This window comes from Gordonia sp. UBA7860, assembly GCF_002500165.1.
Lineage (GTDB): Bacteria > Actinomycetota > Actinomycetes > Mycobacteriales > Mycobacteriaceae > Gordonia > Gordonia sputi.
The window spans coordinates 52,559-106,309 of the sequence record NZ_DLSO01000126.1 but is presented as its reverse complement, the minus strand read 5'-3'; the positions used below and the strand labels follow the sequence as shown (position 1 = coordinate 106,309).

General features: G+C 66.1%; 52 protein-coding genes. 18 read left to right on the top strand and 34 right to left on the bottom strand.

Going from position 1 to position 53,751, the window contains the following annotated elements:
• A partial coding sequence (locus B3T59_RS16190; RefSeq protein ID WP_287004315.1) for a mycothione reductase occupies positions 1 to 1,239 on the top strand: 1,239 nt, incomplete at its 5' end.
• 15 nt (positions 1,240 to 1,254) lie between these two features.
• Here B3T59_RS16190 and B3T59_RS16185 read toward each other — a convergent pair.
• From B3T59_RS16185 to B3T59_RS16175, 3 genes are all read right to left on the bottom strand, one after another.
• On the bottom strand, positions 1,255 to 2,091 hold the full coding sequence (locus tag B3T59_RS16185) for an alpha/beta fold hydrolase (RefSeq protein WP_251721098.1): 837 nt from the start codon (positions 2,089 to 2,091) through the stop codon (positions 1,255 to 1,257).
• Between the two features lie 97 nt (positions 2,092 to 2,188).
• Positions 2,189 to 3,748 (bottom strand): cobyric acid synthase, encoded by a 1,560-nt coding sequence (locus tag B3T59_RS16180; protein ID WP_287004313.1) that lies wholly within the window; start codon positions 3,746 to 3,748, stop codon positions 2,189 to 2,191.
• A gap of 4 nt (positions 3,749 to 3,752) precedes the next feature.
• A complete protein-coding gene (locus B3T59_RS16175; protein WP_251721096.1) occupies positions 3,753 to 4,151 on the bottom strand; it encodes a winged helix-turn-helix transcriptional regulator in 399 nt (132 codons plus the stop codon).
• Positions 4,152 to 4,309: 158 nt separating this feature from the next.
• Between B3T59_RS16175 and B3T59_RS16170 the strand changes: the two genes are divergently transcribed.
• A complete protein-coding gene (locus tag B3T59_RS16170; protein ID WP_287004311.1) occupies positions 4,310 to 5,029 on the top strand; it encodes an SDR family oxidoreductase in 720 nt (239 codons plus the stop codon).
• Between the two features lie 28 nt (positions 5,030 to 5,057).
• On the opposite strand, the gene B3T59_RS16165 is transcribed toward B3T59_RS16170, so the two are convergent.
• The 4 genes from B3T59_RS16165 to B3T59_RS16150 form a co-directional block, all read right to left on the bottom strand.
• Entirely contained in the window at positions 5,058 to 5,300 is a 243-nt protein-coding gene (locus tag B3T59_RS16165; RefSeq protein ID WP_287004310.1) for a hypothetical protein, read from the bottom strand.
• A gap of 78 nt (positions 5,301 to 5,378) precedes the next feature.
• Positions 5,379 to 6,242 carry a type I methionyl aminopeptidase gene (gene map, locus B3T59_RS16160; protein WP_287004309.1) on the bottom strand — a complete coding sequence of 288 codons (864 nt, stop codon included), beginning with the start codon at positions 6,240 to 6,242 and terminating at the stop codon, positions 5,379 to 5,381.
• Positions 6,239 to 6,829, bottom strand: coding sequence for a zeta toxin family protein (locus B3T59_RS16155; protein ID WP_251721092.1), 591 nt, complete (start codon positions 6,827 to 6,829; stop codon positions 6,239 to 6,241). The genes map and B3T59_RS16155 overlap by 4 nt, the downstream gene beginning before the upstream one ends.
• Entirely contained in the window at positions 6,826 to 7,203 is a 378-nt protein-coding gene (locus B3T59_RS16150; protein WP_005204930.1) for a TA system antitoxin ParD family protein, read from the bottom strand. Before B3T59_RS16150 ends, B3T59_RS16155 begins: the two co-directional genes overlap by 4 nt.
• 210 nt (positions 7,204 to 7,413) lie before the next feature.
• Between B3T59_RS16150 and B3T59_RS16145 the strand changes: the two genes are divergently transcribed.
• Genes B3T59_RS16145 through B3T59_RS16135 form a run of 3 tightly spaced genes read left to right on the top strand, consistent with a single transcriptional unit; the run spans position 7,414 to position 10,291 of the window.
• The gene (locus B3T59_RS16145; RefSeq protein WP_005204931.1) at positions 7,414 to 8,427 is read left to right on the top strand and encodes a heme/hemin ABC transporter substrate-binding protein; all 1,014 of its coding nucleotides are present in this window, start codon (positions 7,414 to 7,416) and stop codon (positions 8,425 to 8,427) included.
• Positions 8,424 to 9,503 (top strand): FecCD family ABC transporter permease, encoded by a 1,080-nt coding sequence (locus B3T59_RS16140; RefSeq protein ID WP_005204933.1) that lies wholly within the window; start codon positions 8,424 to 8,426, stop codon positions 9,501 to 9,503. Before B3T59_RS16145 ends, B3T59_RS16140 begins: the two co-directional genes overlap by 4 nt.
• Positions 9,500 to 10,291, top strand: a complete 792-nt coding sequence (locus tag B3T59_RS16135) for a heme ABC transporter ATP-binding protein (protein WP_005204935.1) — start codon at positions 9,500 to 9,502, stop codon at positions 10,289 to 10,291. The genes B3T59_RS16140 and B3T59_RS16135 overlap by 4 nt, the downstream gene beginning before the upstream one ends.
• 64 nt (positions 10,292 to 10,355) lie before the next feature.
• Here B3T59_RS16135 and B3T59_RS16130 read toward each other — a convergent pair whose 3' ends face one another.
• The 6 genes from B3T59_RS16130 to puuE form a co-directional block, all read right to left on the bottom strand.
• On the bottom strand, positions 10,356 to 12,191 hold the full coding sequence (locus B3T59_RS16130; RefSeq protein WP_287004303.1) for a penicillin-binding transpeptidase domain-containing protein: 1,836 nt from the start codon (positions 12,189 to 12,191) through the stop codon (positions 10,356 to 10,358).
• A gap of 49 nt (positions 12,192 to 12,240) precedes the next feature.
• Positions 12,241 to 13,077 (bottom strand): GNAT family N-acetyltransferase, encoded by an 837-nt coding sequence (locus B3T59_RS16125; RefSeq protein ID WP_287004301.1) that lies wholly within the window; start codon positions 13,075 to 13,077, stop codon positions 12,241 to 12,243.
• 81 nt (positions 13,078 to 13,158) lie between these two features.
• Positions 13,159 to 14,343 carry a flavodoxin-dependent (E)-4-hydroxy-3-methylbut-2-enyl-diphosphate synthase gene (gene ispG, locus B3T59_RS16120; protein WP_251721089.1) on the bottom strand — a complete coding sequence of 395 codons (1,185 nt, stop codon included), beginning with the start codon at positions 14,341 to 14,343 and terminating at the stop codon, positions 13,159 to 13,161.
• Between the two features lie 91 nt (positions 14,344 to 14,434).
• Positions 14,435 to 15,661 carry a M50 family metallopeptidase gene (locus B3T59_RS16115; RefSeq protein WP_287004299.1) on the bottom strand — a complete coding sequence of 409 codons (1,227 nt, stop codon included), beginning with the start codon at positions 15,659 to 15,661 and terminating at the stop codon, positions 14,435 to 14,437.
• Positions 15,662 to 15,733: 72 nt separating this feature from the next.
• Positions 15,734 to 16,897 carry a 1-deoxy-D-xylulose-5-phosphate reductoisomerase gene (dxr, locus tag B3T59_RS16110; protein ID WP_039855205.1) on the bottom strand — a complete coding sequence of 388 codons (1,164 nt, stop codon included), beginning with the start codon at positions 16,895 to 16,897 and terminating at the stop codon, positions 15,734 to 15,736.
• A gap of 26 nt (positions 16,898 to 16,923) precedes the next feature.
• Positions 16,924 to 17,889 (bottom strand): allantoinase PuuE, encoded by a 966-nt coding sequence (gene puuE, locus B3T59_RS16105; RefSeq protein WP_005204947.1) that lies wholly within the window; start codon positions 17,887 to 17,889, stop codon positions 16,924 to 16,926.
• A gap of 142 nt (positions 17,890 to 18,031) precedes the next feature.
• Between puuE and B3T59_RS16100 the strand changes: the two genes are divergently transcribed.
• On the top strand, positions 18,032 to 18,304 hold the full coding sequence (locus tag B3T59_RS16100) for a DUF2631 domain-containing protein (RefSeq protein ID WP_005204949.1): 273 nt from the start codon (positions 18,032 to 18,034) through the stop codon (positions 18,302 to 18,304).
• Positions 18,305 to 18,308: 4 nt separating this feature from the next.
• On the opposite strand, the gene rlmN is transcribed toward B3T59_RS16100, so the two are convergent.
• Entirely contained in the window at positions 18,309 to 19,421 is a 1,113-nt protein-coding gene (gene rlmN, locus B3T59_RS16095; protein ID WP_005204951.1) for a 23S rRNA (adenine(2503)-C(2))-methyltransferase RlmN, read from the bottom strand.
• A 30-nt stretch (positions 19,422 to 19,451) separates the two neighbouring features.
• Between rlmN and B3T59_RS16090 the strand changes: the two genes are divergently transcribed.
• Positions 19,452 to 19,853, top strand: a complete 402-nt coding sequence (locus B3T59_RS16090; RefSeq protein ID WP_005204954.1) for a LapA family protein — start codon at positions 19,452 to 19,454, stop codon at positions 19,851 to 19,853.
• A gap of 3 nt (positions 19,854 to 19,856) precedes the next feature.
• On the opposite strand, the gene B3T59_RS16085 is transcribed toward B3T59_RS16090, so the two are convergent.
• From B3T59_RS16085 to B3T59_RS16070, 4 genes are all read right to left on the bottom strand, one after another.
• Complete coding sequence (locus B3T59_RS16085; protein WP_287004293.1) at positions 19,857 to 20,717, bottom strand: short-chain dehydrogenase/reductase; 861 nt, start codon at positions 20,715 to 20,717, stop codon at positions 19,857 to 19,859.
• Positions 20,714 to 22,204: a flavin-containing monooxygenase gene (locus B3T59_RS16080; protein ID WP_267626712.1), complete on the bottom strand. Its 1,491-nt coding sequence runs from the start codon at positions 22,202 to 22,204 to the stop codon at positions 20,714 to 20,716. Before B3T59_RS16080 ends, B3T59_RS16085 begins: the two co-directional genes overlap by 4 nt.
• A 103-nt stretch (positions 22,205 to 22,307) precedes the next feature.
• Positions 22,308 to 23,393: a PDR/VanB family oxidoreductase gene (locus B3T59_RS16075; RefSeq protein WP_287004288.1), complete on the bottom strand. Its 1,086-nt coding sequence runs from the start codon at positions 23,391 to 23,393 to the stop codon at positions 22,308 to 22,310.
• Positions 23,390 to 24,316: a metal-dependent hydrolase gene (locus B3T59_RS16070; RefSeq protein ID WP_287004286.1), complete on the bottom strand. Its 927-nt coding sequence runs from the start codon at positions 24,314 to 24,316 to the stop codon at positions 23,390 to 23,392. Before B3T59_RS16070 ends, B3T59_RS16075 begins: the two co-directional genes overlap by 4 nt.
• A 124-nt stretch (positions 24,317 to 24,440) precedes the next feature.
• Between B3T59_RS16070 and B3T59_RS16065 the strand changes: the two genes are divergently transcribed.
• The gene (locus B3T59_RS16065; RefSeq protein WP_287004284.1) at positions 24,441 to 25,043 is read left to right on the top strand and encodes a helix-turn-helix domain-containing protein; all 603 of its coding nucleotides are present in this window, start codon (positions 24,441 to 24,443) and stop codon (positions 25,041 to 25,043) included.
• A 44-nt stretch (positions 25,044 to 25,087) separates the two neighbouring features.
• Here the strand turns inward: B3T59_RS16065 and B3T59_RS16060 are convergent, their stop codons facing one another.
• The 5 genes from B3T59_RS16060 to B3T59_RS16040 all read right to left on the bottom strand — a co-directional run bounded on the left by B3T59_RS16060 (position 25,088) and on the right by B3T59_RS16040 (position 29,604).
• Positions 25,088 to 25,990 (bottom strand): phosphatidate cytidylyltransferase, encoded by a 903-nt coding sequence (locus tag B3T59_RS16060; RefSeq protein ID WP_005204966.1) that lies wholly within the window; start codon positions 25,988 to 25,990, stop codon positions 25,088 to 25,090.
• Positions 25,991 to 26,010: 20 nt separating this feature from the next.
• Positions 26,011 to 26,568: a ribosome recycling factor gene (gene frr, locus B3T59_RS16055; RefSeq protein ID WP_005204967.1), complete on the bottom strand. Its 558-nt coding sequence runs from the start codon at positions 26,566 to 26,568 to the stop codon at positions 26,011 to 26,013.
• 78 nt (positions 26,569 to 26,646) lie between these two features.
• Positions 26,647 to 27,387: a UMP kinase gene (gene pyrH / locus B3T59_RS16050; protein WP_005204968.1), complete on the bottom strand. Its 741-nt coding sequence runs from the start codon at positions 27,385 to 27,387 to the stop codon at positions 26,647 to 26,649.
• A gap of 160 nt (positions 27,388 to 27,547) precedes the next feature.
• On the bottom strand, positions 27,548 to 28,549 hold the full coding sequence (locus B3T59_RS16045) for a glucosyl-3-phosphoglycerate synthase (RefSeq protein ID WP_005204969.1): 1,002 nt from the start codon (positions 28,547 to 28,549) through the stop codon (positions 27,548 to 27,550).
• Positions 28,546 to 29,604 carry an alpha/beta hydrolase gene (locus tag B3T59_RS16040; RefSeq protein ID WP_005204970.1) on the bottom strand — a complete coding sequence of 353 codons (1,059 nt, stop codon included), beginning with the start codon at positions 29,602 to 29,604 and terminating at the stop codon, positions 28,546 to 28,548. The genes B3T59_RS16045 and B3T59_RS16040 overlap by 4 nt, the downstream gene beginning before the upstream one ends.
• A gap of 473 nt (positions 29,605 to 30,077) precedes the next feature.
• On the opposite strand from B3T59_RS16040, the gene B3T59_RS16035 reads away from it, so the two are divergent.
• Together B3T59_RS16035 and B3T59_RS16030 are read left to right on the top strand one after the other, a co-directional pair.
• The gene (locus tag B3T59_RS16035) at positions 30,078 to 31,499 is read left to right on the top strand and encodes a condensation domain-containing protein (protein ID WP_005204971.1); all 1,422 of its coding nucleotides are present in this window, start codon (positions 30,078 to 30,080) and stop codon (positions 31,497 to 31,499) included.
• Positions 31,500 to 31,534: 35 nt separating this feature from the next.
• A complete protein-coding gene (locus B3T59_RS16030; protein WP_376782582.1) occupies positions 31,535 to 33,220 on the top strand; it encodes a DHA2 family efflux MFS transporter permease subunit in 1,686 nt (561 codons plus the stop codon).
• Between the two features lie 136 nt (positions 33,221 to 33,356).
• Here the strand turns inward: B3T59_RS16030 and tsf are convergent, their stop codons facing one another.
• Together tsf and rpsB are read right to left on the bottom strand one after the other, a co-directional pair.
• Positions 33,357 to 34,181, bottom strand: coding sequence for a translation elongation factor Ts (gene tsf, locus B3T59_RS16025; protein WP_005204975.1), 825 nt, complete (start codon positions 34,179 to 34,181; stop codon positions 33,357 to 33,359).
• A 98-nt stretch (positions 34,182 to 34,279) separates the two neighbouring features.
• On the bottom strand, positions 34,280 to 35,116 hold the full coding sequence (rpsB, locus tag B3T59_RS16020; protein WP_005204976.1) for a 30S ribosomal protein S2: 837 nt from the start codon (positions 35,114 to 35,116) through the stop codon (positions 34,280 to 34,282).
• A 304-nt stretch (positions 35,117 to 35,420) separates the two neighbouring features.
• On the opposite strand from rpsB, the gene B3T59_RS16015 reads away from it, so the two are divergent.
• Complete coding sequence (locus tag B3T59_RS16015) at positions 35,421 to 36,017, top strand: M23 family metallopeptidase (RefSeq protein WP_287004279.1); 597 nt, start codon at positions 35,421 to 35,423, stop codon at positions 36,015 to 36,017.
• Between the two features lie 30 nt (positions 36,018 to 36,047).
• Here the strand turns inward: B3T59_RS16015 and B3T59_RS16010 are convergent, their stop codons facing one another.
• The 9 genes from B3T59_RS16010 to B3T59_RS15970 all read right to left on the bottom strand — a co-directional run bounded on the left by B3T59_RS16010 (position 36,048) and on the right by B3T59_RS15970 (position 44,487).
• Positions 36,048 to 36,995, bottom strand: a complete 948-nt coding sequence (locus B3T59_RS16010; protein WP_251721075.1) for a tyrosine recombinase XerC — start codon at positions 36,993 to 36,995, stop codon at positions 36,048 to 36,050.
• 215 nt (positions 36,996 to 37,210) lie between these two features.
• Positions 37,211 to 38,074 (bottom strand): siderophore-interacting protein, encoded by an 864-nt coding sequence (locus B3T59_RS16005; protein ID WP_287004276.1) that lies wholly within the window; start codon positions 38,072 to 38,074, stop codon positions 37,211 to 37,213.
• Between the two features lie 47 nt (positions 38,075 to 38,121).
• Positions 38,122 to 39,270, bottom strand: coding sequence for a DNA-processing protein DprA (gene dprA, locus B3T59_RS16000; RefSeq protein ID WP_251721073.1), 1,149 nt, complete (start codon positions 39,268 to 39,270; stop codon positions 38,122 to 38,124).
• Positions 39,267 to 40,778: a YifB family Mg chelatase-like AAA ATPase gene (locus B3T59_RS15995; RefSeq protein WP_287004274.1), complete on the bottom strand. Its 1,512-nt coding sequence runs from the start codon at positions 40,776 to 40,778 to the stop codon at positions 39,267 to 39,269. Before B3T59_RS15995 ends, dprA begins: the two co-directional genes overlap by 4 nt.
• Before the next feature lie 9 nt (positions 40,779 to 40,787).
• The gene (locus B3T59_RS15990; protein WP_005204989.1) at positions 40,788 to 41,201 is read right to left on the bottom strand and encodes a YraN family protein; all 414 of its coding nucleotides are present in this window, start codon (positions 41,199 to 41,201) and stop codon (positions 40,788 to 40,790) included.
• 101 nt (positions 41,202 to 41,302) lie between these two features.
• Complete coding sequence (locus B3T59_RS15985; RefSeq protein WP_005176689.1) at positions 41,303 to 41,614, bottom strand: DUF2469 domain-containing protein; 312 nt, start codon at positions 41,612 to 41,614, stop codon at positions 41,303 to 41,305.
• Positions 41,611 to 42,312: a ribonuclease HII gene (locus tag B3T59_RS15980; protein ID WP_005204991.1), complete on the bottom strand. Its 702-nt coding sequence runs from the start codon at positions 42,310 to 42,312 to the stop codon at positions 41,611 to 41,613. The genes B3T59_RS15985 and B3T59_RS15980 overlap by 4 nt, the downstream gene beginning before the upstream one ends.
• A 14-nt stretch (positions 42,313 to 42,326) precedes the next feature.
• Entirely contained in the window at positions 42,327 to 43,193 is an 867-nt protein-coding gene (gene lepB, locus B3T59_RS15975) for a signal peptidase I (RefSeq protein WP_287004271.1), read from the bottom strand.
• 220 nt (positions 43,194 to 43,413) lie between these two features.
• Entirely contained in the window at positions 43,414 to 44,487 is a 1,074-nt protein-coding gene (locus B3T59_RS15970) for a site-specific integrase (protein ID WP_287004269.1), read from the bottom strand.
• 417 nt (positions 44,488 to 44,904) lie between these two features.
• Here B3T59_RS15970 and B3T59_RS15965 point away from each other — a divergent pair, with 417 nt between their 5' ends.
• From B3T59_RS15965 to B3T59_RS15935, 7 genes are all read left to right on the top strand, one after another.
• Positions 44,905 to 45,132: a helix-turn-helix transcriptional regulator gene (locus B3T59_RS15965; protein ID WP_287004267.1), complete on the top strand. Its 228-nt coding sequence runs from the start codon at positions 44,905 to 44,907 to the stop codon at positions 45,130 to 45,132.
• Complete coding sequence (locus tag B3T59_RS15960) at positions 45,129 to 47,801, top strand: DUF3854 domain-containing protein (protein WP_287004265.1); 2,673 nt, start codon at positions 45,129 to 45,131, stop codon at positions 47,799 to 47,801. The genes B3T59_RS15965 and B3T59_RS15960 overlap by 4 nt, the downstream gene beginning before the upstream one ends.
• Positions 47,802 to 47,869: 68 nt before the next feature.
• The gene (locus B3T59_RS15955; protein ID WP_287004263.1) at positions 47,870 to 49,681 is read left to right on the top strand and encodes a DNA polymerase; all 1,812 of its coding nucleotides are present in this window, start codon (positions 47,870 to 47,872) and stop codon (positions 49,679 to 49,681) included.
• Positions 49,682 to 49,724: 43 nt separating this feature from the next.
• Positions 49,725 to 50,930, top strand: coding sequence for a helix-turn-helix domain-containing protein (locus B3T59_RS15950; RefSeq protein WP_287004261.1), 1,206 nt, complete (start codon positions 49,725 to 49,727; stop codon positions 50,928 to 50,930).
• A gap of 345 nt (positions 50,931 to 51,275) precedes the next feature.
• Positions 51,276 to 53,048: a hypothetical protein gene (locus B3T59_RS15945; RefSeq protein ID WP_287004259.1), complete on the top strand. Its 1,773-nt coding sequence runs from the start codon at positions 51,276 to 51,278 to the stop codon at positions 53,046 to 53,048.
• Positions 53,049 to 53,294 (top strand): hypothetical protein, encoded by a 246-nt coding sequence (locus B3T59_RS15940; protein ID WP_287004257.1) that lies wholly within the window; start codon positions 53,049 to 53,051, stop codon positions 53,292 to 53,294.
• Between the two features lie 47 nt (positions 53,295 to 53,341).
• Complete coding sequence (locus B3T59_RS15935; RefSeq protein WP_287004255.1) at positions 53,342 to 53,725, top strand: hypothetical protein; 384 nt, start codon at positions 53,342 to 53,344, stop codon at positions 53,723 to 53,725.
• The last annotated feature ends 26 nt before the right edge of the window (positions 53,726 to 53,751 follow it).

Genomic DNA, 53,751 nt, shown 5'->3' with positions numbered 1-53,751 from the left:
TTCGTCTACCCCGCAGAGGTCGCCGACATCGCCTCGGACGGTGACCGTTTCGGCGTTCATTCCCGAGTCGAGGGCGTCGACTGGCCGGCGATTCGCGACAGGGTGTTCGGGCGGATCGATCCCATCTCGACCGGCGGACTGCAGTACCGCGAACTCGACTGCGACAACATCACCGTGTACGCCTCGCACGTCGAATTCGACGGCCGCGACGACGACGGCCTGTACCGACTCGTGACCGCCGACGCGCTGGTACTCGCCCGCGAAGTGGTGATCGCGGCGGGTTCGCGTCCGGTGATACCGCCAGGCATCACCGAGTCGGGCGTGACCTACCACACCAACAACGACGTGATGCGACTCCCCGACCTTCCAGAACGCATGATCATCCTCGGAAGTGGTTATATCGCAGCCGAATTCGCCCACGTCTTCGGATCGCTCGGCACCCAGGTCACGATCCTGGCGCGCGGTCCGAGGCTGCTCCGCAAACTCGACACCGAGTTGTCGACGCGGTTCACCGACATCGCGAGCGCCAAGTGGGATGTCCGGCTCGAGCGCGACCTCGTCTCCGCCGAGAATCGTGCAGACGGCGGGGTCCGACTCACGCTCGGCGACGACGAGATCGTCGAGGCCGACGTCCTCCTCGTGGCGACCGGGCGGGTATCCAACGGAGACCGACTGGGCATCGAGACGATCGGCCTCGACCTGACCGACGACGGTCGGGTCGAGGTGGATTCACACGGTCGTACCGGTGCGCGTGGAGTGTGGGCACTCGGCGACGTGAGTTCGCCGTTCCAGCTCAAGCACGTGGCCAACCACGAGGAGCGCGTCGTGCAGGCCAACCTGCTCAAGGGTTGGGACGCACCAGATCTCGACACCTTCCAGCACGACGTGGTGCCCGCGGCGGTGTTCACCCACCCGCAGGTCGCGGCGGTGGGCTTGACCGAGTTCGAAGCGCGCGACCGCGGCCACAACATCGCGGTCAAGGTGCAGGAGTTCGGCGACGTCGCGTACGGCTGGGCGATGGAGGACACCACCAGCGCATGCAAGGTGATCGCCGACCGCGAGACCCGCCGCCTACTCGGAGTCCACATCATCGGCCCACAGGCGCCGACGCTCATCCAGCCGGCGATCCAGGCGATGAGCTTCGGCCTCGGCGTCGAAGAGATGGCGCGCGGGCAGTACTGGATTCACCCGGCCATGCCGGAGGTTCTGGAGAACGCGCTGCTCGGCTTGGAGTTCTGAAGCGAGAAGATCTCGTCAGAACACCGCCGAGCGCAGCGAGATCTCGCTGGCCAACTCTTTCGCGGCCTTCTGCGGAATCCAGTGGTCGATGCCGGGCAGTTCACAGAACCGGTAATCGCCGTAGACGTAGCGGCCACTCCCCTGCGCCTGCGCCCGGCCGAGCGCGGTGTCGCCGTCGCTCCACACCAGGGTGGTGGGGATTTCGATCGGCGGGCACGAGAGCGTCGCGGCGACGTCGCCGGTGAAGTTGGCGCGATACCAGTTGAGTCCTGCCGTGAGCGCCCCAGGTTCGAGCAGCGGCGCCAGTTCTTCGGCCGTCACTCCTGCGCGACGCAGCAGCACGCCGTCTCGCGCAAGGAGCATCTCCTCCGCACCCTCGGCGATGAAATCCTTGATGTACGCCGACTTCTGGCGCTGATCGTCGGAAGCGTCCGGGTCTTTGATCGCATCGCGCATCGCCGACGGATGGCCCGTGCTCGCCACGATCAGTCCGGTGAACCGGTCGGGATGCTTACCTGCGAGATGCCAGGCGACGATTCCACCCCAGTCGTGACCGACGAGAATCGCGTACGGCACGTCGAGCGCATCGAGTACGCCGAGTGCGTCGTCGACGAGCGCTTCGAGCCGGTAGGCCTCGAGTCCCTCGGGACGAGCGCCGGGACTGTAACCCCGCTGATCGACCTGGATGGTCCGCAGGCCCGACTCGTGCAGGCGGTCGGCGACGTCGTCGTAGCAGGAGCTGTTCACCGGGAAGCCATGCAACAGCAGCACCCACGGGCCGCGGTCAGGACCGCCGACGCGAACGTCGAAGGTCAGGTCGCCGACTGTGATCTCGCGCCGCTCAGTTTCCACTCCACCAACCCTAGCGGCGGGACCGCCGATGAATCAGCGGGTTGAGCCGGGTCACAGGTTGCAAATCTCACTCCTTTCGGACCCGCTACCCCGACGCTCACCGGTGCCCGTCCAGGTAGTGGGCAATCGTCGGCGCTCGTCCCGCTGCGCCGCCGCCGATGATGTCGCAGATCGCGGCCATATCGAGGTGCGCTGTCACCAGGTCAGCCATGAGATCGAGTTGCCTGCCCCGGATCGCGGCGACGTCGGTGTCGTCGGCCGGTTCGAAATACTTACCCGCACCTGCGGCGACCTCGCGCAGGTAGCCGCGCCGGAACTCATTCGACGCCAACAGCCCGTGCCAATGCGTGCCCCGGACCGCGCCGCGGCGGGCACCCTCCGGCCCCTGCACGGCATCGTCGACCCACGACGCCTCCGACGAGTCGACGACCCTGCCGTGATGGATCTCGTACCCGGTGACCTCGACGCCGTCGACGACGCCAGTCGTCGTGCGCAGCACCTTCTCGGGCTCGAATCGGACGTCGACGTCGAGCAGACCGAGACCGTCGACGACGGCCGTCCCGGCTGCTTCGACCGGGTCGACGATACGTTTGCCCAACATCTGGAAGCCACCGCAAATACCGAGGATCGCGCCATGCCGTGCCGCGCGTTCAGACAGCGCGACGTCGAGTTGGCGTTCACGAAGCCACGCGAGGTCGGACACCGTCGCGCGCGTTCCCGGTACGACGACCAGGTCGGCGGTACGCACCGACGTCGGGTCGGCGACCCAGGTGACATTGACACCCGGTTCGCAGGCAAGCGCCTCGACGTCGGTGGAGTTCGAGATGCGTGGCAACCGGATGGCGGCGACCGTCAGCCGCTCGGACGCGCCCGAACCCTCACTGTGCGCGCCCGCGGCTTCGGGCGGACCGACCCTGCGTCCCACCGGCGCGGCCAACGAGTCCTCGGCGTCGATCCACAGATCGTCGACAAATGGGAGAACGCCCAGCGTCGGGCGACCGGTCAGCGCGCTCAGGGTGTCCAGGCCGGGGTCGAGGATCGTCTGGTCGCCGCGGAACTTGTTGATCACGTACCCGGCGATCAACGCCTGGTCGTCGGGATCAAGGAGTGCGGTGGTGCCGAACAGGTGCGCGAGCGATCCGCCGCGGTCGATATCGGAAACGAGAATCACCGGTAGGTCTGCCGATCGCGCGAGACTCATGTTGGCGATGTCGGAGTCGCGGAGGTTGATCTCGGCGACCGATCCGGCGCCTTCACAGATCACAACGTCGAATTCTGCACGCAGAGAATCGAGTTCGTCGGCGACCACCTCACGCAGCTCCGCTCGGCGGGTGAGGTAGTCACGGGCTCCCACATCGCCCGCAGGTCTGCCACGGACCACGACGTGCGAACGTCGGTCGCTTCCCGGTTTCAGCAGCACCGGGTTGAATCGACTCGACGGTGCGAGTCCGCATGCCGTGGCCTGCAACGCCTGCGCACGACCGATCTCACCGCCATCGAGCGTGACGACCGAATTGTTGGACATGTTCTGCGCCTTGAACGGCGCGACGCGCACGCCCTCGCGCACGAGCGCTCGACACAGCCCAGCCACGACGAGGCTCTTGCCCGCGTCGGAACTCGTACCCCCGACGAGGAGCGCTCCGCGTAACTCCGTCACCGGCTCACCCTATCGGGGCGCTCCCGTCGGTCCGCGTCGGCGCGAGATCGTCGACGAAGCGTCGGTGCGCGTCCTCGACATCGGGGACGTGATCCTCCGCCCATGCCCGCACGGCCGCAAGCGGCTCCAACAGCGACCGACCGAGATCGGTGAGCTGGTACTCCACATGCGGCGGCTGACCACCGAAGTCGAGACGGTCGACGAGTCCGTCGTAGTTCAGGGCGCGCAGGGTTTCCGTCAGCACCTTCGGGGTGATGCCCTCGATATGCGCCTTGAGCGCGCTGAACCGCATCGGGCCGTCGGAGAGCGCGGTGACGACGAACACCGTCCAGCGCGCCCCGATCCGGTGCAGCACAACCCGACTCGGACACGTCGCTGCCATCACGTCGTACGCCTTGGCCATCTCTTCCTCTCGCCGCAGTCGCCTATGCCGTCAGTTGCCTCTACCAGCACCGCTCGACTCCTGGATCTGTGCAGGTCGTCGACGATTTCGTTGAAGATACCGGTATCAAATCCATACCGTTGTCGATGTTCAGCTTACCGATCTGAAGGGACCACGCCATGAGCGCACACCTGTCCGGCACCACCGTCCTCGTCGTCGGAGGTGCCAAGAATCTCGGTCTGGCGATCGCACGCCGAGCCGACGCCGCCGGAGCTTCGGTGATCATCGGCGCGCGTGACATCGATTCCGCGGAGAAGTCGGCCGCAGAGCTTCGCGACGCACGCGGGATCGCGTTGGACGTCACCGACGAGCAGTCGATCGCCTCGGCCGCCGCCGAACTCGGGGCCGTCGACCACATCGTGAGTACCGCTGCGGCACATCACAATGTGCCCGTCGCCGAACTCGATCACGATGCGACGGCCAAGGCGTTCGACGCCAAAGTGATCGGACCGATGTTGCTGGCCAAGCATTTTGCGCCGCAGATGCCGCCGAGCGGATCGATCACCCTGTTCTCCGGTGTTGCCGCATGGAAGCCCGCGCCGGGCTACTCGGTCATGGGCATCACGAACGGAGCGGTTTCGTTCGCGGTCAGCCATCTGGCCAACGAACTGAAACCCATTCGCGTGAACGCGATCTCGCCCGGAATCATCGACTCCGGAACCTGGGATGCGATGCCCGACGCCGACCGAAGCGCGTTCTTCGACGGTGTCGCGGGAGGCAATCTCGCCGGACGCGTCGGCACCGTCGACGACATCGTCGACGCCGCCGAATGGCTGCTCACCGCCGGATTTGTGTCCGGGGAGACCATCCACGTCGAAGGCGGGGCGCGCAGCGCCTGATCGGCCGACACCAACGTCCAGGACGCAGTCAGTGGGCTTCGGCGATGATCGAGCGCTGCTTGTTGAACATCGTCGCGAGGTTTCCGGTGGTTTCCGAACTCGTTGTCGACGCGGCGGAGGTGCCGAACACGTCGTATTGCTCGATGAACACCACACCGCGCTCAACTCCGATCACCATCACCGAAGCAAACTGGAGTATGGCCTGAACTTCGTCGGCTGAGCTTGTGATGTTTATCGCATGGTAGGAACCATTGATGCCGGCGATCGTCAATGGCGTGACGTGGGGGGCTGGCCCACGTCTCGACTCCTCACGCCTCCACAAGCGCCATCGCCTGATCCGGGCGAAACACTACGCGTCGGGAATCGTCAGAACCTCGGCGCCGTCGTCGGTGACGTCCAGCGTGTGCTCGAACTGGGCGGTCCACTTCTTGTCTGCGGTGACGACGGTCCAGCCGTCGTCCCACATCTCCCAGGGCAGGCCGCCGAGATTGATCATCGGTTCGATCGTGAACACCATGCCGGGTTCGATCACGGTGTCGACGTTGGGCTGGTCGTAGTGCAGCACGACGAGCCCGTTGTGGAACGTCTCGCCGATCCCGTGTCCGGTGAAATCGCGAACGACGGTGTAGCCGAACCTGTTCGCGTACGCCTCGATCACTCGTCCGATGACGTTGAGCTCACGACCGGGCTTGACCGCCTTGATCGCACGCTCGGTGGCAATCCTGGTGCGCTCCACCAGATCCCGCACCTCCTGCGAGACATCGCCCGCCAGGAACGTCGCATTGGTGTCGCCGTGCGCGCCGTCGATGTACGCGGTCACGTCGATATTCACGATGTCGCCATCTTCGATCACTGTCGAATCAGGGATGCCGTGACAGATGACCTCATTGAGAGACGTGCAGCATGACTTGGGAAAGTCTTTGTAGCCCAACGTCGATGGGTACGCACCGTGGTCGATCATGTACTCGTGTGCGATACGGTCGAGTTCGTCGGTGGTCACACCGGGTGCCACAGCCTTGCCCGCCTCGGCGAGCGCGTTGGCGGCGATCTTCGACGCCACACGAACCTTCTCGATGACCTCGGGGCTCTGCACCCACGGCTCGTGGCCCTCGTTGACGGTCGGCTTCCACACATATTCGGGACGCTCGATGGAGTCGGGCACCTGACGGATGGGTGTCGGCTTTCCTGGTCGAAGAGCAGTGCGCACGGTCATACCTCCAGACTAGGCTCCGTGATCTCGACCAGTTCGTGGGGCGCCCACGACGGCCACCGCGCGGTGCCCGCGTGGTCGCCGTCGACGAAGCGCGCGACGATCCGCGTGATGTCGGGAGCCGAGTTGTCGTACACGGTCGCGTGATCGACCATGCCGATCGCAGCAGACACCAGCGCCCACAGCCGCGTATATCTGCCACGGATCTTGTCCTCCGGCACGAAATGGCCGCCTTCGACGACCCGTTCGGCGACACGTGCCACCGAGAGATCGACGGGAACGAGTACGACGTGGAGGACGACGACGTAGCCCGATCGTCGCGCGCGGGTTATCAGGTGCAGCTTCGACGGATGAGAGAAGACGGTCTCGGCGACGAACGACTCGCCCTGCTCGATCAGCGTCTCGCGGATCGTCGAGGCGATCCGGGCTGCCTCATAGGAGTGCGCCTCGGGAGCGTCGGGCCAGCGCTCGCGGGCGATCACGTCGGCATTGACGAACACGCTGCCCGGTAGGAGCGGCGCGAGGCGCTGCTCGACGAACGTCGTCTTACCAGCACCGTTCGGCCCGACGACGAGGTCGAGCCGCTTCACAGAACGATCTGCGTACCGTCAGGCAGATGCTTCACGACGCGGCCCTGGTCGTCGAGTGCGACCGTCGCGAGACCGCGAGCCGCACGATCGGCGACGTGATTGCCGGTGGCGAGCGACTCCTCGAGCGATGCCGCGATCTCCGCGTTGAACACCGCCCCCTCCTCGATCGACAGATCGCCGAGCGGGAGCCGTCCGGCGAGTGCGGCCTCGACACGACGGCGGGCGACCTGCCGCTGGTCGGACACCTCACGACCGACCCGCACCCAGTGCTCGAGTTGCTGTCGCGCAGAGCGTTGTTCGCGTCGACCCTCCGACGCCGCGGCGTCGACGAGCTCCGATGAGAAACGAGTTACCTTGTCGGCGACGTTCGCCATGTCTCCTCCTGACCTCGAAGTCTCGTCCTGACCACAAACCTCTACCCAGTGTAGCAATCTGCTACGCCGAGAGCTGGTCGAGAGCCAGATCCCTCGGACGTCACGGTCGATGCGACGACTAAGGTGAGACTAAGCCGACGCATTGCCCCAGGTGGCACAGATGGCATGTCGGGGAAAGTGGGAGGTCGCGGGCGATTGAGGTCTTCACGGGTGCTCGCGGTGTTGCTGGGAGCGCTGGTCGCGCTTATTGCGGGATGTAGCACCGTACCCATCCAGCAGTCGACGAGCAGTTCGGTTGCCGCGACCGCACATCTACGCAACGGTCCATCGACGGCGACGCTCCCCGACCCCGACGTCGTGCCGGTCACCACGACCCCGAGCGCCACACTGCCCACGACTGTCGACTCCGTCGGACACGGCAGGGTGACGGTTGCCGACACCAGCCGCATCATCGCGATCGATCGCAACGGAACGCTTGCCAACACCGTGTTCTCGCTTGGTCTCGGATCGCGGGTGGTCGGCCGCGACACGTCGACGACGTTTCCGTCGGCGTCGATACTCCCCCTCGTCACGACCAACGGGCACACGCTCAGCGCCGAGGCGGTTCTCGCGCTGAACCCCACCGTGGTGCTCGTCGACGAGGACACGACACCGCCCGGCGCCGTCGACCAGATCCGCAACTCCGGCATCCCGGTTGTCGCGTTCACCTCCACTCGAACGATTGCCACCACCCCCGCCCTCATCCGCGACGTCGCCGCCGCCCTCGGTGTCCGGCAGGCCGGTGAGCAACTCGTGACGCGGACCGAGAAGGAGATCGCCGACGCCCGAGCAGCGGTGCCCAATCCGTCGGGCAATCCGCGCATGGCGTTTCTCTACATCCGCGGCCCACGACTGGTGCTCATGTCCGGACCGCAATCGGGGGCCGATGATCTGATCGCAGCGCTCGGCGGCACCGACGCCGGGACCGCATCGGGGCTCAAGCCCGGGTTCACCCAGGTCACCACGGAAGCACTGCTCACCGCGAACCCCGATGTGATCCTCGTGATGACCCAGGGGGCCGACTCGGTCGGCGGACTCGACGGCGTCCTCGCGCTCCCCGGTGTCTCGCAGACCAGTGCGGGCAAAGCGCATCGTGTCGTCCAGATGGACGAGACCGAGATGCTCTCGTTCGGACCCGACACCGGGAAGGTGCTCGGCGCGCTCGCCCGGGCCATCTACGTATGACCCTGCAGCGCTCACCGTCGCGATCGCGACATCTCACCACCCACGGCGGCCGCGCATCGGGTGTCGTCGTGATCGTGGCGCTCCTGGTGTTGACCGTCCTGGTGGTGATCACGTCGGCGGCCGTCGGGCAGGTCAGCGTGTCACCCGTCGAAGTCCTCGGCAGCCTCGCACACCACCTTCACGTGTCGATCGGACCGCTTCCGGCCGACATCGGTGAGTACACGCTCTGGAACGTCCGCTTCCCCCGAATTGTCATGGGCCTCATCGTCGGTGCCGCGCTCGGTGCGGGCGGGTGTCTCATGCAGGGCGTCCTGGCAAACCCCCTCGCCGAGCCCGGCGTCGTCGGAGTGTCGTCGGGAGCCGCCGTCGGCGCGGCACTGATGATCGTCGTCGGAGGCGTCGGCGTGAACGGGTGGGCACTCGCCGCTGTCGCTTTCGTCTTCGCGCTCGCCACCTCCGCAGCGGTGTACGTACTCTCGCTGCGCGACGGCTCGTCGTCGCCGATCATGTTGGTACTCACCGGGATCGCCGTCAACGCTTTCGCACTCGGCGTCATCGCCTACCTCACATTCATCGCGTCGACGACGGCCCGCGAGCAGATCGTGTTCTGGCAACTCGGCTCACTCGAGGGCATCGGCTGGGGGCCGGTGTGGGTGGCGCTGCCGCTCGTCGTCGCGGCCGTCGCGGCGTCGTTTCTGTTGGTGCACAAGCTCGATCTGCTCGCGCTCGGCGAGGTGCAGGCCGCGTCGCTCGGCGTGAACGTCGAAGTGGTGCGTCGGCAGGTCATCGTCTTGGTGGCCATCCTGACCGCGGCCGCCGTCGCGTTCACCGGCATCGTGATGTTCGTCGGACTGATCGTGCCGCACCTCATGCGGCTGATCGTCGGACCAAGACATTCGATCTTGTTGCCCACCAGCGTCATCGGCGGCGCACTGGTCCTCGCTGCCGCCGATCTCGCGGCCCGGACCGTGATGCCTCCCGCGAGCCTGCCGCTCGGCCTGTTCACCTCGATCGTCGGCGGGCCGGTCTTCTTCCTGCTCCTACGCCGGAGTCGGAATGCGGGAGCCGGCTGGTGAGCGCTGACACCCCGACACCGGCCGGGCTGCTCGGCGAGCACATCGACGTCGAGCTCGGCGGGCGAACCGTGGTCCGCGACGTCACCCTGGAGGTCGCGCCTGGCGAACTCGTCGTGCTGGTCGGCCCCAACGGATGCGGTAAGTCGACGCTGCTGTCGGTGATGGCGGGTCTGCGAACTCCGCAGGCGGGCCGTGTGACGGTCGGCGGCGTCGACATCGGCGGAATGCACGCACGGGATCTGGCGCGGGCACGCTCGCTGGTGACCCAGCAGAATCGTCCGGATACGCCGTTCACGGTCGCGGAGGTCGTCGAAATGGGTCGGTATCCGTGGCTGCGTACTCCGCAGGCCGCCGACTCACCGCGGATCATCGCCGAGTCGATGCGCCTGTGCCATCTCGACGACATCGCCGAGCGCTCATTCGGACAGCTCTCCGGAGGCCAGCAGGCGCGCGTCTCGCTGGGTCGTGCGCTCGCACAATCGACCCCGATCATGCTTCTCGACGAACCGACCGCGGCCCTCGACATCCACCATCAAGAGGGCGTCCTCGACATCTTGCGCAGCCACCGCGACAACGGCGCCGCCATTTTGCTTGTGGTCCACGACCTTTCACTCGCCGCCGCCTACGCCGACCGCGTGGCCCTGATGAAGGAGGGCCATCTGCTGGCGGTCGGCTCGGTGCGCGACGTGATGACCGCGGACCGACTGTCGGAGACCTACGACCACCCCGTCGAGATCTGGGACCACCCCGAGACCGGCCAACCGGTGATCATCCCGCGGCGCCGCTGAGTCCGGGTACTCACTCGACCCCGGGTACCCACTCGACCCCGGGTACCCACTCGACGTCGTACCGCTAGGGGCGGGTGGCCGTCGCGTAGCCCGGAGGCAGGAAGTTGAAGAAGTCGCGGGTCACCGCGACGGCGTTGTTCGAGTCGGCGCCGCGGACGACGAGTGTCGCGAAGGCGAGGTCGCCGCGGTAGCCCGCGAACCAGGCGTGCGATCCACCGTCGAACTCGGCTTCACCGGTCTTGCCATAGATCTCGCCCTGTTCGGCGATCGTCGTGCCCGTTCCCTCGGTGACCACCGCACGCATCATGGGGCGGAGCTTGTCCACGACGCCAGGTTCGAGGGCAGGCGTCGGTCCGGTCACCGTGGTGGGCTTGCCGAGGATGAGTTGCGGGACAGGACGTTTGCCGTCGTTGGCGACGGTCGCCGCCACCAGGCTCAGCCCCAGCGGGCTGACCAAGACCTTGCCCTGACCGAAGCCGTCCTCGCTCCGGGCCACGAGCTCGTTGGCGATCGGGACGGACCCGGACACGGCGTCGAGGCCCGCGATCTTGTACTGCTCCCCCACGCCCATCGCCGCTGCCGTGTTGGCAAGGTCCGACGGCCCCATCATGCTGGCGAGATGGGCGAACGTCGTATTACACGACGCCGCAAACGCTTTCAGCATCGTCACGGTGCCGAGTGAGAATCTGTCGTAGTTCGGGATGGTTCGCGGACCGATCTCGATCTCACCCGGGCAGGGAACGAGCGAATCCGGTTGTGCCAGATCACGTCTGATCGCCGTGGTCGCGGTGACCATCTTGAACGTCGAACCGGGCGGATACAGCCCGGTGGTGGCGATGGGTCCGCTCGTATCGGCGGCTTGGTTCTGCGCCACTCCGAGAATGCGTCCGGTCGACGGCTGAATCACAACCATCGCGATCTGAAAACGGTTGGTGGCGTTGACTGCCCGCTGTGCGGCGTCCTGGACGGCGCGCGACAGGCTCAACGAGATCGACGGCGCCGGTGTGGCGGCGTGGTCGGTCAGGACGTCCGCGTCGAGTCCGTTGGGGTTGACTGTGACGACCCGCCAGCCGACGTTGCCGTCGACCTCGCTGTCGACGACCTTCTTGACCTGAGACAGCAGTGCGGGTGCGAAACCCGGGTCCTTGGAGACGAGCTCGGCCTGCTCGTTGGTGACGACTCCGGGAATCGCCAATTGGTCACGGAGACGGTCGAACTGTGCGTGGTCGAGGCGCGTGATCGGATACTCGCCGTCTGTGGCCGTCGAATCTTCGGCGATCTTCTGCGCGTTGAGCGACATGCCCGTCGCGTTGAGTGCAGCGGTCAGGCGGGTCACCGAATCGGCGACGGACCCCTGCTCCGCAGCCTTCCTCGCGTCGAAGTTGACGCCGACGACCGTTCCGTTGACCATCACCTGCGAGCCGTCGGCCTCGTTGACCGTCGCTCGCGGCGCCTCGACGATCCGCATCGACAAGCGTTGGTTCGCACCGAGATCCGGGTGTACGTCGGTCGACGTCCAGCGGACCGACCAGCCGGAATCGCTCCGCCCCATCTTGACCGTGGCCGGGTACGTCCATTCGCGACCGCGGGGCAACTTCCAGCGATAGGTGACGTCGATGTCGGCGGTGTCGCCGTTGATGTCGGCACGACCGGCCTCCGCTGTCATCGAGGTGGCACCCAGTCCCGACCACGCACCCCCGAGTCCCTGCGCAGCCTGACCGGGATTGTCGGTCAGCGCCGCGGCGGCGTCGACATCCCGCTTGCCGAACTCCTCGAGAAAGTGCTGTGCCGCCTGACGCGGACCGTCATCCGCCGAGGTACAGGCGGTGGCCCCGACGATGAGCGCAGCACTGATCGCCACGGGAATCAGGGAAGCGACGCGACGTCTCAAAAGCACCATCGGTAGCTGATGATAGGGCCGCGAGGACCACGCGCCGGGGAGGCTCGCCCTAGTCGACGAGGACGGTGGCGAACGTGCCGACCTCGGTGAATCCGATCCGCTGATAGACCGACCGTGCCGGGAGATTGAAGCTGTTCACGTACAGACTCGGAATACGGCCCTGTGCCTGCACCGCCGCGGCCACCGCAGCGGTGCCCCCCGCCCCGAATCCGTGTCCCCTACGCGCCGGATCGACCCAGACTCCCTGGATCTGGCCGACTCGGCGTGAAAGAGAACCGATCTCGGCTTTGAACACCACCGCGGAACCGTCGAAACGTGCGAACACCCGCTGCGCCGAGATCAACGCGGCCAGACGTCGACGATACGACCGGCCGCCATCGCCCGCGCATGGGTCGACGCCGACCTCTCCGATGAACATTTCCACGGCAGCGGGGAGGTAGACGTCGAGATCGTCGAGGGTGACCAGACGCACGCCCGGATCGGGTGCAACCAACGGCGGACCCGACAACGCGAGCAGCGGCTGCGCCGGTCGGACCTCGCGAGCCGGACCCCACGCAGAGCACAGCCGATCCCACATGGCGAGCACGTGTTCGGAGTCGCCGACGATCGACGAACAGACCCGCGAACTCGACAGGGCGCGCTCGGCAAAGCAGGTCATGTCGGCGCTCGTACCGAGCAGCGGGATGAGGTTGGCGCCGGAAAAGCACAGCGACGTGGCGGGATCGTCGGCGGTCCACAGTTCGCCGCCCAGGAGCCTCGGGTCGATACCGTGCGTCTCGAAACGGGCCGCAACCATGCAACTTGCGACCGGATCGGCATTGAGGACGCGCGCCACCACGGGGGCGTCGCGTGCGCCGAGCGGTTTGTCGCCCAACAGCCTCAGCACGTCATTCCTCCATCGACCCGGGGGCTACCGTCCGACGACTTGCCGACCTGGTCGCCACAAAGCAGGGGCAGCCGACTGTCGTCAGGAAACGGTCACGGTAGGTGATCCCACCGCACCCTCACCAGTTTCTCCCGATTCCTCTGCAATCCGCAGCGCTTCTTCGATCAGCGTCTCCACGATTTCGGCTTCGGGAACCGTTTTGATGACCTCGCCCTTGACGAAGATCTGGCCCTTGCCATTGCCCGAGGCGACGCCGAGATCGGCTTCGCGGGCCTCGCCCGGACCGTTGACGACGCAGCCCATCACGGCCACGCGCAGCGGAACCTCCATGCCCTCGAGCCCGGCGGTCACAGCGTCGGCCAACTTGTAGACGTCGACCTGCGCGCGCCCGCACGAGGGGCACGACACGATTTCGAGCTTGCGTGGGCGCAAATTGAGCGACTGCAGGATCGCGTCGCCCACCTTGATCTCCTCGGCGGGCGGAGCCGACAGCGATACCCGGATGGTGTCGCCGATGCCCTGGCTGAGCAACGACCCGAACGCCACCGACGACTTGATCGTCCCCTGGAATGCCGGGCCCGCCTCGGTCACCCCGAGGTGCAGCGGGTAGTCGCACTGCGCCGCCAGCTGCCGGTACGCCTCGACCATGATGACCGGGTCGTTGTGCTTGACCGAGATCTTGATGTCGCCGAATCCGTGTTCCTCGAACAGTCCCGCCTCCCACAGCGCAGACTCGACCAACGCCTCGGGTGTCGCCTTGCCGTACTTCTGCATGATGCGCTTGTCCAGCGATCCCGCGTTCACACCGATCCGGATCGGGATACCTGCATCGCCGGCCGCCTTCGCCACCTCTTTGACGCGGCCGTCGAACTCCTTGATGTTGCCGGGATTAACACGGACCGCCGCGCAGCCGGCGTCGATCGCGGCGAAGATGTACTTCGGCTGGAAGTGGATGTCGGCGATCACCGGGATCTTCGACTTCTTCGCGATGATCGGCAGCGCCTCGGCATCCTCCTGCCGGGGACAGGCCACACGGACGATGTCGCATCCCGACGCCGTCAGTTCGGCGATCTGCTGCAAGGTCGCGTTGATGTCGTGCGTCTTGGTGGTGGTCATCGACTGCACCGAGACCGGATAGTCGCTGCCGACGCCCACCGATCCGACGTGGATCTGACGGGTCTTGCGACGCGGCGCCAATACCGGGGGCGGTCCCGCGGGCATACCGAGACCGATGGCGGTGGGCCCACCCGTGGCAGGTGCGTTCATCTCGTACTCCTCGAAGCGGATTCGATTGTCTGCGCGGCCGTCGTATCGGGGCCGCTCGCGGCCGTCGTATCTGGGCTGACGGGGCCGCGCATCAGAAGATCTTGATCGGGTTGACGATGTCGGCGGTCAAGGTCAGGACCATGAACCCGGCCATCACGATGACCACCGCATAGGTGATCGGCATCAGTTTGTAGTAGTCGACGACGCCCCCTGGCGCCCTGCCGAACCACCTGCGCACGGTGTCGCGGCCCTTCTCGTAGCCGACGATCGCCATGTGCCCGCCATCCAAGGGTAGTAGGGGGACCAAATTGAACAGCCCGAGGAACAGATTGACGCTGATCAGCAGCAGCAGGAATACGCTCCACTGCCCGTGTTCGACGGTCTGTCCGCCCATCACCGATGCCCCGTAGACACTCACCGGGGAATCGGTTGCACGTTCACCGCCGGTCACCGCGGCCCACAGCCCGCTGACCTTCGACGGCAGCGAGACCAACGCCTTGAACGTCTCGACGAGCAGCTGGCCGGTGAACGAGAACGTCCCCGGTACCGCTGTCGCGACGTTGTAGTGGTTGACCGGCTCCGGGGGCGTAGTGAGCTGCACACCGATGGCGCCGACGGTGATCGGCTGCAGCGACCCGTCGTCGGCCTTCTTCATCCGCTGCACCTGGGTGACGGGCACGTCGACCGTCACGGTCTGGCCGTCACGTAGTACCTCGAGCTGTGCGGTGCCGGACGTCTTCCACGTGGTCGTGATCAGGTCGGCGTTGTTGTCGACCCGGTGCCCGTTGATCGCGACGACCTGATCGCCCGACCGGAGCCCGGCCTCGGCGGCGGGGCTGGGTCCCGAACAGGACACCGGCTCGCCCTTGGCGTCGGTGCTCGGTGCCACGCACGTCGCCTTGTCGACGTAGACGGGTGCATTGTTGGCGTCGGGACCGATCTTGGGCAGGCCGAACGCGACCGCCACGATGAACACGAGGACCAGGCCGAGGATGATGTTCTGCGCCGGACCCGCGAGCAACACCACGAACCGCTTCCACGGCTTCTGGCGATACATGGCACGGTCGCGCTCGTCGTCGTCGAGTTTGTCGTAGGGAGTCATGCCCGCGATGTCGCAGAAACCGCCCGCGGGAATCAACTTGATGCCGTATTCGGTTTCGCCACGCTTGGTCGACCACAGCGTCGGGCCGAATCCGACGAAGTAGCGTCGGACCTTCATGCCCGTGGCCTGGGCGGCCCACATGTGACCGCATTCGTGCCAGGCGACCGACAACACCAGCGCAACCGCAAACAGCACGACGCCGATCGCGAAACTCACGTACTCAACTCCAATTCGGCCCCGACATCAACTCGACAGGCCCGCAGCAGGATCTACGGGCTGGTCTCCTTCTCACGCGGAAGCGTGTGCGACGAACTGCGCAGCGCGCTCTCGTGCCCATGCGTCGGCGGCAAGGATCTCCTCCACAGTACCCGGCTGCGCACGCCATTCATCTGCGACGGCGAGCACATCGGCGATGATCTCGACGATGCGCGGAAAGCTGATGCGTCCCGCGAAGAACCCGGCGGCGGCCGCTTCATTGGCGGCGTTGTACACCGCGGTGAGGCTTCCGCCCGCGCGCCCGGCCTCCCTGGCGAGCTCGATCGCGGGGAACACGGCGTTGTCGACCGGTTCGAACGTCCACGATGACGCCGTCGAGAAGTCACAGGGACTCGACGAGCCGGGAACACGGTCGGGCCAGCCGAGCGCCAGCGCGATCGGCAGCTTCATCGACGGCGGAGACGCCTTGGCGATGGTCGCGCCGTCGATGAAGGTCACCATCGAGTGCACGATCGACTGCGGGTGCACCGTGACGTCGATCCGGTCGTAGTCGACGTCGAACAGCAGGTGTGCCTCGATCACCTCGAGCGCCTTGTTGACCAGCGTCGCGGAGTTCAACGTGATGAGCGGACCCATCGACCAGGTCGGATGCTTACCGGCCTGCTCAGGCGTGACGTCGACGAGTTGCTCGCTGGTCCACCCACGGAAGGGCCCACCGGATGCGGTCAGCACCAGCCGCGACACCTCGTCGGCTGCCCCCGCTCGCAGACACTGTGCGATCGCCGAATGCTCGGAGTCGACGGGGACGATTTGCCCCGGGGATGCGGCGTCGAGAACCAGTGACCCGCCCGCGACAAGCGACTCCTTGTTCGCGAGCGCCAACCGAGCGCCGGACTCCAGCGTGGCGAGACTGGGCCGCAGCCCGATCGATCCGACGATCGCATTGAGCACGACGTCGGCGTCGACGCTCTCGACGAGCCTGCACATGGCCTCCGCCCCACCGAGGACGCCGTCGCCCAGTTCAGCTGCGAGCTTCTCCGCGGCGACCGGGTCGGCGACGGCGATCCGATCCGCTGTCAGGCCGGTCGAGCGCGCCTGCTCGGCCAGAAGGTCGAGGTTGCCGCCGCCTGCACCGAGACCGACCACCTCGAATCGGTCGGGATGCTCGGCGATCACCTCGAGGGCCTGAACCCCTATCGAGCCGGTCGAGCCGAGAATCAGTACGCGTGTGCTCACCGGACCATTGTCACTCACCGGGCAACTCAGGCAGGCGGGTGGACCTTTCGCCAGTGTTCGGCGATCTCGATGCGTCGAGGTATCCAGACGCCGTCGTGAGACTGCACGTGGTCGAGGAAACGCTCGAGCGCGGCCAACCGTGCCGGACGTCCGACGACCCGACAGTGCAGGCCTACCGACAACATCTTGGGTGATCCGTCGAGTCCCTCGCGATAGAGCACGTCGAAGGCGTCACGCAGCTGTGCGTAGAACTGCTCGCCGGAGGGAAAACCGCCGGGCGACGCGAACCGCATGTCGTTGGTGTCCATCGTGTAGGGCACGACGAGATGGTCGACGTCCTCGATCACACCAGCGGTGCGCCTGGGCACCTTGACCCAGTACGGCAGGTCGTCGGCGTAGCTGTCGGAGTCGTAGGCGAATCCCCCGTACTCGACGACCAGATCGCGCGTCTTCGGTGAGTCTCTGCCGGTGTACCAACCGAGCGGGCGCGACCCGGTGATCTCGGTCAGCAGCTCGATTGCCGCGCGCATGTGCTCGCGCTCGACGTGCTCGTCGACCATCTGGTAGTTCAGCCAGCGATACCCGTGACACGCGATCTCGTCGCCGCGCTCGACGAATGCCGCCGCGACCTCCGGATTGCGCGCCATCGCCTGTGCGACGGCGAAGATCGTCAGCGGCAATCCGCGTCGAGAAAACGTGCGCAGGATGCGCCACACCCCCGCGCGCGAGCCGTACTCGTAGAGCGACTCCATGCTCATGTGCCGATTGGGAAACGACTGCGCACCGACCATCTCGGAGAGAAAGGTCTCGCTGCCGCGGTCATTCTCGAGGACGTTGTTCTCGCTGCCCTCCTCGTAGTTGAGGACGAACTGCACCGCGATCTTCGCGTCGCCCGGCCACTGCGGATCGGGGGTGGTACGTCCGTACCCGATCATGTCGCGGGGGTAGTTCTCGGTGCGGTAGTCGGTCAGCGAGCGTGTCGTCGGGAGCATCCCGGCATTCTCTCCCAGATCGCGCGTGGCCGTGCGACGGGGCAACGACGCGGCCGCTATGCTCATCGTGAACTACTACTGATCGTCGTCGGACATCTGTAGTTGGGCAGAAGTGTCAGTTGTTTCGCAGTGAGGAGCCACCGTGGCAAGCACCGAGGTCGAGCACGAGCAGCACAAGCAGATCGACACCGGCTGGAAGCACGAGCCCGAGGATGCACCCTCGGCGCGGTTCGGCTGGCACGGCACCGCGACGAAGTCGATGTACGCCGCAGGCTGGTTCTGCGTCGCAGCGCTGCTGTTCATGCTGATCGGCAACCAGGTCGGCCACGTCGAGGACATCTACCTGATCGTCATCGCGGTCGCGCTCGCGTGCATCCTGCTCTACAAGATGTTCAAGAAGAAGAAGTGGAGCTGAGCGTCTAACCGCTCGTCTCCTCGGCAGCGAGTTGGCCGCACGCCGCGGCGATCTCCTGCCCACGTGTGTCGCGCACGGTGCACGAGACCCCCTGCGCGCGCACGCGTCGAACGAACTCCCGTTCGACGTCCTTCGGGCTCGCATCCCACTGCGAGCCGGGCGTCGGGTTGAGCGGGATCAGGTTCACGTGCACCAGCGACCCGAGTGCCTTGTGTAGCTTGCTGCCCAACATGTCGGCTCGCCACGGCTGATCGTTGACGTCGCGGATCAAGGCGTACTCGATCGAGACCCGACGGCCGGTGGTGTCGGCGTAATACCTGGCGGCGTCGAGAACTTCCTGCACCGACCAGCGATTGTTGACCGGCACAAGGGTGTCGCGCAGTTCGTCGTCCGGGGTGTGCAGAGACACCGCAAGCGTCACCGACAATCCCTCGTCGGCGAGGCGTCGAATCGCGGGCGCGAGGCCGACGGTCGACACGGTCACCGAGCGTGCAGAGATTCCAAGTCCCTCCGGACTCGGCGCGGTGATCTGTCGGACAGCGGAGACGACGCGCTTGTAGTTGGCCAGGGGCTCACCCATGCCCATGAAGACCACGTTCGAGAGCCTGCCTGCATCGCCGAACTCGCCGTCGCGCAACGCTCGCGCTGCCACCCGCACCTGATCGACGATCTCACCGGTCGACAGGTTGCGGTCGAGTCCGCCCTGCCCGGTCGCGCAGAACGGGCAGGCCATTCCGCATCCAGCCTGGCTGGAGATGCACAGGGTATTGCGATCGCTGTATCGCATCAGGACGCTCTCGAGCAGGGTGCCGTCGTGCAGGCGCCACAGGGTTTTGCGTGTGCTGCCGTCGTCGCAGGCGATATGACGAACAGGCGTGAGCAGCTGCGGAAACAGCGCCTCCGCGACAGCGGCGCGCGCAGAAGCCGGAAGATCGGTCATCTCCTCGACGTCGCCATTGAGCCGCGAGTAGTACTGCCGAGCCAACTGGTCTGCACGGAATTTCGGCAGGCCGAGATCAGTGATGACCGCGCGCCGACCGTCGACATCGAGATCAGCGAAGTGCGTCGGCGGAAGTCCCTTCTTGGGCGCGGTGAACACGAGCGGCAATGACGTCATGAATCCATTGTCGCATGTCATCATGGGTGTATGAACCACGGCGACAAGCGCAGGGCCAACCACGACGTGACCGAACCCGACGTGACGCCAACCGTCGACCCGACCGAGCATCAGGCTCTACTGGCCGAACGGCAGGAGTTGCGGACCAAAATCGAGAAGGTCGAGCACACGCGTACGCGCGCTGCCTTCACAGGCCTGGTAGTCGGGGCGATCATCACGATCCTGCTGCTGGTCTTCATCCTGCAGAACCTGGAATCGCAACGCATCGACATCCTGTTCTGGGAGGTCAACCTGCCTGTCGGCGTCAGCCTGCTGATCGCGGCGATCGCAGGCGCGTTGATCGTCGCGATGGCGGGAGGCGCGCGGATGTACCAGCTCAACCGGACGCTGAAGAAGGCCAAGGTCGCGACGGATCCGCCACCGGCGGCGTGAACCTCACGCACCCTCTGATCTCGGCGCGACGGCGTCGTCGAGGTGCCTGACGATCCGATGAATCGACGCGTCGCGTGTGAGCTTCTCGTCGAGCAGCGGATTGATGAGTCCTCGAAGTGCCGAGTACACCGACCACTGCCGGGGTGCGACGACCTGTCCCCTTCGTGAATGGATTGCGTCGACCAGGACTGTGGCGGCGTCGTCCGCTGTGATCCGACGATTCAGCGGCCACGGCAGTTGACCGCCGATCTCCTTTCCGATCGGGTCGTCGTCGAGCGTCGCCCGCGTCATATCGGTCTCGACGATGCCGAAGTACGCGATGCCCGCGGAGGCGCCGTACGCCGACAGTTCGATGCGCAACGCACGCCCGAGTTGTTCCACCCCCGATTTGGTGATCATGTATGCCGACCCTCCCATCCCGGGAGCGAAGGCCGCGCACGAGGCAATCAGCTGCATGTGTCCACGTGCGGCGATCACCGGCTCCATGCATGCGCGCACGGTGTTGAACACTCCGCGCAGGTTGACGTCGACGACGCGGTCGAAGGCTGCCGGGTCGACCCCGCGTAGCGTCGCCGTCGGTGGCGTGATACCTGCGTTGGCGACAACGTGGTCGAGACGGCCGAACCTGCCGACTGCCTTGTCGACGGCGGCGGCCATCGAATCCAATTGGCGCACATCAGCTTCCACCGCGTGGGCGGATTCGTTGGGGAAACCGGTACTCGCGGATTCCAATGCGGCAGCGTCGACATCGGTCAGCACCACCTGCGCTCCGGAGTCGACGAGGCGGTGCGCGGTGCGCAAGCCGATGCCCTGTGCCGCACCGGTGACGAGCACCACCGAACCCCGAATGTCCGTGCGACTCATCCGAACACCGCCTCACGCGTCGGCGACGCCCCGTGTCGATGTGATACGCCCGTTCGGACGTCGAAGTCATCCCAGTTCACGTGTTTCATCGCCCGCCTGAAGGTGAAGACGTAACCCGGCCAGAACGTGAAGTTGCGCCCCGACGGACTGAGGTAGTAGCTCGAGCAGCCACCGGTGTTCCACACGGAGTCCTCGAGGCCTTTATCGACCTCGTTCACAAACCGGGCCTGGGCCGACTGTGTGACATCGAAACTGCGGATTCCCCTCCGGCGCATGGTCTTCAGAGCGTCGATCAGATAGTCGACCTGCGCTTCGATGGTGACCACCTGCGAGGTATAGACCACCGAGTTGGGTCCGAGGATCATGAAGAGATTCGGGAACCCCGCGACGCTCGTGCCGCGGTACGCCTTCATCTCGCCGTTGCCCCACACCTGCGACAGGCTGCGGCCGTCCGCACCGTGGATGCGCGAGAAGCCCTCCCCCGCCGCGAGTTTGAAGCCGGTACCGAGGAGGATGGTGTCGACCTCGTGGACGCGACCGTCGGCCGTCTCGATGCCCTCGGCCCGTACCCCGACTATCGCCTCGGAGACCACCGCAGCGTTCGGTGCGGTCAACGCCGGGTAGTACCTGTTGGAGAAGGTCGGTCGCTTGCACCCGAAGGAGTATGTCGGAGTCAACTCCGCCCGCAGCGTCTCGTCGGCCACCTGCCGACGCAGATGCCACCGGCCCAGTGCTGCAGCAGGTTTCAGTAGCGCAGGATGGCTCACCAGGCCGGGCACCATCATTTCCTGCACGAGCGAGCAGGCTCCGCGCAGTGCACGTTGGGTGGCCGGTACCCGCGCGAACATGGTCCGTACGCGCTGCGAAATCGGCCGATCCGGATGCGGGAGTATCCACGTGGGCGTGCGCTGGAACAGGGTCAGATGCGCTACCTGTGGCTGCATCTGAGGCACGAATTGCACCGCGGATGCGCCGGTTCCGATGACGGCCACCCGCTTGCCGGTCGGCGACCAGTCGTGATCCCACTGCGCGGAGTGGAAGACGTCGCCGTCGAAGTCGTCGAGTCCGGGAATGTCGGGACGGGACGGCTCGCTGAACGGACCCGTCGCGCCGACGAGGACATCAGCGGTGAACGACGATCCGTTGACCGTCAGTCGCCACACCTGCGCGAGGTCGTCCCACGACGCATCGGTGACGTCGTGACCGCACCGGATGTGGGGTGTGACGCCGAAGTCCGCGGCGCACCGGGCGATGTACGCCTGGATCTCACGCTGCAACGGATACAGGCGCGTCCAGTCCGGGTTGGGTGCGAACGAGAACGAGTACAGAACCGACGGGATGTCGCACTGCGCACCGGGATACGTGTTGACCTCCCAGGTTCCACCGACGGCTGCGGCGCGCTCGAACACGACGAGGTCGTCGAATCCGTTCTGCAAGCATCGAATCGCGGCGCCGATGCCGCCGAATCCCGCGCCGATGATCGCCACGCGGAAGTGCCGCCTGGCCGGATCGTGTTGGGTTGGGGCTTGCCGGCCTGAATCGTGGTGGACAGGCTGTTGTCGGGCTGAATCGTGCACTGTGTGGTTCCTCCTAGAGGTCGACGACAACGTGGTCGTCTGCTGCGCGCGAGACGCAGATCATCATCGAATCGTCGCGTTCGTCACCGATCAGCACGCGGTCGTGGTGCTCGACGGCACCGGCGAGCACCCGCACGCGACACGCCCCGCAGAAGCCCTGCTGGCATGAGTAGCGCACGTCGGGTCGCACACGGCGGATCGCCGCGAGGGCGCTCTCGTCTGCGGCCACACCGACCGAGCCGCCCGAGGCGAAGTCGATCCGGAACGGCCAGCCGTCGACAACCGGTGGCGGACTGAACCTTTCGCTGTGTAGCTCACGTCCGGGGGCGTGCTCCACCACGAGGCGTCGCGCCGCGGCGAGCATGCTCGACGGTCCGCACAGGTAGATCGGCGCGGTGTCGCTGCCGCTCCCGATGCCCACGCCGAGGAGGTCGGCCATGTCGGGCGGGCCGTCGACGTCGTCGGCGTGAACGCGCACCCGGTCGCGATCGAGCGCGAGCAGCTCGTTGAGGAACGGCATCGTCGCCCGCGACCTGCCCGTGTAGACGAGGTGCCAGTCGAGGCCGCGCGCGTGTGCTTCGCGGACCATCGCGAGGATCGGGGTGATGCCGATCCCGCCCGCAACGAAGAGACACTGTGCGGTGGCGACGAAGTTGAATGCGTTGCGCGGTCCCCGGATTCGTAGCTGATCGTCAGCTCGCAGCACGTGCATCTCCGCCGAGCCGACTCCATCGGGTATGCGCCGCGCCGCGATTCGATAGGTGTTGGTGTCGGCGGGATCGCCGGTGAGCGAGTAGTGGCGTTGACGGTCGGACGGCGTGAACACGTCGATGTGTGCGCCGGGGCTCCACATGGGCAGGGCTGATCGGTCAGGTCGGGCGAGCGTGATGAGTCGCACCCCGTCGACCGCCTCGACACTCTCGACCACGTCGAGTCGCATGTCGAATCCGACCCGCCGCACCGGATTGGGACGCGAGAGTCGGTCGGCGAGACGCGCTTGCGCGAACACACGAGAATAGCCCCGCGCCAACCGGTGGATCTCACGCAGGACCGGCGTCGGATTGTCGACGTCTGTGGTGGGTGGCGGAAGATAGTTCACTGCTCTGCCGCCCGCGCCGCAGGTGAGATCGCCAGGTAGCGAACGGCTTTGTCGATATCGCCCATGCTCGACGGATGGAACCCCGGGCGGAGGTACAGGTAGATCTGCTCGAACAGGAACGAGATTCCGGGAATCATGTGCCGACGTGCCGCAAGCGCGAACGCCACGGGCCACGGGCGGCGTCGAGCAATGGTCGCGTCGTTGCGGTAGAGGTACGCCGCAGTCGAAAACCACAGTGCGGCAAGCCCTGTCGATGCAATCAGTGCGGTGCGCGCACGACGGAAGTAACCGCCGTCGACGTGCTGGAATGCATCGAACGCGACGTTTCGATGCTCGAGTTCTTCCGCACCGTGCCACCGGAGTAGATCGAGCATGGTTGGGTCGACGCCGACGTCGTCGAAGGCCTTGTTGTCGAGCAGCCACTCACCCACCACCGCGGTGAAATGCTCTGCTGCCGCGTAGATTCCGAGGCGCTCCGACAGCCACGCCCTGCTCGCGCGGCCGTCGGTGATCCCATGATCGCCGAAGATCTTCTCGACCGCGAATTCGATGCGTGCCATGACCGGCCCGATCTCGACCCCGTTGGCGATCAGGTACTTTCGGAACCCCTCGTGCGACGACGCGTGCGTGGCCTCCTGACCGACGAATCCGACGACCTCCTCCCGTAGTCGAGGGTCGTCGATCAGCACAAGTGCCTGCGCGAACACGTCGGCCATGGCCCGTTCACCCTCGGGCAGAACCAGGTGCATGACGTTCCAGAAGTGCGTCGCGTACGGCTCGCCGGGTATGTACTCCAGTGGCACTCCGCTCCAGTCGAACCGAACGGGACGTGCGTTGATCGCCAACGCTTCCTCGTCGTACTCGTGTGTGCGCGCCCGGTGTGCCTGCTCCTGCGCCTGCTCCTGTGGCTGTGCGTTCGTCACGGCCCCTCCTCGTCGTGCCAACTCGGGGCGACGCCTGCGTGAGTCACGTCACCTCCCTGACGCGAACAGTGAAACACATCTTGATTCAGTGTTTCAATAGCCGGATGTCGTTTACGCTGACACCATGTCCGCGTTCGGTCTGTTCACCGCGGGGGCGGGCGTCGACGCCGCATCCGACCCGATCCTCGACGCCGCGCTCGACGTCTTCGCCGATATCGGGATTCGTCGTGCAACGGTTGACGACATCGCCAAGCGAGCGGGCGTCGGACGTGTCACCGTCTACCGCCGGATCGGCGGGCGCAACGAGGTCCTGACCGCGGTCCTGATCCGCGAGGCGACGCGCCTGTTCGCCGACGTACGCGCCGCAGCCGACGCAGCGGATACCTACGCCGACAGGGTGGTCACCGCATTCGCCACCACGGTGACGACCGTACGGGGCAACCCGGTGTGGAATCGGCTCCTCGAACTCGAGCCCGCGTCGGTGCTCGAACAGTTGACGCTCAACGGATCGTTCATCCTCGCGGCCGCCGTGGAGGCAACCGCCGACATCCTGCGCACCCCTGACGTCGCGCTCGACGACGACGAGTTGGCGTCACGCGCGGAGATCCTGGTGCGCATCACACATTCCATCCTGCTGACGCCCGAGGTGCGCGTGCCGCTGGCGAACTACGACGACGTCGAGAAATTCGCGCGCGACCACCTACTCGCGATCGCCGGCCCGGGCTGAAAGGCCCCCATGGGACCACTGACACGACGTCGCGGCGAAGGCGGTCAGAGCAGTGCGGTGAGCACGCACCACACGATGAATGCCGAGGGAAGCAGCGAGTCGAGGCGATCCATGATCCCGCCGTGACCCGGCAACAGCGTGCCCATGTCCTTGATGCCGAGGTCGCGTTTGATCTGGGACTCGACGAGATCGCCGAGCGTCGCGCAGACCACGAGAACAGGCCCGAGGATCAGTCCGATCCACCACTGGCTGTCGAGCAGCCCCACCACACAGCCGATCGCACCCGCAGTGCCCACAACCAGCGAACCCCCGAGGCCCTCCCACGACTTCTTCGGGCTGATTGCCGGTGCCATGGGATGCTTGCCGAAGAGCACGCCGGCCGCGTAACCGCCGACGTCGGAGCAGACCACGACAACCATCAGGGTGGCGACGCGAGCGGCGCCGTGGTCCTGGACGACCATCATCGCGCCGAACGACGCCAGCAGAGGTAGCCAGGCGAGCACCAGCACGCTCACCGACAGGTTCTTCAGATAGTTCACCGGCGCGTGATTGATGCCCTGCGCCAACAACATCCACACCATCAGCACCAGGAGCGTGCCCACGAACGCCACCAGGACGCCGGTCGTCCCCCACGGCCAGCTCGACCAGATGATCGCCTGCCCGCCGACGAGCAGCGGCGGCAACGCAACGTCGTAACCGCCGTCACGCAGGCGCTTGGCCACCTCCCACGTCGCGATCGCGAACGCCACCGCGACGACGACATACCAGAGTTTCGGCGCGAACAGCAGGATCAGAATGATCCCGATACCAAGGGAAAACCCAACCCCGAGGGCTGCCGGGAGATCACGCCCCGCGCGCGACTTCTTCGGCTCCGCCTCGGTCGTCGTCTCCTCCGCCTTGGCCGTACTGCCGTCGTCGTCGTGATTCGTCGCTGAATCGTCGGACATGGGATGTGTCGGCTCCTCGGTCACACCTCGAGCAATTCGGATTCCTTGTGCTTGACCAGCTCGTCGACCTGGTGCACATAGCCTGCGGTCGTCTTGTCGAGCTCCTTCTCGGCGCGCGACACCTCGTCCTCGCCCGCCTCGCCGTCTTTCTGGATGCGCTTGAGCTCGTCGACGGTTTTGCGGCGGATGTTGCGGATCGCGACCTTGGCGTCCTCGCCCTTGCCCTTCGCCTGCTTCACGAGCTCCTTGCGGCGGTCCTCGGTGAGCTGCGGAATGGCGACGCGGATCAGGTTTCCGTCGTTGGTCGGGTTCACGCCGAGGTCGGAATTGCGGATCGCGGTCTCGATGTCACGCAGACTCGACGGCTCGTACGGCTTGATGACGACCAATCGGGCTTCCGGCGTCGTGATCGACGCGACCTGGGTGACGGGGGTCAAAGCGCCGTAGTACTCGATGTGGATCTTGTTGAACATCGAGGGATTCGCGCGACCGGTCCGAATGGACCCCATGTCCTCGCGCGCCACGCCGACAGCCTTCTCCATCTTCTCCTCGGCGTCGAACAATGCGTCGTCAATCATGTCGATTCCTGGTCCTCGTCGTTGTTGCCGGTTCTCGTCCGTACCGCGCTCGCCGCGTCGGGGGTTGGCCCCGTCGGCCTATGTGCTGACCAGTGTGCCAATACGCTCGCCGGCCACCGCACGCGCGATGTTTCCCTTCTCCAAGAGATTGAACACGAGCATCGGCATCTTGTTGTCCATACAGAGACTGAACGCGGTCGCGTCGGCGACCTTGAGCTCCTTGTCGAGTACCTCGCGGTGGGTGACCTCGCGATACAGCGTCGCGTCGGGGTTGGTGCGCGGGTCGTCGCTGTACACGCCGTCGACAGCCTTCGCCATGAGCACGACCTCTGCCTTGATCTCCAGCGCACGCTGAGCAGCGGTCGTGTCCGTCGAGAAGTACGGCATACCCATGCCGGCACCGAAGATCACGACGCGACCCTTTTCGAGGTGGCGCTGGGCACGCAGCGGGAGGTAGGGCTCAGCGACCTGGCCCATCGTGATCGCCGTCTGCACGCGGGTGCTGATCCCGCGCTTCTCCAGGAAGTCCTGAAGCGCGAGGCAGTTCATCACCGTACCCAACATGCCCATGTAGTCGGATCGGGCACGGTCGAGGCCGCGTTGCTGGAGTTCGGCACCTCGGAAGAAGTTGCCTCCGCCGATGACGACTGCGACCTGGACGCCCGAAGTGACCACCTCGGCGATCTGATCTGCGACGGTGCTCAGCACGTCGGGATCGAGACCGACCTGACCACCCCCGAACATCTCGCCGCCGAGCTTCAGCAGTACGCGGTGGTAGCCCGGTCGTGCGGATTCCTGGGACTCGGGGGTTTCGCTCATCAACATCCTCAACTCGTCGGTTCGCCTCATCCATCTTATGGGGACGTCGCGGTCCTCGTGATCGCGGTCGCCGATCGGCACTCCGGTCGAGCGCGACTCGGACCCTGCCGACGCGGGCACGACAGGTCAACACAGAGTGACGTGGAGGTGAACGAGCAGCTCAGCGCCGATGAGCGGCCGCGAACAGGCTCCGCAACGCAGGCCTGTCGTCGAGGACCGGATACGACCGACGTGGACTGTGCACACCGTCGCCCTCCATCACGAACGCGACAAGTGGGCTCCCGGAATCCGCGATACCCACTCGCGACAGGAATGCTGCGACGATCTGACGGGACATCGGCCCCAGTTCGTGAAGGGGACGATTGCGATGTATCCGCAGCCCGAGGTTGACCTGACCGATGGCATCGATGCCGTGGCGGGCAAGGGTGTCGAGCACGATTCCGATCTCGACTCCGTAACCGGGGGCGAACGGGATGGAGGTCAGCAGTTCTCGTGTCGCGGCGTACTCACCCGCGAGCGGCTGTATCAACCCGCACAGTTGCGGACACAATGCCGCGATCAGCGGCCGCACGGTGAGCTCGGTGACCCGTCCCCCGCCCGACGGATCGACCCCGTCGACGCCCATGAGGGGACGCCGGTAGTAGCCCTTCACCAGCTGCAGGTCGGGCGTGGTGAGGAGCGGTCCGACCAGCTTGGGCACATACGTCGGATCCGGGTCGACGAGGTCGCTGTCGACGAACGCGACGAGGTCGCCGGTCGTCGTCGCCAACGAACGCCACAGCACCTCACCCTTCCCGTCGGCAACCGGGATGCCCTCGAGTGCGGACTCCCGCGTCTCCACCCTTGCTCCGGCCGCACGCGCGACCTCGATCGTCGAATCGGTGGACCCGGAGTCGACCACCACGAGCTCGTCGACCAACGTGCCGACCAGCGGCAGGATGGCTTCGACGACGCTGCCGACCGTCCGTTCTTCGTTGAGGGCAGGCAGGACGACGGAGATCGTCCGCCCGGCTTTCGCTTCGACGAGTTCCTCGACCGAGAAATCAGGACGTTCCCACGTGTTGGACTCCAGCCAGGTGGCCGACCCCTCCGACGTCGAAATCGTCATCGACGACGCAGCGTCGGCATTCGACGCCGCGTTGACCGAGTGCTGCCCGCTCATCGCGTCAGCGCCGCCTTGAACTGCGGCCATGCCCGGTGCAGCTCGTCCTGCCAGTACGGCCAGGCGTGGGTACCGCCCTCATAGAAGTGGAAGGTCGCGGGTACGCCCAACTCGCGCATCCGCCGCTCCAGGTTCCGCGAACACTGATCGGTTGCCGTCTCGATGACCGCGCCGACAGCGACCTGCTCGGCGAGCTTCTGCCCGTTGCCGTCGATGCCGGGACCGTTGATCGTGTCGTAGCGACCGGGCACTCCCGAACCGTTGGAGACGTAGACGGACTTGCCCCGGAACTGCTCGACGTGCAGGTAGGGATCGTTGTCGCGCCACGCCGGAGCCGTCGGCGGACCCCACATGTTCACCGTGTTGCCGCCACCGCGGCCTTCCACGACCAACCGAACCGCCGCCTGGCCTGCCGGATCGCTGGTCTGGGCACAACCGCTGAACGACCCGAGTGCGCGATACAGCGTCGGCGCGTGCAGTGACAGCTGGAACACCGATGTACCGGCCATGGAGATCCCGGCGATGGCATTGCGGCCGTTGCCGTTGAACCGCTTGTCGACGACCGAGGGAAGCTCCTCGGTGAGGAAGGTGGCCCATTTCTGCACACCCAGCTTGGGATCGGTGCGCTGCCAATCGGTGAAGTAACTCGCCGCACCACCCATCGGCACGACCACGTTCACATCCTCGTGCGCAAAGAAAGTCCGGATATCGGTCTGGTCGAACCAACTGCTGCCACCTTCGCCGCCCGCGGCACCGTTGAGTAGGTAGAGCGTGGGAGCTGCCGCGCCGCTACGTGCGGGAATGACTTTCACCGGAACCGGACGTCGCATCGCAGGTGAAGCCACCTCGACGTCGATCTCAGTCGGAGCAACGACGTTCTCCGACACGATGCGGGCTCCGCCCTGCTCGGCCGACGCCTCCGGCCCCGCGACAACGGCGCCGCTGAGCGCACACGCCGCGGATGCGATCGCGACGACACATGTGCGCAGGGCGCGTCTGCTGCGCGCCCTGTCACGACACGCCGCCACGTCGGCGTTCAGCCTTGCTGACTTCACTCGAATCTCCCCACATTCACCATCTGGCACCTACCGCGACCATCGCCGCCGGCCATGCACACGCTCGCGACTCGAATCAACACGACCCGACTTTCACCTCGCCCCGCGCGTGACACCCGCTTCGCAGTCGGAACATCTGTGATCACGAAATAAACGGCGAAGGACCCCCGATGCGGCAGTGTGCCGTACGCGATAACTGGTTGTCCACCAATTGAAGAAAGACCGGAAAGTTGGTCTTTTGACCCAATACCCACGGTCGCGAAAATGTACGTGTTGGTCTTTTGACTCACTTCAGTTCACTTGACTGACAACGGTTTTCACTGCCCACCAGAGGCCACCCCGCCAATTGCGGCAATTAGCCTGTTACGGTACCGTCGCTGCAATATTGCATGACGTGTCATTTTCCGTCGTGAGGTGAGGGGAAATCGGGGTCCACACTCATCCACCGCCAGAGTGAATTGAGGTATTACCTGATGGTCAAGTTCGGCCTGATCGATGAGTGGCAGCCCCGCGTAGGAACGGTGACGAGCTGGACACTCTCCCCCGAGGCAATCGCCGCAGGAGCACAGGCACCAGTTCATCCGGTACCCGCGTCACATCAGCAAGAGGAATACCTCAAAGCCGCACTGCGCAACGAGTCCGCCGGATTCCGTTTCTCGCGACTTTGTCTGGAAGCCTTCGACTTCCAGACGCCTCTTGATCGAGGCGCACTCGAGCGTGCGGTCACGACTTTCCTGCGCAGACACGACACCTACCTCTCCTGGTTCTCGGCGGAGAAGGACGGATCGATCGCCCGGCACGTCGTCGATCCCGAGATCGTCGAGCTGTCGGCGACCGACCACGGCACCGTCGGGACGGCAGAAGAGATCCGGGCTCTCATTTCGGACATCACACCGGGTCCATTTCACTGGAACTGTTTCACATTCGGAACAATCGAATGGGATGGCGGCTTTACCCTCTACGCAGCCGTCGACCATCTCAATACGGACGGTATTTCGCAGGCGCTGACATGCGTCGAACTGATCACCCTGTATTCCAATGAAGCATTCGGACTCAAGAACCCGGTTCCCGAGATAGGTAGCTATCTCCGTTACTGCGAGCATGAGCGCAGCGTCTCTCGCGACCTGACCGCGCAGTCACCCGAGGTGCGCCGGTGGATCGAATTGATCCGGAACAATGATGGCGAACTACCACACTTCCCACTGCCGCTGGGCACGGAATCCGAGGGCTATACACGCAGTGGGCATCTGACGGAGAGCGTCTTCGACGAGTCGGCCGCTCAACGATTCGAGAAGATCTGCAAGGAGAACGGCGCCAACATGACCGCGGGGCTCCTCGCGGTGGCCGCCATTGCGTACTGCGAGTTCACCGGTGCCGCAGAGTATCTCGCGATGACACCGAAGAGCACCCGTGCCGTCGGTCCCGAACTGAACTCCGTCGGATGGTTCACCAGCCTCATTCCCGTGCCGATCGCGGTCGCGCCCGGTGCCAACTTCACCGATGTCGCAGCCCTGGCAGGACAGAGCTACAAGGCTGGCAAGGATCTGACCGACGTGTCGCTGCACCGGGTGGCGCAGTTGGTCTCCGACGACGACGCCGTCGACATCCCCGTGGGGTGGACGGTGCCGATGTTCTCCTACATCGACGTCCGCAAGCTTCCCGGAGTCGACCTCTTCGATGCCATCAACGGCTGTCTCTACGGCAATCGCGGCAGTAGCGAAGAGGTCTTCATGTGGGTCAACAGGTTCAACGATCAGACGTCGATGACCTTCCTGTTCCCCGACACCGACGAGGGCCGCGACTCGCTCGCGCTCTACACCGAGAAGGTCAAGAAGATCATGCGAGCAGTGGCCGACCAGGGCGATTACCGGCCCGAACCAGCCGCCGCGAACTGATCGGTCGTAGCCGCGTGGCTGCCAACACCACCCCTATGGTGTCGTCGAATGCGGCACCCGACACACCGACGCGGGCCGCGTGGCTCGCGCTGGCAGGGTGCCTCCTCGGCGTGTTCATGCAGATGCTGGACACGACGATCGTCAACATCGCGCTCCCCGACCTCACCGTCGACCTCGGCGCGTCGACGTCGGAGCAGTTGTTCGTCCTGAGCGTGTACACGCTGGCCTTCGCATGCACGCTCCTGACTGCTGCGACGCTGGGTGGTCGCCTCGGTCGACGTCGCATGTTCATCTTCGCGATGGTCGCGTTCACGGTCACGTCCGTGCTGTGCGGCCTGGCCCGCAGCCCGCTCGAGCTGATCATCTGCCGCGGCGCCCAGGGCATGAGCGCAGCGCTGATGTCGGCACAGACGTTGGCGCTGATCGCTGCGCTGTTCCCCAAGTCGCGCCACGGCGCGGTCTTCGGCATCTACGGCGCGGTCGCGGGACTGGCGGCCATGTTGGGACCGGTCCTCGGCGGACTCCTGGTGACCGGGGATCTGTTCGGTTGGGGATGGCGCGCGATCTTCTTCGTCAATGTTCCGATCGGCATCGTGGCATGCGTGCTCGCGGGCCGTCGACTTCCGCAGATGCGCGACGCCGACCCGCCGCGGCTCGATCTGGTCGGTGTGGCGCTGTCGACCGCCGGCCTGTTCCTGCTGCTCTACCCGCTGGCGGCGGGCCGCGAGCAGAACTGGCCACCGCGTCTGTGGGCCATGATGGGTGCGGCAGTGGTCCTGTTGGGCCTGTTCGTCGTCGTCGAACGTCGTCTGCTCCGCAGCGGAGGCGCTCCCCTGCTCCGACTCGATCTCTTCGCGTCTCGACGATTCTCCGTGGGGCTGCTTCTCTCGCTGCTGTTCTTCAGCGTCTTCGCGGGGTTCTTTTTCACGGTGTCGGTCGCGACCCAGTTCGGCCTCGGCTATTCGGCGTTGCGCACCGGGCTGCTCGCACTTCCATTCGCGATCGGGGCGGCCGCGGGTTCCGTCGGTTCGCCGCTTGTGGTTCGTCGGCTCGGGCCGGCACGCACACTGTGCCTCGGTGTCCTGATCTTGTCGGCGGGACTCGCCTGGCTCGCAGCAGAATTGGAGCCACAGACCGCGTCCTTGTCGGTGGCGGCCGTCATCGCGCCGCTCGTCGTCGGCGGTATCGGCACGGGATTCTTCATCGCTCCACTGCAGACGGCGATCCTCTCCGACACGAACGACCAGAACATCGGCTCCGCGTCGGGCTGTGTACCGACGGTGCAGCAGATCGGCGCCTCGATCGGACTGGCCGTGGTCACGATCTTCTTCTTCGGTCAGGTCTCGGCCCAGTCGGTCGAGGCGGTTCCCGCCGCGCGCGCCGGATTGTCTGCAGCGCTCGAGAACACCGACGTCGACCCGATGTTCCGCGGTGCGGTGGCCGACCGTTTCGCCGACTGCGCGTCGGCTCAACTGAGCTCGGCGCATCCCGAAACTCCCGCACCGGGTTGCTCGACGTCGGGGTCTGCCCAGCAGGGCGTGGCCGCCACTGTCGCAAGGCAGGCGGCGCCGGAACTCAAGACAGCGGGCCGGCACGTCGCGGCACAGAGTTTCATGGGCGCATTCCGCGCGACCCTCTGGGTGCTCGCGATCCTCGGCTGTGTGATCGCTGTGCTGTCGCTCGCGCTCGGGCGTCGCAGTGGCGACCAACAGCCGCAGTAGCGCCCAACAGTCGGTAGCAACCAAAAGACTGCCGCAACCAACAAGCAGGACGGCTCACGAAACACCAACGCCCGCATCCGATTTCGGATGCGGGCGTTGGTGGTCGTGCCTTACGCCTTCAGTTGGCGCTAGTGCTTTAGGACTGGCCGACCTCGAAGCGGGTGAACGCCTTGACGGTGGCGCCCGCCTCGTCGAGAACGTTCTTGACGGTCTTCTTGGAGTCCTTCACGAACGGCTGGTCGATGAGGACCGAATCCTTGAAGAATCCGGTCAGACGGCCTTCGACGATCTTCGGCAGAGCCTTCTCCGGCTTGCCTTCTGCCTTGGCGGTCTCCTCGGCGATACGACGCTCGTTCTCGACGACGTCAGCGGGGACCTCGTCGCGAGTGGCGTAACGCGCCTTGAGAGCGGCAACCTGCTGTGCGGCATTGCGCGCGGCCTCGGCAGCGGCATCGCCGTCGCCGTCGTACGACACGAGAACGCCGACGGCGGGAGGCAGGTCGGATGCACGCTTGTGCAGGTACACGGCGACGGGTCCGTCGTAGTAGACGACACGACGCAGTTCGAGCTTCTCGCCGATCTTGGCCGAGAGCGCCTGCACGGCATCGGCGACGGTGCCGTCACCGAGCTTGGCTGCCTTGAGCTCCTCGATGTCGCTGGTCTTTGCGACCAGAGCGGAATCGAGAACCTGGTCGGCGAGCGCCTGGAACTCGGCGTTCTTCGCGACGAAGTCTGTCTCGGAGTTGAGCTCGATCATCGCGCCACCCTTGGCGGCGACGAGGCCTTCGGCGGTGGAGCGCTCTGCGCGCTTGCCCACGTCCTTGGCACCCTTGATACGGAGCTCCTCGACAGCCTTGTCGAAGTCGCCGTCGTTGTTCTCGAGGGCCTTCTTGCAGTCCAACATGCCTGAACCGGTGAGCTCACGGAGACGCTTCACATCGGCTGCGGTGTAGTTCGCCATCGTTGGCGAGCCTCCTTCAAGTGGGTTAAACGGTGCGGGTGCTCGCAGAATCCGGAGGGATCCTGCGAGCACCCGCCGGTGGCTATCGGCTACGCGCGTCAGGCGGTAGCGGGCGGCTCCGTTGCGGCGGGAGCCTCGGCAGCAACCTCTGCTGCCGGTGCGGCAGCCTGGGTCAGCAGTTCCTGCTCCCACTCGGCGAGCGGCTCGCCTGCGGCGGCGTCGGGCTTGGCGTCCGAGGATGCCTGGCCTGCGCGAGCCTGAACACCCTCGGCGACGGCCGAAGCCACGACGCGGGTGAGCAGTGCAGCACTGCGGATCGCGTCGTCGTTACCCGGGATCGGGTAGTCGACGAGGTCGGGATCGCAGTTGGTGTCGAGGATCGCGATGACCGGGATGTTGAGCTTGCGTGCCTCACCGACAGCAATGTGCTCCTTGTTGGTGTCCACCACCCAAATGGCAGAAGGCACCTTGGCCATATCCCGGATACCGCCGAGTGTCCGCTCGAGCTTGTTCTTCTCGCGGGTCAGCATCAGGATTTCTTTCTTGGTGCGACCCTCGAAACCGCCGGTCTGCTCCATGGTCTCGAGTTCCTTGAGACGCTGCAGACGCTTGTGGACGGTCTGGAAGTTGGTGAGCATGCCGCCGAGCCAGCGCTGGTTCACGTACGGCATGCCGACGCGGGTGGCCTCAGCGGCGATCGACTCCTGAGCCTGCTTCTTGGTGCCGACGAACAGGATGGTGCCGCCGTGGGCGACGGTCTCCTTCACGAACTCGTAGGCCTTGTCGATGTAGGTCAGCGTCTGCTGTAGATCGATGATGTAGATGCCGTTGCGGTCGGTGAAGATGAATCGCTTCATCTTCGGGTTCCAACGGCGGGTCTGATGCCCGAAGTGTGCGCCGCTGTCGAGCAGCTGCTTCATGGTTACGACAGCCATGAGTCATCTATCCTTTGTGTGCAGTTGATATCGCCATCGGGTGATGGCGATCCTGGCGCCTGCGTCGCGCGGACCCGGGTGTCCGGGACCGCCCGCGCGAGTTTGTCGGCTCTCACACGCGACCGTGGTCGCCGTGGTGCATTGCCTGATGCAGGCGCGCGAAGTCACCTCATCCGCGGATGAGATGCCCCATCAGCTTACGCCGCCGCAGTTCAGAACCCAAAACGCCTCCTGTACGGCCCACCTTTGAAGAATTCTTTCGCGGCAAGGGAGCTTTCCGCGTCGCGCGCGCGTCAGAGTCGGCATGGACACCCACAGAGTCGACACGACCACCGACGACGAGCCGACCAACTCACACTCCGACGACCTAACCGGGCGCCTCCCGATTGTTCGACGACTGCTCGTCGTCCTCACCGACATCGCCCTGACCAGCGCACTTCTGCTGGGCGTTCCATCGCTTGCCGCCGCCCGTCCGCCCACCTACACCGCGCCGCTCGCTCCCAAGCCGACGGTGGTCACCGGATTCGACGAGCCGGATCAGCGGTGGCACGCCGGCCACCGTGGCGTCGACCTCGCCGTCGTCGAGGGCACGCCGGTTCTCGCGGCAGGCGACGGGGTGGTCCGGTTCGCGGGCGAGGTCGGCGGCAAGTCGACGGTGTCGATCCAGCATGCCGACGGCCTGATCACCACCTACGAGCCGGTCCGCCCCACGGTTCGGCGCGGAGATCGTGTGAGGCGCGGGGCATCCATTGGGACAGCGCTTGGCGGACACCCCGGATGTCCGACGACCGCCTGCGTGCATTGGGGCGCACGACGCGGCGCGGGGCGCAGCGCCGACTACGTCGACCCGCTCGGACTACTCGGAGCGGTACGGGTGCGCCTCAAACCGCTCGACGGCTGACGCGCCAAGGCTTTTCGGGATTCTCCCGGATCACGCCCGCGGATGCGCCTGACGGTGGGCCGCACGCAGACGTTCGACGCTGACGTGCGTGTAGAGCTGCGTCGTCGCCAACGACGCGTGGCCGAGGAGTTCCTGCACCACACGGAGATCGGCCCCGCCCTCGAGGAGGTGGGTCGCGGCGGAATGTCGGAGACCGTGTGGCCCCATCGACGGCCCGCCCGCGGCCTCGACGGCCCGGTGCACGACGCTGCGAGCCATGCGCTGATCGAGGCGTCCGCCGCGCGCACCGAGTAACAGCGCTTCTCCTGATCGTGGACCCACCAACGACGGTCGTCCGTCGCTTAGCCAGCGGGCCACGGCTTTCGCCGCTGGCGCCCCGTAGGGCACCGTGCGCTCTTTGTTGCCCTTCCCGATCACGCGCACCACCCGGCGGTGGCCATCGATGTCCGCAATGTTCAGCCCGCACAACTCGCCGACGCGAATCCCCGTGGCGTACAACAACTCCAGAATCGCGATGTCTCGCAGCGCAAGGGGCTCGTCGCTCTCGCGAAGCGACACGGCTTCTTCGCCTCCGTCGGCATCGGTCTCCGATGCGGGGCTCTGCTTCCCCGCAGCGGCAATCGCGGCGGCCGCCTCGTCGGGCGCGAGGATCGGTGGCAGTGTGCGATGTGCTTTGGGTGCCTGCAGTCGGGTCGACGGATCGTCGCCGAGTATCTGTTCTCTGGAGGCCCAGGCGCAGAACGTCTTTGCCGACGACACCTGACGCGCGACGGTGGTTCGGGCCGCGCCGCGCCGAGTGTGTTCGGCCAGCCAGGACCTCAGTAGTGCCAGATCGATGTCGCCGACGGGAACTCCTCTGGCGCCCGCGAACGCGATCAGGCCTCGCACATCCGACAGGTACGCGCGGATGGTGTGCTCACTGCGGCCGCGCTCGTGTCGCAGATGGTCGGCGAAGTCGTCGAGCACGGACATGGTCATCGATCGATGACAACGAACGACGCGCGTGTACGCAACCGCACACGCGCGTCGTTGTCAGATCGTCATTGGGTCAGATGGTCACGGGGGCGGGTCGTCACGAGGTCTGATCGTTACCGGGTCAGATCCTCGCCTTGGCGTTCGGGGCTCTGACCCCTGCGTCAACGGCTGCCGCGCAGGCGGGACAGCTGTCCGGCCACCCGACCGGCCGTCGCTCTTCAACCGTTGACGCCCGCCCCCTCCTCCTCGGCACGCAGATCGGACTTCCACTGCCGGAAACCCTCTTCCGTACGGCCCCGTCGCCAGTAGCCGGAAATCGACGCCCTCGCTGCGCTCACGCCACGCTCCTTGCGCACATAGCCGCGCAGGTTGTGCATGACGGCCTGCGCCTCGCCGTGGATGAAGACGTGCGGTTCGCCGTCGAGCCAGTCGGTCTCGCGCACCGCCGCGATCAGCGGGGCGTTGTCGCCCGCGCGGTCGTCGGACACCTCGCCCGCAGGACCGCCGCGATGGACCCAGGTGATCTGCACGCCGGACGGTACGTCGAGCGGAACCTCATCGTCGGGGCCTGCGACCTCGATGAACGCTTTCGCGATCGCACCCTCGGGCAACGACTCGACGGCCGCGGCCAGCGCGGGAAGGCCTGCTTCGTCCGCGGCCAGCAGGTGCCATGCGGCGTCGTTGTCGGGGCGGTAGCCACTACCCGGACCGAGGAAGTGCACGGTGGAACCGGGAGTAACCGTCGCGGCCCAGGGACCGGCGATGCCCTCGTCGCCGTGCACCACGAAGTCGATTGCGATCTCGCGCGCGTCCTCGTCGACAGTGCGAATGGTGTACGTGCGCAACACGGGCTGCTGTTCCGGCGGTAGCGACCGCGACGCCCTCGGGTCGAAGTCGTCCGGGAAGTCGACACCGTCGGGCATGAAGATCAACTTCACGTACATGTCGGTGTCGCGCTCGTCCCGTGGCGGTAGTGCCACGGCGAAATCGCCGAAGCCGTCACCACCCAGATAGAGCCTCACCATGTGGGGTGTGATCTGCTCTCGCCGGAGCACCGTCATCGAATTCACGCGCTTTGCCATGAAACCTCCTAATGCGTTCCAGCTTACGCCACTCGAATTAGGGTTACCTAAATCGCGAGTCTCCATCCCGCACCGTCGCCGGCGATCAGACCTGCAATCTCCAGTCCCGCGAGCGCAGCACGAACGATACCGACGTCGAGGCCCGCGGCGAACGAGATCTCGGTGATCGTTGCACTCCCCTGACCGGGAATCGCGTCGTGGACCCGCTTTTCGTCGTCGGTCAGCGTGTCGGTGGGCCTGTCGCGACCGCGTCCGGGGTCGCCGCCTCCGTCGGGTACCGCCAGTGTGATGACCGACGCCGCGTCGGTCACGAGCACGCCGAGCCCATCGGCGATCAGGCGATGGCAGCCCACCGACGTCGCCGAGGTGACCGGTCCCGGAACGGCGCCGACCGGGCGGTCGATCGTGCGTGCCCATGCCGCCGTGTTCGCGGCGCCCGATCTCTTACCCGCCTCGACGACAACCGTTGCCGACGACAGCGCCGCGACCAACCGATTTCTCGTGAGGAACCGGTGCCGTGCGGCCGTGGTGCCCGGAGCGTACTCGGACACCACGGCTCCACTGCTCGCGATCTCGGCAAGCAGCCGGGCATGTCCCGCCGGATAGTCACGGTCGATCCCGCAGGCAAGGACCGCCACGGTGATGCCTGCCGATGCGAGCGCGGCACGATGCGCGGCGCCGTCGACGCCATAGGCACCACCCGAGACAACAGCCCACCCCTGCGCACACAGCTCGCTGGAGAGCTTCCCGGTGACGTGCTCGCCGTACGACGACGCCGCTCGCGATCCGACGAGCGCAATCGAAGCGGCCGCGACGTCGTCGAGGCGCGCTGGGCCGCGCACCCAGAGTGCGATGGGTTCGTCGCCGTGCACATTCGGCTCGAGTCGCGTCAACGGAAGCAACGACCAGGCGGGCCATTCGGAGTCGTCGGACGTGATCAAGCGAGCATCAACCGCGTGCGCGGTGTCGAGATCCTTGGCGGGAGTGCAACTCTCGGCTCGAGCGCTTGTCGGACCCAGAACCGCCTCGTGACCGCTCGGTACCCGTCGACGACGAATGGCGTCGGCCGCGGCCTCTGCTCCGATGTCGTCGACGAGATGTCGGATGGAAGAACACGGAGGTTCGGCCACAGCACTCAGATAGGCCCACGCACGCAGCAGCTCATCGTTGTGGTGGGTGTCGGCGTACACGGTCATCGAAATCCCCCTCGGTCTCGGTACAGAAGTGCTTGCGCCACATCGGTTTCGGTCGGTACTTCGCCACCGCGCAAGTCGGCCAAAGTCCACGCGACCCGCAAAGCCCGATCGACGCCCCGCGTTGTCACGCGCCCCTCCCGAACACAGACGTCGACGGGCCGAAGGGCCTTGGGTGACAGCCGAAACTGTTGTCGCAGTGCCGAACCGGGCACTTCGGAGTTGGTACGCCAGCCGTGTTCACGCCATCGTTCTATTGCCGCGGAACGAGCGGCGGTCACCCTTGCCCGGATGTCGGCGCTCGACTCCTCCGCTGCCATCATCAGCGCGGCGTTTCCCGGCGGCTCCATCTGCACCCGCAGATCGACACGGTCCATCAGCGGTCCGGACAGCTTGCCCAGATAGCGCCGCCGCACGACCGCGCTGCAGACACAGTCGACGTCGTGCACCGGGGCACAGGCACACGGATTCGCGGCGAGAAGCAGCTGGAAGCGCGCCGGATAGGTGGCAACCCCGTCGCGACGACTGATCCGCACCTCCCCCTCTTCGAGTGGTTGTCGCAGGGAGTCAAGCACTTTGGGCCCCATCTCGGCACACTCATCGAGGAAGAGAATTCCTCGATGTGCCAGCGATACCGCTCCGGGCCGCGCGATGCCGGTACCGCCACCGACCAGGGCTGTGGTCGAGGTGCTGTGGTGTGGGGCCACAAACGGTGGCGACGTGATCAGCGGCTGGCCCGGACGCAACCGTCCCGCGATCGAGTGAAGTGCGGTGACCTCCAGTGATTCCTCCTCCTCGAGGGGCGGGAGAATGCCCGGAAGTCGGCGGGCCAGCATCGTCTTCCCGATACCCGGTGGGCCGGTCATCATGACGTGATGTGCACCGGCAGCAGCGATTTCGAGTACGTGGCGCGCCTCGCTCTGACCGATCACATCGGCCATGTCGGCGATCGGATCCGCGGGGAGCGCCTTGATCTCACACACCGTGTCCAGCACACACTCGCCGCGCAGCCACGAGGCCACCTCAGACAGCGAATGCGCGCCGCCGACCTCGATATCGCGCACGAGGGTCGCCTCACCAACCGACTCGATCGGCACGACTGCACGAGCGAAACCCGCGTTGCGCGCCTCGATCACCGCCGGAAGCACGCCGCGCACCGGACGGAGACGTCCGTCGAGCGCCAGCTCGCCCAGAAAGATCGTCCCGCCCAACCTCGACGTGGGAACAGCGTCCGTCGCGGCAAGTATCGAAACTGCAAGGGCCAGATCGTGTCCCGACCCGCTCTTGGGCATCTCCGCGGGCGCCAGGTTGACCGTCACCTTCTTCTCGGGGAACTTGACCCCCGAATTCGAGATGGCGGCCCGCACCCGGTCGCGCGCCTCTCGCAACGACGAATCGACGTTGCCCGACAACGAAAAGCCCGGCAACCCCTGACTCAGAGATGCCTGCACCTCGATCACGCCTGCCTCAAAAGCGTTCAGACCAACCGAATGACAACGCCCCAACGACATCGCACGTCCCTACTCGAATACGCCACTGTGGTGGCGCAACGCAGCGAACTCTGTGCGATCGGGATAGCGTGAATCGAGTTGTACCGAGATCACGTCGAATCGGATGGACGGCCAGTACATCTCCTGCTCGGTGAGCCAGATCCGTGTCAATCGGCGCAGGCGCGACAACTTGTCGGCGGTCACCGCCTGCGCGGGATCGCCGAACACCCGACTGGCCCTCGTCTTGACCTCGACGACGACCAGCGTCGGGTCAAAGTCATCGTTGTCGTTGGCGATCAGATCGATCTCGCCATACCGACAACGCCAATTCCGTTCCAGGACGGACCAACCCAGACCGATGACATATCTGGCTGCCAGATCTTCACCCAGCTGCCCGATGAAGGCCCGCCGATCCGGACGCCGCTCCGACGACTCGCTTCTCATGCCACAACAGTGGCCGACGACGACGACGAGACAGCGAGAGAACCGGGATCAGTGCCTAGGTTGTGGAGCGACCGCCACCTGTGGACAGACGGTCATGACCCTCACGGCTCGTCTGGCAGCCGCAGCTCGGGCTTCTCGAGTTCCTCGATGTTGACGTCCTTGAACGTGATAACCCGCACCTGCTTGACGAATCGAGCTGGTCGGTACATGTCCCAGACCCAGGCGTCGCTCATGCGGAGCTCGAAGTACACCTCGCCATCGGTATTGCGCGGGACCATCTCCACGGCATTGGCAAGGTAGAAGCGCCGCTCGGTCTCCACCACGTAGGTGAACTGGCCGACGATGTCCTTGTACTCCCGATACAGGGACAACTCCATCTCGGTTTCGTACTTCTCGAGATCCTCAGCGCTCATCGTGCAAGCCTATCGCGATCGGGTTCTGGCGGGAGGTCTGGTCGGGGTCGGCGACGTCGGGCCGCGACGTTGCGATACGACATCCGGTGCTGGTGGGAGGGGCCATGCGCGTCGAGGCATGCCATGTGATGCGCGGTGCTGTAGCCCTTGTGGATCGCGAAGTCGTAGCCGGGAACCTCGTCGTCCATCGCGACCATGATCCGGTCGCGTGTGACCTTCGCGAGGATGCTGGCGGCAGCGATGCATGCCGCCGCGCCGTCGCCGCCGATCACCGGGAGCGACGGCGCGGTCAGGCCCGGAACCGCGAATCCGTCGGAGAGGACGTATCCCGGTGTCACGTCGAGTTGTGCCACCGCTCGACGCATACCCTCGATATTGGCGACGTGGATACCGATCCGGTCGATCTCGTCGGCGTCGATGACGACAACCGACCAGCTCGCGGCATACCGCGTGACAGCACGATAGAGGGTTTCGCGCGTGGCCTCGGAGAGGCGTTTGGAATCGTCGAGATCAGCCAGCGACGTCAGCTGAGTCGGCTTGAGCACGCATGCGGCGACCACCAGTGGGCCTGCGCACGCACCCCGACCTGCTTCGTCGACGCCTGCGACCGGACCCAGACCACCGCGGTGCAGCGCGAACTCGAAAGTGCGCAGCCCCGCGGCCCGCCGAACAGGTGACCTCGGCGGCCACGAACCCACGACGCTGCGACTGCTCACTGCTGCGGGTTGATCGAGCCGACACCACCGATCCGCGACACGGGGTAGATGATGAAGCGCACCTTGCCGCGGACGTCGGACACCGGAACGGTGCCTTGCAGCTCGTCGGTGACGTGATAACGCGAATCCGCCGAGTACTCGCGGTTGTCGCCCATGACCCAGAGGCTGCCGTCGGGCACCTTGATGGGGCCGAAGTCGGGACCGTAGCAACTGGTCACCTGGTTGTCGGGCTCACCGGACTGGCCCGACGCCACGTCGCGCGACTGAAGACTCTTGTCGATGTACGGCTCGTTCAACGGCTTGCCGTCGACCTTCACGCCCACCCCATCAGAGTTGCGACATTCGACGGTCTGACCGCCGGTGGCGATCACGCGCTTCACCAGATCGTTCTCGTCGGGCGGCGCGAAACCAAACCACGACAGACCGTTCTGCAGACCGTGAACGACGGGATTACTCGACCGCGGCGACTCCCAGTCGCCGTCCCACGACGATGTCGGGGCACGAAAAACGACCACATCGCCGGGCTTCGGATCGCCGAAGCGATACGCAAGCTTGTCGATGACGATGCGGTCGTTGGTGCACCCCTGACATCCGATGAGCGTCGACTCCATCGACTCCGACGGGATCACATACTGCCGACCGATGAAGGTCTGCAGAATCCACGTCACCAGCAGAACGCACGCGACGATGATGATCGTCTCGCGCAGCCATGAACCACGTTTCCGTTTCGGTTCGTCGTCGTCATCCTTGGTACGCCAGGGGCGCTCCTCGGAGTCCTCGGACCGGCGGTCGACAGGATCTGCCGGGCTCGAATGGGCGTCGTCTGCGTCGGAGTGATTCGCCGCGCTGTGTTCGGATGCCACGTCGTCAGGGTAGACGCGTCAGCGCTTTTCCTTGATCTTGGCTGCCTTGCCGCGCAGATCAGGAATCCAATTCAGCGGTCTCGCAGGCAGTAAGGCTATTTACGCAGTTCAGACACCGTATAAAGCTCAGCCCGACTTGCATGGGGCTGCACACGATTGCCGGGTTTTGCCTGGTGTAGACCGTAGTATAAACCGTAGTTTTTTGAGTATGTGGCGCGTGTCACAAGTTGCCGATGAGGCCGGTGATCGCGGTCAGTGAGCGGCCGTCGGTGTAGCTGGCGGCGTTCACGTCGGCCGAGTGCCCGAGATAGGCGATCCGGTCTTCGGCGTCGACGCCGCGGTCGATCAGCTCCCTGTTGATGACGGTGCGCCAGCAGTGCGATCGCAGGGTCCGCAGTGGCTCGATGTCCAGAGCGTCGGCCATGTCCACATACAGCGTGGCCATGGCTTCTTTCGCCGCCGAGGCCGTCCACGTCTTGGCCGGGTTGGTGGGCGCGGGCAGCACCCACATGCTGTTAGCGTCTCGCCGACGGCCACGCAGATGGTCGGCCACCTCGGGGAGCAGTAGCGGGATGGTGCGCGGTTTGCGGACGCTCTCACCGCCCACCCGCACTGGCTTCGGGAATGTCGTGGTCAGCCACATCCCGTCATCGCCGCGATCGTCGACGTCGGCCCAGTGCTGCCCGACCGTCTCCTGTAGTCGTAGGCCAGTCGCGCACTGCAATAATGCCTGGTCGATAGCGTTTTTGCGCACCGCGATCATGTCGTCATGGGTCCACCGGCCGCGCTTGGGCGGTGGTGTGTCTGCGGGGTCGGCGGCAAGTAGCCACCCGACGACCTGGTGCCAATGAGCCGTCGTGAGTTCCCGGCTGCCACGCGGAGCCTTCGTGGTCGGCTTCGCTCCGGCGGTGATATTGATCGGATGTTCTTTACGGATGGGAGATGCGCTGATCAGGCTGTGTGCGAGCAGTGGCGCGATGAAATGCCCGGCGTAAACCTTCTTCGCGTTGCGGGCCGCACCGACGCCGAACTCGGCCGAGATGCCCTGCAGCGCGTTGGTGGCCTCGGCGAACGTCGACGCATCGGCCACGGATAGGCCTCTGAGCTGGGTTTTTAGCCGTGTGGCTGCGGTGGTGTAGAGCGTCGTCGTGCTCGGCGCTAGCCCGGCTGACGTAATGCTCGGTATCGTCACCTGGTCGATGAACCGCTCGGCCGGTGTGCTCGGTGTCCACTTCACCGAATTGCCGCCTGTCGCAAGGAGTTTGGCGGCGGTGCGCTCGGCCCGGGCCCTCACCCGCGTCCGTGTGTCCGCCTGGGTGCGCTTTTCGACCAGTCGACCGCTGTGAAGCCTGACTGACCAATCCAAAACCCATGTGCCGCTTGGCATCTGGCGTGGCGTATTGCGCTGAATCGAGCTCTTGCCCGGCTCGATGTAGGTCCGTGGTGCCTTCGTCATGGTTGTCATTAGACCGTAGTTTGTTCAGGCCGTCAATTGACAGCTGTGCTGCGCTGCGTGTAGTCTGATGGCATCCGGTGACCACCGGATGCGACGACCCGCCCCCGGGGCAAGGCACGATACGGGGCAGCTTGTCTGAGCTGGGATCAGACCGCGCGGGAAACCGGTCGGGCACGAGGCCCCGCGCTGAGGTGGCCCCTCCCCGGAACTTCAGCAGCTGTCGCTCACCTTCTCACGAGAGGAGGTGGGCCGACGATGCCCGCCATTCCCGACACCACTCCGGTAAATCCGCAGGTCACACGCGCTTACGTCGACACCGACGGCGCCGTGGCGTACACCGCGATTCCGAAATCGACGCTTGAGACGTGGCGATCGACAGGCGACGGTCCGGCTTTCGTGCGCATCGGCCGCGCGATCCGCTACCGCATCGCTGATCTCGACGCTTTCATGGCCGCTCACGTTGTGCGTGGTGGTGCCGCATGAGACCAATGGAAAACCCCGCCGGCCAGGGCGGGGCTCTCAAGGAAACGGCTGCTGAGCGTGAGCGTGCGGTTTCTGGCATCTATTCTACCGCATCGGCCGATCGTTGTATAAGCGACGAGCACGCCGCCGAGCTCTCCGCGTCAGCCGTCCCGCGCGAGATCGCTGATGTGGCTGGTGTATTCACCGCGTACACCGTTGATCAGGTGCCCGAGGGCGCGGAGTGGGTCGCCCATGTCGACGGCGCCTTGCCGGCACTCGTCTACCCGATGCGTGAGATCGACGGCACCGAGACGTGGCAGATCAAGCCACAGCCGGGCTCGGTGACCACGCGGGACGGTCGGATTCTCAAATACGTTGGGCCGTCGAAGAAGTCGGGAGTTCCGTCTCCGCAGCTGGTGTTCGTCGGAACCCGCCGCCCCGACGGAACGGTGTCCGCCGCACCCGCCGATGCGAAGGCTGCGAAGACTGCGCTGATCGTCGAAGGCTGCAAGCAGGCCCTCGCCGCCTTGTCGCACGCGGCCGAAGGTGTTGCGGTGTACCGCATCGCGGGCGTGTGGTCGTGGAGAGTGGCCGGTGACGGTGACGAGCCCGGAGGGCCGACCCCTTATCTGCCCGCCGTGGTCCGCGGCAAGGAGGTCGTCATCCTCGGTGACGCCGACGCCGCGACGAACATCGCCGTGTTCGACGGCCTCACGGCGCTCGGCGAGGAGGCGAAGGCTGCGGGGGCCGAGTCAGTGAAGTTCGCTGTCATCCCCGGCAAGGCCAAGCAGGGTGTCGACGACGTGCTCGCGGCCCTGGACGGCGACGAGGCCCGTCGCAGCGCACTGGCCGGTTGGATCGCCAAAGCGGCGGCCAAGCCCGCCGCGCTGTCCAAGGCTCAGCAGGACAAGATGCGGAAGGCGCTGCGCCGCAAGGAGGCCGAGCGCGAGATGCGCCGCACTGCTGACCCCGGCCGCAAGGACCTCGACCTTGTCGGCGACTGGCATGAGGACTGCCTGGCCATCGCCGAACAGATGGGGACTCGGCTGGGTGGCCGCGTGCTCTTCACCCGCGGGGGTTTCGCAGTTGAGTTGACGCGCGGCAAGAACGGCGTGGCTCTTGCCCGCCTCGACACCGACGGACTGCATCGCCGAGCGCTGGAAGCGGTGCGGCTGATCGCCGACTCACCCGACGGCCCGGTGGTGGTCCCAGGGCTCAAGCGTGACCCCCTTGGCGTGCTCAAAGGCCGCGTGCTCGATGTCCTCCCACCGGTGACCCGGATTTCATCTGCTCCGGTGGTGCGTGCCGACGGTTCGATCGTGACGACGGATGGTTACGACCCGGAAACACAGGTGCTGGTGGATCTCGCGCCGGACGTGCGTGGGCTCACCGTGCCCGAGCACCCGACCGACGACGATGTCGCCGCGGCGGTCCACCTGATCCGCGACGAGCTCTTCGAGCTCGACGGCACGGACGGCTACGACGGGTGGGTATTCGCCGACGAGGTCGACCGGACCCACGCCATCGCGTTCTTGCTGACCGCGCTCACGCGTAGCGCCTACTCCGTCGCACCACTGGTGGTGATGAACGGTTTGCAGCGCGGTGTGGGTAAGGGTGAGGTCGTGCGGATCGTGTACCGGATCGTGCACGGGGTGAAGGCCACGTTCGGTGCGACCCCGGACAGCGATGTCGAGCTGGAGAAACGCATCACCGCCGATCTGATCGCGGGACGGTCGATGGTGGTCCTCGACGAGGTGATGGTGAACGGTAAATGCCGGTTGGACTCGCCGGCACTCACCGCAGCACTCACCGCAGCTGTGTGGGGTGGGCGGTTGTTGGGTAAGAGCGAGGCTCTTACCCTCGAACAGAGCGCCACATGGGTCGCCACCGGCAACAACGTCGCAATCCCTGGCGACATGGTCCGGCGCGTCTACGCGGTCCGCCTCAGCTCTGACCGTCCGGAGCTTGATGAGCGCGGCAACTTTCGACGTGACTTGGACACCTGGGTGCCTGAGCATCGTGCCGAGCTGTTGACAGCGGTCCTGACGCTGATCCGCGCCTGGTATGACCGAGGTCAACCCGAAGCCCCCCGACCGATCGGTTTCGTCGGGTTCACCGAGTGGCAGCGCGTCGTCGGCGGCATCCTGCACAACGCCGGCATCCACGGCTTCCTCAGCAACGTCCGGGAGATGCGTGAGAACGCCGACTCCGAGTCCGCCGACAACAACGCCCATCTGGAGTGGGTCGCGGGTGTCGCGGCGAATCTGCCCGGTCACCCCCGATTCACCGCGAAGGAGATTCTGGCAGCGGCTGCGGCGAACCCCGACTCGGTACCGCCGTACGACCAGCGCTGGGGGGATCTCGATCCCCGCGCTCTGGGTAAGACCTGGAAAGGGATGGCTGGTCGCTGGTTCGGTGATCTGCGCATCGTTGAGGACGGCTCGGCGCATGGCAACGTCCGGGCGTGGCGGGTGCAGCAACACAACTCCGCTGGAAGCACCGGGGGCGGTGCGGGTACCGGCACCCCGCCGCCTGTAGCCGGACCCCGTGAGATCACCGCTGTCGGCGCGGCTCCAGGTGAGGTCATCGATTTCACCGACCGTCGTGGCCACCGGCAGCAGGCCGCTCGTGCGATGCCCCCGATGACCGGTGTGACCATCGCCGAGCTGGGCGGGGGTGATCCGGCATGAGGATCGTCCCCCTCGACATCGAGGCGTCTAGCGCCAAGCGGCTCTGGGATGGCCCTGACCGCTTCACTGTGCGCCTGGTCGGCTACGCCGTTGATGACGGCCCGGTGGTCACCACGACTGACGTCGATGCCGTTGTGGCCCTGCTGCACGCCGACGTGATCGTCGTCGGCCACAACATTCTCGCGTTCGACTTGCCGGCCCTGGCTCGCTACCACGGCCTGGACCTGGACCGGCTGGTGGACGAGGGCCGGGTCGTCGACACGCTGATCGTCGCGTGGCAAAACGATCCCCCGCTGAGCGGGTCGTCGGATCTCGGTCGCTACCGCCTTGACGCGGTGGCCAAGCGGGTCCTGGGTGAGGGCAAGGTCGCTGGCGACGGCGGGTCGGTGCTCAAGCGCTTGGCACAGGAGTTCTCGCCGACCGGCGAGGCGGACGACGGCTATGACCGCATCCCCGTCGACCATTCCGACTACGTGCGCTACCTGGTGCAGGACGTGGAACTGGTCCGTCAGCTCGCCAAACGTTTGGTGGTCGACGACTACGTGCGTCGGGAGCATCGCGTGCTGCACCGGTTGAACTCGATCTCGCGCAACGGGTTCCGCGTCGACATCGTCCTGGCTGAGCGCCTCCTCGCGGAGCAGTCGGTCCGGGTCGAGGCGCGCAAGCGTGAGCTGCACGAGCGCTACGGGCTGCCGCTTGAGGGTAAGGCCCCTCAGCGGACCAAGGACGGGATCGCGGCTCTCGAGAAAGCCTTCGCCGACATCGGTATCGAGCCGCCGCGCACGGCTAAGGGGGCGCTGGCCACGGGCAAGGACGCACTTGCTGCCCTCGAGGCCGAGCACCCTGACAACGTCGAGCTGTTGGCGCTTTGCGGAATACTGCGCTCGCTCAACGGCGAGCGGTCCAGTGTCGCGACTGTGCTGGACCACGTGCGCCCGGACGGGCGTGTGCATCCTGACATCGCCGTCGGCGTCGACGCGAGCGACAAGCGGGCCCGTATGCAGGCGACCGGTCGTGTCTCGGTGCGCAACCCGGGGCTCACCGTGCTCGGCAAGCGCGACCGGGCGAACATCATCGAGCGGGCTCTGATGCTGCCTGATGAGGGAGACGTACTGCTGCCGGTGGACCTCTCGGCCATCGACGGTCGTGCGGTGGCGATCCACTGCGGTGACCCCGAGTACGCCCGGTTGTTCGCACCTGGGAACGACCTCCACGACCAGATGGCACTCGCCGTGTTCGGCGAGTGCGGCTGGGACAGGTCGACCGGTCACCACCCACGCCGCGGTGATGCCAAGGCGATCTCGCACGCGACCAACTACGGCATGGGTGCCGGTGGTTTGGCACGGTACGCGGGTATCGACATCGCCGAAGCCGAGCGCCAGCTCACGGTTCTGTCCGCGAAGTTCCCCGGCCTGGCCGCGTGGAAGGCGATGGTCCGCGACGAGGCGCGAGGACAGATCCTCACAACAGCGTTCGGTCGGCGGGTGCGGGTGCAGCCGGGCCGGGAATATACCCAGGCCCCAGCGTTTCTCGGCCAGGGCACGGCCCGTGACCTGATGATGGAGGGCCTGTTGCGCCTTCCGGAGTGGTTGGTCCCCCGGCTACGGGCGGTCGTCCACGATGAGCTCGTCTTCAGCGTCCCCGTGGATCGTCTCGACGATGCCCGCACGCAGATCCTCGACGCCCTGCAGTTCAGCGTGCGCCTGTCCGAGGATGCCGCGCCGGTGCCCGTGCTGGCCGAGGCCGGCGACCCGGGCGAGGACTGGGCCGACTGCTACCGCAGCGAGAAAGCCTGCTGGCCAGAGGTCGCGCGTGCCCACCGCGAGCTGCCCGACTGCGGGGACCTCGAGTGTGCGTGGCACAGGGGCGATGCCACATGAGGGCTGACGACATGGACACCGACGACGAGAAGGAGACAGGCCGATGAGCACCACCACGAGGCGACGACTTGCGACCGGCTACTGGTGGCTTGCACTCGCGATGAGCGTCGCCGTCAGCAGCTACGGCAACATCCGTCATGCGACGGGCGTTGCACCGGCTGACCACATGACAGAGGCACAGTGGATCGCTGGCTCGCTGCCGGTGGTGCTCCTCGTGCTCGTCGAGGGCATCGCCATCGGCGTACGGGCCGGTATCGCCGGGTGGCAGCGGTGGATGGCGACAGGGTTTGTGGCCATCCTCGCCGCGGTGGTCCTGGCGTCGAGCTACGTCGGCTTGCTGTCCTTGGTGCGATCGACAGAGCTGTTCGCGGGCGCCGACGCGCTCAACCTCGGTCTGGCCGCGGTGCCTGATCTCCTCATGGTTGCTGCGACCGTCTACGTCATGACGCTGCGCAGTCCCGCCGACGGCGAGGCGGCGACCCAGTCGTCGACAGCGTGGTCGCGGATCGGCGGCAACCTCCTCGCCCGTGTCGAACAGGCCAGCGCGCCGCCGACGGGCTCGGTCGACCAGCCGCTCGACCCGCCGTCGAACTCGGCGGCGACGATCCAGGCGACGAGTGCCGACGACCTCGACGAGGGGGTCGCCGCCGACGCCCCGACGACCCCGGCTACGGGCTCGTCGGTACCCGTCGACGAGCCGGCGGCGAGCGGTGGCGAGCTGTCGGTGTCGACCCCGACGAGCGTGACCGACGAGCGCGACGAGTTGGTCGCCGACGAGCTGGCGGCGACCGCTCGTCGGGCCGTTGACCTGGGTCCTCACCCCGGCGACGACCGGGTGACGAGCGGTGACGAGCTGACCGACGAGTGGGTCGTCGACCCCCCGACGACCCTGGCCGACGAGCGCCGACGAGTTGATGCCGACGACCCGACAACGGGTACCGACGAGCTGGCGACGACCACCCCGACGAGCGTGACCTACGACCCCGGCGAGTTGGTCGCCGACGAGCTCGCGGCGACCCCGACGAGCGACACCGACGAGTGGCGACGGCGAGCCGACGATGTGCTGGCGACGAGTCAGATCGCCGCCGACGCCGACGAGCTGGCAACGGTTCTGCGGATGGCCGACGCCGGCGCATCCAAGCAGGCGATAGCCGACTCTGTGGGCCGCTCGCGGTCGACCGTCAGTGGATGGCTCCGCGTCGCGGGGGCTGACGGCCGATCGCGTCACCTCGCGGCGGTCAGCGAGTAGGCGCTCACGTAGGGCCCCCGACAGCAGTGCTGTCGGGGGCCCTCGTCGTCTCTGGTCGTCGCTCGCAGAGCTGGTCAATTCGCAGTGATTTCCCCGGCGAGCGAAGCGAGACCGGCCGCCCGAAGGGCGGCATGGGACACCCGAGCGCAGCGAGAGTGAGGAGGAGCGAAGCGACGACGAACGAGGTGTCATATGGGGCCTACGACAGCTCGCTGACGTACTCGCAACCTGGTATATTTATGCGTAGAGACGAATACATATGCTGCCTCCTGGGCGGTGGGCCGGGAGCGCAGCGAGGGGCCCAGACCGACGCCCGGGATCGAGTCGAGAGGAGGCGCGTGAGCGATGGCGACGGACCGCGCATCGCGCGCCTCCATGGATCACTGGGGGTGGCGCAGCCGGGGCGCCGGCGAAGATCGCGGTCGCCGTGAGGCGACGATGAAGGAAGCCGAGCGCAAGACCGCGGGCCCAGAGGAGGTCTTGCGGCAGGCGTCGCTGAATCCGGCGATCAACCCGGAGATGACGCATCTGAACGTCGACATGGTCAACGACGGCGAAGGGTCATTCCGGCCGATGCAGTCGATCGAGGAGGCGCTCGCGTACGGCGACGCCCGAGTGGCGCGGTTGGTCAAGCAGCCGAAGGCCGGATCGCCGAAGCCCGACGCCGCGACGCGGGACAAGCGCGAGGGCTCGGGCGAGCGGATCGGCGACACGATCGTCGGCCACCTGCCGCTCGGCATGTGCGAGCCCGACGGCACCTATTTCCAGCCGCGCGACCCAAAGACGGGCCGCGGAAAGGTGTACGCCAAGGGCTCGAAAAAGGGTGAGCCGATTATGCTTCCGCGTTATCGCGCCAAGGACATGGATGCGGCGGTGCGATATTTCGAAGCGTTTGTCGCGTTCCAGGCCCAGCTGCTCCCCGGCGGCCAAGAGTCGATCCACTGCTACTCGTTGCAGTTTGACGAGGGAAGACCTCACGTGCAGATGCTCTGCGACGTGTTCGAGGACGACATCAGCAAGAAGAACCCACAGCGGTTGAAGTCCGGCTACCAGAGGGCATTCGGATCGCATCGCAGCGATCGGCTGGTGCAGTCGACGGATCGCCGGACCGGGACGCCGCTGTTCGACGAGCACGGTGACCCGAAGATGGTCCGAGAGGCTGGCAGCCGCAAGATGTCGCGGTACCACGAGGAGTTGCGCGAGCACATGCTCGCTCTCGGGTATGACATCGAGTCCGAGATCGACCTCGACCGGCACATGCGCCGGCTCGACCACGCGGATTACCAACAGTTGTTGGACGCGCAGGCGGAGCACGAGGATCGAGTGGCCGAGGACCTCGCGGTTGTCGCGGCCACAGCAAGTGAGGTCGAGGACCAACGCGCGATGGCCGTCGATGTGCTGGTTGATGCTCACGAGAGCGCGGAGGCGACGATGGTCGAGCTCAGCCATGCCGAGGTCGCCGCGGTTGCGCGCACGGCAGAACTCGACCAGCGGGAGTCGGCTATCTCGGAGAAGGAGCGGGATCTGGCCGCTGCCTTCTCCGCGGCCCGGGAAACCGGCCGATACGAAGGTCAGCAGCTGTGGGAGCGCGATGAGCTCCCGGTCTATCGCGCACGGGTCCGCCACGACGTCGAGGCCGAGCTAACCGCTCGCGAGGATCAGGTCACTGCGCGTGAGAAGAAGGTCGAGCACCGTGAGCACCAGGCCGAGCTCACCCAGCGGGCCATCGAGCGCGGCCAGCGCCGACACCGCGAGGACGATGAGCGACTCGAGGCCAAGCGTGAGCGGATCGACACGTTGCTGGGCGAAGTGGAGCGCGCGCACGCCGCTGTGTACGACCCACGCGAGGCCAACCGGGCCATGACCGCCGCCAAGCTCGACACGATGGGGCGCCTGCAGGGCCCTCCGCGGGCAGACGGCACGCCGCGCACCGTCGACGAGTGGGTCGACGACAAGACGGTCGAGTGGTACGCGGCCGCTCACAAGCCGGTGCCGACCGAGACGCTCCGCGAGCGCGCCGCCCGGCTGCGCGGGTCGATGCAACGGGCCGATGCGACGGTTGCCGGAGTTGGTCGTGAAGTTGGTCGGTCCGCGGAATCGGAAGGGATGGATTTGTGAATGGGTGTCTCACCTGACGACATGCGCGTCGAGGCAGCACGGCTCGAGCGCCAGGCCGCCCTGCTCGAGCGATTCGCCGCCGACCGCCTTGCCGACTCCGCGGCGCTCTACCGCGGTGGGTCGTCCACCTTCGCCCGGAGCCTCGACGTCGCCGACGGGTACCGCAAGGAGGCCGCGGGGCTGCGGGACCGCGCCGCGCAGTTCCGGCGCGCCGCCGACTGGTATGAGCGACGAGACGGGCAGTAAGACATCGGTTCGGGGACCCACCTCGAACCGGAAGATAGGAGGAAATCATGGTGACAGACGCACGGCGGCAGGTCGATGCCGAGCGCGTGGCCAGCATGCGGGTCCTGTTGGCCCAGCCGGGTGGCCGGGCCGAGATCGCCCGGCGTTACGGCGAGAGCGCGACTGAGAGCCCAGAGTTCGCGGCGGCAGAACGTCAGAACGCAGCGGTGGCAGCGCGTGCTCGTGAGGCCCGCGAGAGCGCCATCCGCGAGCAGCAGCAGCGCGCCGACCGAGCGCAGGCCGACCGAGCACACGGGGCCAGCACGGATCGACCGGATCGGGAAGAACTGCAGGAGCGCCTCGACAAGGCCAACCAGCACATCGACGCGACCCGCGAGGAGGTGCAGTCGCAGGTGCGCGATCGCGGACACGCGCGGATGCAGTCGATGTGAGCGCGGAACGCAGTAGACCCCGGTGC

Excerpts from the sequence above, each read along its gene's own strand:
- B3T59_RS16175 (WP_251721096.1), bottom strand. The coding sequence starts at position 4,151 with ATGGCCAAGGCGTACGACGTGATGGCAGCGACGTGTCCGAGTCGGGTT.
- B3T59_RS16170 (WP_287004311.1), top strand. The coding sequence starts at position 4,310 with ATGAGCGCACACCTGTCCGGCACCACCGTCCTCGTCGTCGGAGGTGCC.
- map (WP_287004309.1), bottom strand. The coding sequence starts at position 6,242 with ATGACCGTGCGCACTGCTCTTCGACCAGGAAAGCCGACACCCATCCGT.
- B3T59_RS16150 (WP_005204930.1), bottom strand. The coding sequence starts at position 7,203 with ATGGCGAACGTCGCCGACAAGGTAACTCGTTTCTCATCGGAGCTCGTC.
- B3T59_RS16140 (WP_005204933.1), top strand. The coding sequence starts at position 8,424 with ATGACCCTGCAGCGCTCACCGTCGCGATCGCGACATCTCACCACCCAC.
- B3T59_RS16130 (WP_287004303.1), bottom strand. The coding sequence starts at position 12,191 with ATGGTGCTTTTGAGACGTCGCGTCGCTTCCCTGATTCCCGTGGCGATC.
- ispG (WP_251721089.1), bottom strand. The coding sequence starts at position 14,343 with ATGAACGCACCTGCCACGGGTGGGCCCACCGCCATCGGTCTCGGTATG.
- puuE (WP_005204947.1), bottom strand. The coding sequence starts at position 17,889 with ATGCTCCCGACGACACGCTCGCTGACCGACTACCGCACCGAGAACTAC.
- rlmN (WP_005204951.1), bottom strand. The coding sequence starts at position 19,421 with ATGACGTCATTGCCGCTCGTGTTCACCGCGCCCAAGAAGGGACTTCCG.
- B3T59_RS16090 (WP_005204954.1), top strand. The coding sequence starts at position 19,452 with ATGAACCACGGCGACAAGCGCAGGGCCAACCACGACGTGACCGAACCC.
- B3T59_RS16085 (WP_287004293.1), bottom strand. The coding sequence starts at position 20,717 with ATGAGTCGCACGGACATTCGGGGTTCGGTGGTGCTCGTCACCGGTGCG.
- B3T59_RS16065 (WP_287004284.1), top strand. The coding sequence starts at position 24,441 with ATGTCCGCGTTCGGTCTGTTCACCGCGGGGGCGGGCGTCGACGCCGCA.
- B3T59_RS16060 (WP_005204966.1), bottom strand. The coding sequence starts at position 25,990 with ATGTCCGACGATTCAGCGACGAATCACGACGACGACGGCAGTACGGCC.
- frr (WP_005204967.1), bottom strand. The coding sequence starts at position 26,568 with ATGATTGACGACGCATTGTTCGACGCCGAGGAGAAGATGGAGAAGGCT.
- pyrH (WP_005204968.1), bottom strand. The coding sequence starts at position 27,387 with ATGAGCGAAACCCCCGAGTCCCAGGAATCCGCACGACCGGGCTACCAC.
- B3T59_RS16045 (WP_005204969.1), bottom strand. The coding sequence starts at position 28,549 with ATGAGCGGGCAGCACTCGGTCAACGCGGCGTCGAATGCCGACGCTGCG.
- B3T59_RS16035 (WP_005204971.1), top strand. The coding sequence starts at position 30,078 with ATGGTCAAGTTCGGCCTGATCGATGAGTGGCAGCCCCGCGTAGGAACG.
- B3T59_RS16030 (WP_376782582.1), top strand. The coding sequence starts at position 31,535 with ATGGTGTCGTCGAATGCGGCACCCGACACACCGACGCGGGCCGCGTGG.
- tsf (WP_005204975.1), bottom strand. The coding sequence starts at position 34,181 with ATGGCGAACTACACCGCAGCCGATGTGAAGCGTCTCCGTGAGCTCACC.
- rpsB (WP_005204976.1), bottom strand. The coding sequence starts at position 35,116 with ATGGCTGTCGTAACCATGAAGCAGCTGCTCGACAGCGGCGCACACTTC.
- B3T59_RS16015 (WP_287004279.1), top strand. The coding sequence starts at position 35,421 with ATGGACACCCACAGAGTCGACACGACCACCGACGACGAGCCGACCAAC.
- B3T59_RS16010 (WP_251721075.1), bottom strand. The coding sequence starts at position 36,995 with ATGACCATGTCCGTGCTCGACGACTTCGCCGACCATCTGCGACACGAG.
- B3T59_RS16005 (WP_287004276.1), bottom strand. The coding sequence starts at position 38,074 with ATGGCAAAGCGCGTGAATTCGATGACGGTGCTCCGGCGAGAGCAGATC.
- dprA (WP_251721073.1), bottom strand. The coding sequence starts at position 39,270 with ATGACCGTGTACGCCGACACCCACCACAACGATGAGCTGCTGCGTGCG.
- B3T59_RS15995 (WP_287004274.1), bottom strand. The coding sequence starts at position 40,778 with ATGTCGTTGGGGCGTTGTCATTCGGTTGGTCTGAACGCTTTTGAGGCA.
- B3T59_RS15990 (WP_005204989.1), bottom strand. The coding sequence starts at position 41,201 with ATGAGAAGCGAGTCGTCGGAGCGGCGTCCGGATCGGCGGGCCTTCATC.
- B3T59_RS15985 (WP_005176689.1), bottom strand. The coding sequence starts at position 41,614 with ATGAGCGCTGAGGATCTCGAGAAGTACGAAACCGAGATGGAGTTGTCC.
- B3T59_RS15965 (WP_287004267.1), top strand. The coding sequence starts at position 44,905 with ATGCCCGCCATTCCCGACACCACTCCGGTAAATCCGCAGGTCACACGC.
- B3T59_RS15960 (WP_287004265.1), top strand. The coding sequence starts at position 45,129 with ATGAGACCAATGGAAAACCCCGCCGGCCAGGGCGGGGCTCTCAAGGAA.
- B3T59_RS15950 (WP_287004261.1), top strand. The coding sequence starts at position 49,725 with ATGAGCACCACCACGAGGCGACGACTTGCGACCGGCTACTGGTGGCTT.
- B3T59_RS15945 (WP_287004259.1), top strand. The coding sequence starts at position 51,276 with ATGGCGACGGACCGCGCATCGCGCGCCTCCATGGATCACTGGGGGTGG.
- B3T59_RS15940 (WP_287004257.1), top strand. The coding sequence starts at position 53,049 with ATGGGTGTCTCACCTGACGACATGCGCGTCGAGGCAGCACGGCTCGAG.
- B3T59_RS15935 (WP_287004255.1), top strand. The coding sequence starts at position 53,342 with ATGGTGACAGACGCACGGCGGCAGGTCGATGCCGAGCGCGTGGCCAGC.